51 protein-coding genes and 1 tRNA gene (2 of these 52 cut by a window edge) are annotated in these 57,546 nt (G+C 58.8%); 17 read left to right on the forward strand and 35 right to left on the reverse strand.

Features of this window, described 5'->3' with window-relative positions; genetic code table 11:
- The 4 genes from HUW52_RS21975 to ppsA all read right to left on the reverse strand — a co-directional run.
- Nucleotides 1-780, reverse strand: the 5' portion of a protein-coding gene (locus HUW52_RS21975; protein ID WP_175554902.1) for a zinc transporter ZntB. The gene continues 216 nt to the left of window position 1, outside the view; only the first 780 of its 996 coding nucleotides appear in the window; it begins with the start codon at nt 778-780; its stop codon lies beyond the left edge, outside the window.
- Between the two features lie 22 nt (nt 781-802).
- Entirely contained in the window at nt 803-1,294 is a 492-nt protein-coding gene (rraA, locus tag HUW52_RS21980; RefSeq protein WP_175554903.1) for a ribonuclease E activity regulator RraA, read from the reverse strand.
- A gap of 226 nt (nt 1,295-1,520) precedes the next feature.
- Complete coding sequence (locus HUW52_RS21985; protein ID WP_175554904.1) at nt 1,521-2,510, reverse strand: alpha/beta fold hydrolase; 990 nt, start codon at nt 2,508-2,510, stop codon at nt 1,521-1,523.
- Nucleotides 2,511-2,608: 98 nt separating this feature from the next.
- Nucleotides 2,609-4,984 (reverse strand): phosphoenolpyruvate synthase, encoded by a 2,376-nt coding sequence (ppsA, locus tag HUW52_RS21990; RefSeq protein WP_175554905.1) that lies wholly within the window; start codon nt 4,982-4,984, stop codon nt 2,609-2,611.
- A 174-nt stretch (nt 4,985-5,158) separates the two neighbouring features.
- On the opposite strand from ppsA, the gene HUW52_RS21995 reads away from it, so the two are divergent.
- Nucleotides 5,159-5,977, forward strand: a complete 819-nt coding sequence (locus HUW52_RS21995) for a pyruvate, water dikinase regulatory protein (protein ID WP_016985584.1) — start codon at nt 5,159-5,161, stop codon at nt 5,975-5,977.
- A gap of 119 nt (nt 5,978-6,096) precedes the next feature.
- Here HUW52_RS21995 and HUW52_RS22000 read toward each other — a convergent pair whose 3' ends face one another.
- Nucleotides 6,097-7,506 carry a PLP-dependent aminotransferase family protein gene (locus HUW52_RS22000; protein ID WP_175554906.1) on the reverse strand — a complete coding sequence of 470 codons (1,410 nt, stop codon included), beginning with the start codon at nt 7,504-7,506 and terminating at the stop codon, nt 6,097-6,099.
- Between the two features lie 91 nt (nt 7,507-7,597).
- On the opposite strand from HUW52_RS22000, the gene HUW52_RS22005 reads away from it, so the two are divergent.
- Nucleotides 7,598-8,527, forward strand: a complete 930-nt coding sequence (locus HUW52_RS22005; protein WP_175554907.1) for a DMT family transporter — start codon at nt 7,598-7,600, stop codon at nt 8,525-8,527.
- Here the strand turns inward: HUW52_RS22005 and prpD are convergent.
- From prpD to HUW52_RS22035, 6 genes are all read right to left on the reverse strand, one after another.
- Nucleotides 8,520-10,004: a 2-methylcitrate dehydratase gene (gene prpD, locus HUW52_RS22010; RefSeq protein ID WP_175554908.1), complete on the reverse strand. Its 1,485-nt coding sequence runs from the start codon at nt 10,002-10,004 to the stop codon at nt 8,520-8,522. The genes HUW52_RS22005 and prpD overlap by 8 nt on opposite strands.
- A 380-nt stretch (nt 10,005-10,384) precedes the next feature.
- Nucleotides 10,385-11,575 (reverse strand): 2-methylaconitate cis-trans isomerase PrpF, encoded by a 1,191-nt coding sequence (gene prpF, locus HUW52_RS22015; protein ID WP_175554909.1) that lies wholly within the window; start codon nt 11,573-11,575, stop codon nt 10,385-10,387.
- A gap of 54 nt (nt 11,576-11,629) precedes the next feature.
- Complete coding sequence (gene acnD / locus HUW52_RS22020; RefSeq protein ID WP_175554910.1) at nt 11,630-14,224, reverse strand: Fe/S-dependent 2-methylisocitrate dehydratase AcnD; 2,595 nt, start codon at nt 14,222-14,224, stop codon at nt 11,630-11,632.
- 201 nt (nt 14,225-14,425) lie between these two features.
- On the reverse strand, nt 14,426-15,553 hold the full coding sequence (prpC, locus tag HUW52_RS22025; RefSeq protein WP_134175031.1) for a 2-methylcitrate synthase: 1,128 nt from the start codon (nt 15,551-15,553) through the stop codon (nt 14,426-14,428).
- 125 nt (nt 15,554-15,678) lie between these two features.
- Nucleotides 15,679-16,569, reverse strand: a complete 891-nt coding sequence (gene prpB, locus HUW52_RS22030; RefSeq protein WP_175554911.1) for a methylisocitrate lyase — start codon at nt 16,567-16,569, stop codon at nt 15,679-15,681.
- The gene (locus HUW52_RS22035; protein WP_172828118.1) at nt 16,566-17,288 is read right to left on the reverse strand and encodes a GntR family transcriptional regulator; all 723 of its coding nucleotides are present in this window, start codon (nt 17,286-17,288) and stop codon (nt 16,566-16,568) included. Before HUW52_RS22035 ends, prpB begins: the two co-directional genes overlap by 4 nt.
- Nucleotides 17,289-17,579: 291 nt before the next feature.
- Here HUW52_RS22035 and HUW52_RS22040 point away from each other — a divergent pair, with 291 nt between their 5' ends.
- The 4 genes from HUW52_RS22040 (at nt 17,580) to pabB (ending at nt 22,303) form a co-directional block, all read left to right on the forward strand.
- Nucleotides 17,580-18,116: an ATP-dependent zinc protease gene (locus tag HUW52_RS22040; protein WP_016983749.1), complete on the forward strand. Its 537-nt coding sequence runs from the start codon at nt 17,580-17,582 to the stop codon at nt 18,114-18,116.
- A gap of 5 nt (nt 18,117-18,121) precedes the next feature.
- Nucleotides 18,122-19,657, forward strand: a complete 1,536-nt coding sequence (locus tag HUW52_RS22045) for an inactive transglutaminase family protein (RefSeq protein ID WP_016983748.1) — start codon at nt 18,122-18,124, stop codon at nt 19,655-19,657.
- On the forward strand, nt 19,657-20,643 hold the full coding sequence (locus tag HUW52_RS22050; RefSeq protein WP_016983747.1) for an alpha-L-glutamate ligase-like protein: 987 nt from the start codon (nt 19,657-19,659) through the stop codon (nt 20,641-20,643). The genes HUW52_RS22045 and HUW52_RS22050 overlap by 1 nt, the downstream gene beginning before the upstream one ends.
- Nucleotides 20,644-20,959: 316 nt before the next feature.
- On the forward strand, nt 20,960-22,303 hold the full coding sequence (gene pabB, locus HUW52_RS22055) for an aminodeoxychorismate synthase component I (RefSeq protein WP_175554912.1): 1,344 nt from the start codon (nt 20,960-20,962) through the stop codon (nt 22,301-22,303).
- A gap of 87 nt (nt 22,304-22,390) precedes the next feature.
- Here pabB and thrH read toward each other — a convergent pair whose 3' ends face one another.
- Nucleotides 22,391-23,008: a bifunctional phosphoserine phosphatase/homoserine phosphotransferase ThrH gene (gene thrH / locus HUW52_RS22060; protein WP_158953916.1), complete on the reverse strand. Its 618-nt coding sequence runs from the start codon at nt 23,006-23,008 to the stop codon at nt 22,391-22,393.
- Between the two features lie 164 nt (nt 23,009-23,172).
- Here thrH and HUW52_RS22065 point away from each other — a divergent pair, with 164 nt between their 5' ends.
- From HUW52_RS22065 to HUW52_RS22075, 3 genes are all read left to right on the forward strand, one after another.
- Entirely contained in the window at nt 23,173-23,907 is a 735-nt protein-coding gene (locus HUW52_RS22065; RefSeq protein WP_016985741.1) for a phosphoadenylyl-sulfate reductase, read from the forward strand.
- 578 nt (nt 23,908-24,485) lie between these two features.
- Nucleotides 24,486-26,024 (forward strand): NCS1 family nucleobase:cation symporter-1, encoded by a 1,539-nt coding sequence (locus HUW52_RS22070; protein WP_175554913.1) that lies wholly within the window; start codon nt 24,486-24,488, stop codon nt 26,022-26,024.
- Between the two features lie 55 nt (nt 26,025-26,079).
- Nucleotides 26,080-26,808 (forward strand): aspartate/glutamate racemase family protein, encoded by a 729-nt coding sequence (locus HUW52_RS22075; RefSeq protein WP_007916448.1) that lies wholly within the window; start codon nt 26,080-26,082, stop codon nt 26,806-26,808.
- Between the two features lie 120 nt (nt 26,809-26,928).
- Here the strand turns inward: HUW52_RS22075 and HUW52_RS22080 are convergent, their stop codons facing one another.
- Nucleotides 26,929-27,855 (reverse strand): LysR family transcriptional regulator, encoded by a 927-nt coding sequence (locus HUW52_RS22080; RefSeq protein ID WP_175554914.1) that lies wholly within the window; start codon nt 27,853-27,855, stop codon nt 26,929-26,931.
- A gap of 128 nt (nt 27,856-27,983) precedes the next feature.
- Between HUW52_RS22080 and HUW52_RS22085 the strand changes: the two genes are divergently transcribed.
- Nucleotides 27,984-28,730: a 3-oxoacyl-ACP reductase family protein gene (locus tag HUW52_RS22085; RefSeq protein ID WP_175554915.1), complete on the forward strand. Its 747-nt coding sequence runs from the start codon at nt 27,984-27,986 to the stop codon at nt 28,728-28,730.
- 73 nt (nt 28,731-28,803) lie between these two features.
- On the opposite strand, the gene HUW52_RS22090 is transcribed toward HUW52_RS22085, so the two are convergent.
- Entirely contained in the window at nt 28,804-29,499 is a 696-nt protein-coding gene (locus tag HUW52_RS22090) for an HAD-IA family hydrolase (RefSeq protein ID WP_175554916.1), read from the reverse strand.
- A gap of 247 nt (nt 29,500-29,746) precedes the next feature.
- Between HUW52_RS22090 and HUW52_RS22095 the strand changes: the two genes are divergently transcribed.
- Both HUW52_RS22095 and HUW52_RS22100 read left to right on the forward strand, forming a co-directional pair.
- Nucleotides 29,747-34,522 carry an RHS repeat-associated core domain-containing protein gene (locus HUW52_RS22095; protein WP_175554917.1) on the forward strand — a complete coding sequence of 1,592 codons (4,776 nt, stop codon included), beginning with the start codon at nt 29,747-29,749 and terminating at the stop codon, nt 34,520-34,522.
- The gene (locus HUW52_RS22100; protein ID WP_095050938.1) at nt 34,519-34,947 is read left to right on the forward strand and encodes a hypothetical protein; all 429 of its coding nucleotides are present in this window, start codon (nt 34,519-34,521) and stop codon (nt 34,945-34,947) included. The genes HUW52_RS22095 and HUW52_RS22100 overlap by 4 nt, the downstream gene beginning before the upstream one ends.
- A gap of 74 nt (nt 34,948-35,021) precedes the next feature.
- Here HUW52_RS22100 and HUW52_RS22105 read toward each other — a convergent pair whose 3' ends face one another.
- From HUW52_RS22105 to HUW52_RS22130, 6 genes are all read right to left on the reverse strand, one after another.
- The gene (locus HUW52_RS22105) at nt 35,022-35,189 is read right to left on the reverse strand and encodes a hypothetical protein (RefSeq protein WP_007914082.1); all 168 of its coding nucleotides are present in this window, start codon (nt 35,187-35,189) and stop codon (nt 35,022-35,024) included.
- 121 nt (nt 35,190-35,310) lie between these two features.
- Nucleotides 35,311-35,730, reverse strand: a complete 420-nt coding sequence (locus tag HUW52_RS22110) for a YMGG-like glycine zipper-containing protein (protein ID WP_007914081.1) — start codon at nt 35,728-35,730, stop codon at nt 35,311-35,313.
- Nucleotides 35,731-35,867: 137 nt separating this feature from the next.
- The gene (locus tag HUW52_RS22115) at nt 35,868-36,239 is read right to left on the reverse strand and encodes a hypothetical protein (protein ID WP_038366883.1); all 372 of its coding nucleotides are present in this window, start codon (nt 36,237-36,239) and stop codon (nt 35,868-35,870) included.
- Between the two features lie 324 nt (nt 36,240-36,563).
- A complete protein-coding gene (locus tag HUW52_RS22120; protein ID WP_016985529.1) occupies nt 36,564-36,752 on the reverse strand; it encodes a hypothetical protein in 189 nt (62 codons plus the stop codon).
- Nucleotides 36,753-36,999: 247 nt separating this feature from the next.
- Nucleotides 37,000-37,320 carry a YbjQ family protein gene (locus HUW52_RS22125; protein WP_016985528.1) on the reverse strand — a complete coding sequence of 107 codons (321 nt, stop codon included), beginning with the start codon at nt 37,318-37,320 and terminating at the stop codon, nt 37,000-37,002.
- A gap of 143 nt (nt 37,321-37,463) precedes the next feature.
- Nucleotides 37,464-37,553: transfer RNA gene (locus tag HUW52_RS22130), tRNA-Ser, on the reverse strand.
- 295 nt (nt 37,554-37,848) lie between these two features.
- On the opposite strand from HUW52_RS22130, the gene HUW52_RS22135 reads away from it, so the two are divergent.
- The 3 genes from HUW52_RS22135 to HUW52_RS22145 all read left to right on the forward strand — a co-directional run bounded on the left by HUW52_RS22135 (nt 37,849) and on the right by HUW52_RS22145 (nt 40,582).
- A complete protein-coding gene (locus HUW52_RS22135; protein ID WP_016985527.1) occupies nt 37,849-38,538 on the forward strand; it encodes a crotonase/enoyl-CoA hydratase family protein in 690 nt (229 codons plus the stop codon).
- A 215-nt stretch (nt 38,539-38,753) separates the two neighbouring features.
- A complete protein-coding gene (locus HUW52_RS22140) occupies nt 38,754-39,476 on the forward strand; it encodes a 1-acyl-sn-glycerol-3-phosphate acyltransferase (RefSeq protein WP_175554918.1) in 723 nt (240 codons plus the stop codon).
- 134 nt (nt 39,477-39,610) lie between these two features.
- Nucleotides 39,611-40,582, forward strand: a complete 972-nt coding sequence (locus HUW52_RS22145) for a magnesium and cobalt transport protein CorA (RefSeq protein ID WP_175554919.1) — start codon at nt 39,611-39,613, stop codon at nt 40,580-40,582.
- A 108-nt stretch (nt 40,583-40,690) separates the two neighbouring features.
- Here HUW52_RS22145 and HUW52_RS22150 read toward each other — a convergent pair whose 3' ends face one another.
- The 3 genes from HUW52_RS22150 to HUW52_RS22160 form a co-directional block, all read right to left on the reverse strand.
- On the reverse strand, nt 40,691-41,413 hold the full coding sequence (locus tag HUW52_RS22150) for an amidotransferase (protein WP_175554920.1): 723 nt from the start codon (nt 41,411-41,413) through the stop codon (nt 40,691-40,693).
- A 92-nt stretch (nt 41,414-41,505) separates the two neighbouring features.
- Nucleotides 41,506-43,650: a 3-hydroxyacyl-CoA dehydrogenase NAD-binding domain-containing protein gene (locus HUW52_RS22155; RefSeq protein WP_175554921.1), complete on the reverse strand. Its 2,145-nt coding sequence runs from the start codon at nt 43,648-43,650 to the stop codon at nt 41,506-41,508.
- Nucleotides 43,651-43,674: 24 nt separating this feature from the next.
- A complete protein-coding gene (locus HUW52_RS22160) occupies nt 43,675-44,880 on the reverse strand; it encodes an acetyl-CoA C-acetyltransferase (RefSeq protein ID WP_175554922.1) in 1,206 nt (401 codons plus the stop codon).
- A gap of 585 nt (nt 44,881-45,465) precedes the next feature.
- Here HUW52_RS22160 and HUW52_RS22165 point away from each other — a divergent pair.
- Entirely contained in the window at nt 45,466-46,287 is an 822-nt protein-coding gene (locus tag HUW52_RS22165) for a cytochrome c (RefSeq protein ID WP_175555722.1), read from the forward strand.
- 119 nt (nt 46,288-46,406) lie between these two features.
- Here the strand turns inward: HUW52_RS22165 and HUW52_RS22170 are convergent, their stop codons facing one another.
- The 10 genes from HUW52_RS22170 to HUW52_RS22215 all read right to left on the reverse strand — a co-directional run bounded on the left by HUW52_RS22170 (nt 46,407) and on the right by HUW52_RS22215 (nt 55,543).
- The gene (locus HUW52_RS22170) at nt 46,407-47,210 is read right to left on the reverse strand and encodes a transglutaminase family protein (RefSeq protein WP_007914065.1); all 804 of its coding nucleotides are present in this window, start codon (nt 47,208-47,210) and stop codon (nt 46,407-46,409) included.
- Nucleotides 47,207-48,157, reverse strand: coding sequence for an alpha-E domain-containing protein (locus tag HUW52_RS22175; RefSeq protein WP_016982907.1), 951 nt, complete (start codon nt 48,155-48,157; stop codon nt 47,207-47,209). Before HUW52_RS22175 ends, HUW52_RS22170 begins: the two co-directional genes overlap by 4 nt.
- 12 nt (nt 48,158-48,169) lie before the next feature.
- Nucleotides 48,170-49,579 carry a circularly permuted type 2 ATP-grasp protein gene (locus HUW52_RS22180; protein ID WP_016982906.1) on the reverse strand — a complete coding sequence of 470 codons (1,410 nt, stop codon included), beginning with the start codon at nt 49,577-49,579 and terminating at the stop codon, nt 48,170-48,172.
- 487 nt (nt 49,580-50,066) lie between these two features.
- Nucleotides 50,067-50,414, reverse strand: a complete 348-nt coding sequence (locus HUW52_RS22185) for a ribonuclease E inhibitor RraB (RefSeq protein WP_008080948.1) — start codon at nt 50,412-50,414, stop codon at nt 50,067-50,069.
- Between the two features lie 209 nt (nt 50,415-50,623).
- Nucleotides 50,624-50,857, reverse strand: a complete 234-nt coding sequence (locus HUW52_RS22190) for a hypothetical protein (RefSeq protein ID WP_016982905.1) — start codon at nt 50,855-50,857, stop codon at nt 50,624-50,626.
- Between the two features lie 236 nt (nt 50,858-51,093).
- Nucleotides 51,094-51,969, reverse strand: coding sequence for a polyamine aminopropyltransferase (gene speE, locus HUW52_RS22195; RefSeq protein WP_008080944.1), 876 nt, complete (start codon nt 51,967-51,969; stop codon nt 51,094-51,096).
- 239 nt (nt 51,970-52,208) lie between these two features.
- Nucleotides 52,209-52,400: a PLDc N-terminal domain-containing protein gene (locus tag HUW52_RS22200; RefSeq protein WP_007914053.1), complete on the reverse strand. Its 192-nt coding sequence runs from the start codon at nt 52,398-52,400 to the stop codon at nt 52,209-52,211.
- 71 nt (nt 52,401-52,471) lie between these two features.
- On the reverse strand, nt 52,472-53,002 hold the full coding sequence (locus HUW52_RS22205; RefSeq protein ID WP_150709060.1) for a hypothetical protein: 531 nt from the start codon (nt 53,000-53,002) through the stop codon (nt 52,472-52,474).
- 86 nt (nt 53,003-53,088) lie between these two features.
- On the reverse strand, nt 53,089-53,607 hold the full coding sequence (locus HUW52_RS22210; RefSeq protein WP_016982902.1) for an ankyrin repeat domain-containing protein: 519 nt from the start codon (nt 53,605-53,607) through the stop codon (nt 53,089-53,091).
- Between the two features lie 97 nt (nt 53,608-53,704).
- Nucleotides 53,705-55,543 carry a long-chain-acyl-CoA synthetase gene (locus HUW52_RS22215; protein WP_175554923.1) on the reverse strand — a complete coding sequence of 613 codons (1,839 nt, stop codon included), beginning with the start codon at nt 55,541-55,543 and terminating at the stop codon, nt 53,705-53,707.
- Nucleotides 55,544-55,933: 390 nt separating this feature from the next.
- Between HUW52_RS22215 and HUW52_RS22220 the strand changes: the two genes are divergently transcribed.
- Nucleotides 55,934-56,212 carry a DUF3509 domain-containing protein gene (locus HUW52_RS22220; RefSeq protein ID WP_008080936.1) on the forward strand — a complete coding sequence of 93 codons (279 nt, stop codon included), beginning with the start codon at nt 55,934-55,936 and terminating at the stop codon, nt 56,210-56,212.
- A 182-nt stretch (nt 56,213-56,394) separates the two neighbouring features.
- Here the strand turns inward: HUW52_RS22220 and mtnC are convergent, their stop codons facing one another.
- Nucleotides 56,395-57,078 carry an acireductone synthase gene (gene mtnC / locus HUW52_RS22225; RefSeq protein WP_175554924.1) on the reverse strand — a complete coding sequence of 228 codons (684 nt, stop codon included), beginning with the start codon at nt 57,076-57,078 and terminating at the stop codon, nt 56,395-56,397.
- A 4-nt stretch (nt 57,079-57,082) separates the two neighbouring features.
- A protein-coding gene (locus HUW52_RS22230; protein WP_007914042.1) for an acireductone dioxygenase crosses the window boundary here: on the reverse strand, nt 57,083-57,546 show its 3' portion. The gene runs 82 nt beyond the window's last position; 464 of the gene's 546 nt are visible here — the last part of the coding sequence; its start codon lies beyond the right edge, outside the window; its stop codon occupies nt 57,083-57,085.

Consider the following 57,546-nt stretch of genomic DNA (forward strand, 5'->3'; position numbering starts at 1 on the left):
GTCTTCAGCCTCCAGCACAAGCCCCACGCGCTCTCGGGTCAATTCGAGCTCTTCGAGATAGCGGGTCAGGCTGTTGTTCAATTCGTTCCAGTAATCGGCATCGTCATCGACAAACCACGGCAGTTTTATCCGCGTCAGTTGTCCGAAAATATCCCGCTGCGGCGCAAGAAAACGCTTCAGCCCGGCCGCCCGACGACGGATGTGCAAAATGGCGCCATGCTCAGGGGTATACCGTTCGTCGGCATCCATCTTTTCTTCTTCCTCATCGGCGATTTCCGAGAGGCAAGTGACCAGATCCTGCACCTTGTTGGTGAGGAACTGCGCCAGATAAAGGATGAGTTCAGAAGAGGTTTTCGGGCCTTTGCCGTCGCTCAACAGCGCCAGCAGCTCATCGGTGGCGCGCAATGGGCGCAGACGCAGGGAAATCACTCGCTGGGCGGAAGCAAAAATCCGCACCGAAACCATGTCTTCCGGCTCGGCGCCAGGGTTGAGATTGACCCCGCGCAGAAACAGCAGCAACTCGGCATCCGGCAGCGGCAACAGGCGCGGACGCGTGTTCTCTTCCAGCAGCAAATCGCAGGTGAATTCGTTGAGACCGCTGGATTTGCGCAGCCAGGTCTGGGTCTGCGGATGGCTGCGATCCCAATGCAGCCACAGGCTTTCATGGGCCTGCAACTGCAAATCGTCGAGCTCAGTCCGGGCTATCGAACGCGCACCGCCTTTTCCGTCCAGCACCAGGGCATGCACCAGCCCCCACTGCGCGTTTTCTTCCTCGAACATCCGCATCCCTTTGTCGAAAAGCTTATTCAGGCATTTTCAGCGGGTTAGGCGAGACGATCACGCCGTTGTTGTCCGCATAAATGTATTGACCCGGGTGGAACGTCACGCCGGCAAACGTCACCGCGACGTTGAGGTCACCGATGCCGCGTTTTTCGGTTTTCATCGGATGGCTGGCCAGCGCCTGCACACCCAGATCGGTCTGGGCAATGACGTCGACGTCACGGATGCAGCCGTAGATCACCAGCCCTTCCCAGCCATTTTTGGCGGCTTTCTCGGCAATCATGTCGCCCAGCAGCGCGCGACGCAGCGAACCGCCGCCATCGACCACCAGCACCTTGCCGTTGCCTTTGAGTTCGGCCTGCTCCTTGACCAGCGAGTTGTCTTCGAAGCATTTGATGGTCACGATTTCGCCGCCGAAAGAATCACGGCCACCGAAATTGCTGAACATCGGTTCCAGCACCTGCACCAGCTCCGGATAGGCGTCGCACAGGTCAGGCGTAAGGTAATGGTTCATCGAAAAACTCCTGTAAAAAGCAAGACGATCAAGGATGCCGCGTTCTGAAGAGACGAGTTCCGGTGGTCGCTGTTTACCTTAGCTCATTGAATGTTGGCTGAATGAACCTGAACAAACGCTGAAACGTAATCGCTAAGCTGCCACCGAATATGACCAGAACCGCACAATTCGTCATATCTTAGCCGCAAGCCAACCCGAACGAAATGCCCTTTTCAGGGCCTCCCTCTCAGACCGCAGCAGCCAAATCCGGCTTCTCGCCCAACAACGGCGCGCGCTGATCGTTCAACCAACGCGCCACCAATGGCCATACCTCAGTCTGCGCGGCTTTGCTCACCAACATTTCAACATGACCGAAATTATCGTTGAAGCCCTGCTCGCGGCCCAGATTGACGAACTGCTTGTGCTCCGAGCCGATCTGCTCGAACAACTTGCGACAGGCCCAGGCCGGATCCTGGTGATCCCCGGCTGCGGTCACCGCCAGCACTGGCACTTGAACGTCGGCCAGACCCGCCCACCAATCCTTGTCCTTTTCACCGAAGCGGCCGAACAGGCCGTACCAGCGCATGCTTTCCAGCGCCAGGCCGATTGGTTCATCTTCCGGACCACGTTTAAGCCGCGAGCCCGACAGTTGCGCGAAGCGCTTGAGAATGAAGCGGCTGCTCCACTCCACTGGCGGGATTTTCAGCGGCCAGTATGTGCGGCTGACCTGGGTGCCGAAAAATGCCGCCGAAGCCACCGCCGGCTCGCCCAAGTACTCGCCACCGAGCGCCGCAGCTAAAGTGATGCCGCCCAGCGAATGGCCGATCCAGTGCGGAACCTGCCCGCTCTGCTCACGCACGAACGCGGCAATCGCCGGCAGATCGTATCGCGCATAGTCGGCGACACGGTTGCGGCGGTATTCCTCGTTGCGCTGCGACAGGCCGTGACCGCGCATCTCCGGAATCCACACATCGAAACCCAGACGCGTCAAATACGCGCCCAGCCCCAGACCTTTGGGTGAAAACCAGAAACGTCGATTGGAAAAACTGCCGTGCAGCAAAATCACCGGCACACCGCGAGGCGCCGAGTCATCGGCCATGCCCAACCGGGTCACAGCGATTTCAACGGACCAGTCGGGACTGTTGCCGGGTTTCAAGCGATACACATCTTCGCTCAGATCACCGCGCCGTTCGGCGCTGATCAGGGCGACAGGAAATAGGTCACTGCTGCTTTGCATAATGCTCTTGCACAAAAAAGGGCGGCATCTACAGGAGCCCGCCCTACTTGAATCTCAAAACCCGCTCCCACAGGGGGAACGGGCCGTTCACATACTGATCAGGCCGGCGCCTGGCCTTCCGCGAGGAAGAACCAGGTTTCCAGCACGGTGTCCGGGTTCAGCGACACGCTTTCGATGCCCTGCTCCATCAGCCACTTGGCCAGATCCGGGTGGTCCGAAGGACCCTGACCGCAGATACCGATGTACTTGCCGGCCTTGTTGCACGCGGCAATCGCGTTGGCCAAGAGCTTCTTGACCGCCGGATTACGTTCATCGAACAGGTGCGCGATGATACCGGAATCGCGGTCCAGACCCAGGGTCAGCTGCGTCAGGTCGTTGGAACCGATCGAGAAGCCGTCGAAGAATTCGAGGAATTCTTCAGCAAGGATCGCGTTGGATGGCAGCTCGCACATCATGATCACGCGCAGCCCGTTCTCGCCGCGCTTCAAGCCGTTTTCGGCGAGCAGATCGACAACCTGGCTGGCTTCGCCGAGGGTACGGACGAACGGCACCATGATTTCAACGTTGGTCAGGCCCATCTCGTTGCGCACACGTTTCAGCGCGCGGCATTCGAGTTCGAAGCAGTCACGGAACGATTCGCTGATGTAACGCGAAGCGCCACGGAAGCCCAGCATCGGGTTTTCTTCTTCCGGCTCGTAGAGCTTGCCGCCGATCAGGTTGGCGTATTCGTTGGACTTGAAGTCCGACAGGCGCACGATGACTTTTTTCGGCGTGAACGCGGCAGCCAGGGTGCTGATGCCTTCCACCAGCTTGTCGACGTAGAAGTCGACCGGGTCGTTGTAACCGGCGATACGCTTGTCGACACTGTCCTTGATTTCCTGTGGCAGACCGTCGTAGTTCAACAGCGCTTTCGGGTGGACACCGATCATGCGGTTGATGATGAACTCAAGACGAGCCAGGCCGACACCGGCGTTCGGCAGTTGCGCGAAGTCGAAGGCGCGGTCCGGGTTGCCGACGTTCATCATGATCTTGAACGGCAGCTCCGGCATGGCGTCGACGGAGTTCTTCTTGATGTCGAAGCCCAGTTCGCCTTCGAAGATGTAACCGGTGTCGCCTTCAGCGCAGGACACGGTCACGCCTTGGCCATCCTTCAGCAGTTGGGTGGCGTTGCCGCATCCGACCACTGCCGGAATACCCAGCTCGCGAGCGATGATCGCTGCGTGGCAGGTACGGCCGCCACGGTTGGTGACGATGGCGCTGGCGCGCTTCATCACCGGTTCCCAGTCCGGGTCGGTCATATCGGAAACCAGCACGTCGCCCGGCTGGACTTTGTCCATCTCGGAGACGTCCTTGATGATGCGCACTTTACCGGCGCCGATGCGCTGGCCAATCGCACGACCTTCCACCAGCACGGTGCCGGTTTCTTTCAGCAGGTAACGTTCCATGACGTTGGCCTGGGTGCGGCTTTTCACGGTTTCCGGACGCGCCTGCACGATGTACAACTGGCCGTCGTCACCGTCCTTGGCCCACTCGATGTCCATCGGGCAGCCGTAGTGCTTTTCGATGATCATCGCTTGCTTGGCCAGTTCGCTGACTTCAGCGTCGGTCAGGCAGAAACGCGCACGATCAGCCTTGTCGACGTCGACGGTCTTGACCGAACGACCGGCCTTGGCCTCGTCGCCGTAGATCATCTTGATGGCTTTGCTGCCCAGGTTGCGACGCAGGATCGCCGGGCGACCGGCCTCCAGCGTGCCCTTGTGCACGTAGAATTCGTCGGGGTTGACCGCGCCTTGTACGACTGTTTCGCCCAGACCGTAGGCGCCGGTGATGAACACCACATCACGGAAACCGGATTCGGTATCGAGGGTGAACATCACGCCGGCAGTGCCGGTTTCCGAACGCACCATGCGCTGCACGCCAGCCGACAGGGCGACCAGTTTGTGGTCGAAGCCCTGGTGCACGCGGTAGGAAATTGCACGGTCGTTGAACAGAGAAGCGAACACCTCTTTGGCGGCGCGGATAACGTTTTCCACACCACGGATGTTCAGGAAGGTTTCCTGCTGACCGGCGAACGAGGCGTCCGGCAAGTCTTCGGCGGTGGCGGAAGAACGCACAGCCACGGCCACGTCAGGGTTGCCGGCCGACAGCGCGGCGAACGCGGTGCGGATTTCGGCATTCAGTTTTTCAGGGAATTCGGCTTCCATGATCCATTGACGGATCTGTGCGCCGGTTTTGGCCAGGGCGTTGACGTCGTCGACGTCGAGCGCATCGAGGGCCGCGTGGATCTGGTCGTTGAGGCCGCTCAGTTCGAGGAAATCACGATAAGCCTGAGCCGTCGTGGCGAAACCGCCGGGGACCGAAACACCGGCGCCTGCCAGGTTACTGATCATCTCGCCCAGGGATGCGTTCTTGCCCCCCACATGCTCAACATCGTGTTTGCCGAGCTTATCGAGGGAAACTACGTACTCTACCAAGGTGATCTCTCCACTAACTGTGTTGGAAAAGCTCAGAAACCGGCGGCCCGGGGGAGCCTTGGCCGGTTGTATGGCCTGGACCTGGAAAATAAGTGAGAATGCGGGCCAGTCGCGGCCGACAAATCGCGCCTATCATATCCAGAAATGCTCATTAGCTTAAGGCCCAAGGTGCAAATGAAACGATCTGCTTTCTTCATCTCCGATGGCACCGGCATCACTGCCGAAACCCTGGGTCAAAGCCTTCTGGCGCAGTTCGAAAACATTACCTTCAGCAAATTCACGCGACCGTACATCGACAGCGTTGAAAAAGCGCGGGCCATGGTACAACAAATCAACAAAGCCGCTGAAACCGACGGCTTTCGCCCGATCATCTTCGACACCATCGTCAATCAGGACATCCGTGAGATTCTCGCAACGTCCAATGGTTTCATGATCGACATTTTCTCGACCTTCCTCGCCCCGCTTGAGCAGGAACTGACCGAACATTCTTCCTACACCGTCGGCAAGTCTCACTCGATCGGACACAACTCCAATTACATGGAGCGCATCGAGGCGGTCAACTTCGCCCTCGACAACGATGACGGTGCGCGCACCCACTATTACGACAAAGCCGACCTGATACTAGTGGGCGTGTCGCGATGCGGCAAAACGCCGACGTGTCTGTACATGGCCATGCAATTTGGCATCCGCGCGGCCAACTATCCGCTGACCGAAGACGACATGGAGCGCCTGACTCTGCCGAACGCCCTGCGCGCCCACCAGCACAAGTTGTTTGGCCTGACCATCGACCCGGATCGCCTCACCGCGATCCGCAATGAGCGCAAGCCCAACAGCCGTTATTCGAGTTATGCGCAGTGCGAATTCGAAGTGCGCGAAGTGGAGAATCTGTTCCGCCGCGAGAACATCCCGAACATCAACTCCACGCATTTTTCCGTGGAAGAGATTTCGGCGAAGATTCTGGTGGAGAAAGGTGTGGAGCGGCGGTTCAAATAGATTTGTGGTGTCTGGGCTGACGCCTTCGCGAGCAAGCTCGCTCCCACAGGGTTCTCGGGTGTTTGCACATTTTGCATTCACCCCCCCCTTGTGGGAGCGAGCCTGCTCGCGAAGAACGATTACACGGTGTCTGTTAATGCATTCGCCAAAGCCTCAAAACCTGCGAGCAGCAAGCGATCATCCCCCACCGCATTGCACACACTCACCCGAATAAACTGCGGCACCGCTGAATGCCCGACCGCAAACGCTTCAGCCGTGGCGACCAGATAGTTGTTCTCCTTCAACTCCGCCGCAATCTGCGACGCCCGCCACAGCTCAGGCACTTCCACCCAAAAGTGCGGGCTGTAAGGGTGAGTCTTGTAATTCAAACCCTGCAGAACCGGCGCCACCAAAGCCTTGCGCCGAGCGATCTCGCTGATCTGTTCGTCCAGCAAACGCTCGGCCATGCCGCTTTCGATCCACAGACTGGCCACTTCCATCGAGAGCGGATTGGCCATCCAGCACGTTGCGCGAATGGCCGCACTCAAACGCCCGATCAACGCTTGCGGCGCGTGCAGATAACCGACGCGCAAACCCGCTGAAACGGCCTTGCTCAGACTGCCGATCAATACCGAACGCTCCGGCGCGAAATAACTCAGCGGCAACGGGCGCTGACGGTCCAGCACGGCGTGGGCTTCGTCTTCGATAATCAGCAAATTGTGCTGGCGGCAGATATCGGCAATCGCCTCGCGCCGTGAGATCGACATGACTGCAGCCGTAGGATTCTGGATCGTCGGCGTGCAATACATCGCCGAAACCCGATGCTGACGGCAGATGTCCTCCAGTGCCGACGGCAACAATCCTTCGTCATCCAGCGCGGCACCGATCAGTTTTATCCCCAGCTGACGTGCGACGCCGATCAACCCTGGGTAGGACAAATGTTCGGTGACCACCGTGTCGCCGGCCTTGAGCAAACCCATCAACGCGCACAACAGACCATGCTGACCACCGTTGACGCACAACACCTGATCGGCGTGCGGGACAAATTCCGCATGCTGCAACCACACCGCCCCCGCCACACGATGCCGTGCCAGCCCAGCTTCAGCGGTGTAGCCGGTCAATTGCTGCAAAACGCGCGGATCGCTGGCCAACTCCTGCAGGCTCTGGCTCATGAACGCCGCTTCCTGCCCTGGCATCGGTTGATTGCGGCTCATGTCGAAACAGGCTGAAGGCTCATCACTGACATTGCGAAAGCCTTTGTCCTGCGGCCGCTCCATCCCGCGCTGACAGACGTAGGTGCCATCTCCTACGCGAGCAACCACCAGTCCGACACGCTCAAGCTCACCGTAGGCACGGCTGATGGTGCCGATGGTCACTCCCAGGCTGTCCGCCAGCAAACGGTGCGGCGGCAACTTGCATCCTGCATCGATAACGCCTTCATCGATGGCTTGCGCGACTGCATCCGCTAGACGTTTGTATTTCACGCCCACGCCATTGACGAGGCCGTCGCGGAGGATTGACACCATGGCAATACTTACTTTGACAGTCATTGTCACCCCGAATAGCGTGCTTTAAACAGGTTCAATCATGAATAGACCGTTTCCGCTACAAGGTCAATTCCACAGTTTCGGAGCACGCCACATGTCGACCGCCATCAGTACACCGATAAACATCAGCAAACCCTGGCTCGCCGGCTTGATCACCAGCACGCTGTTTCTGATCGTCTGTCTGAGCTGGGGCACGACGTGGCTGGGGATCAAGATTGCCGTGGAAAGCGTGCCGCCACTGACGGCCGCCGGGCTGCGTTTTCTGATTGCCTTTCCGCTGTTCCTCAGCTTCGCGCTGTTGCGCAAGGAACCGCTGTTGTTTCCCCGGCAAAGTCGCTGGTTTTTTTTGTTCGTCACGCTGTCGTATTTCAGCCTGCCCTACTACCTGCTCAACTACGGCGAGATGCACGTGTCATCGGGCCTGACAGCGCTGCTGTTCAGTTGCATGCCGGTGTTTATCCTGCTGTTTTCCGCGCTGTTTCTGCGCGAGAAAATCTACCCGTCGCAGATGCTCGGTATCGCGATCGGCTTTGGCAGTCTGTTCATGATTATTCGTAGTCAGGGTCTGCACCTGGATCAGGCCGAATGGCTGGGGGTGCTAGCGATCCTGTGCGCAGCGGTGATGCACGCGCTGTGTTACGTGGTGACGAAAAAACACGGCAGCGCGATCAGCGTGATCACCTACAACACCCTGCCGATCGGTATCGCCGGACTGATGTTATTTATTGTCGGACTGAGCGTTGAGACGCCGGTATTCAGTGACGTTAGCGCGCGCTCGTGGGGCGCCCTGCTGTATCTGGGACTGGTGGCGTCGGTGGGCGGATTCATCGTTTACTTTTTACTGCTTAAACGCTTGAGCCCGATCATTCTGTCGTTCGTGTTTATCATTTTCCCGGTGTTCGCCGTGATCATCGGCGCCTGGTACGAGGGGCAAACCCTGTCCCGGGAGCTGATGATCTATTCGGCGGTTTTGTTGAGCGGGTTTGCGCTCACCAAATTGCCTGTGGAAAAGTGGTTCAGATAACCAACATATCCACAAAACGATTGACCGGGGTGGCTTCGAGCTGCGCCGGATCCTTGCACAACGCGAAGATTTCGCTGCTGCGCTGGCCGGTGAAGCGCGTGGCCAGGTTGGCTTTGAACTTGTCCTCAAGCAACGGAATGCCCTCGGCACGGCGGCGACGATGACCGATCGGGTATTCCACAACGACGTTGTCGGTGCTGCTGCCGTCCTTGAAAAACACCTGCACGGCATTGGCGATCGAGCGTTTGTCGGCCTCCAGATATTCGCGAGTGAAACGCGGATCTTCGACGATAACCATTTTCTCGCGCAGTACATCGATGATCGGGTGCGCCTTGTGGAAATCATCTTCGTACTGCTCGGCGACCAGATTGCCGAAGGCCAGCGGCACGGCGGTCATGTACTGGATGCAGTGGTCGCGGTCGGCAGCGTTGGCCAGCGGCCCGACTTTGGAAATGATGCGAATCGCCGATTCGTGGGTGGTGATGACGATTTTGTCGATTTCGTGCAGGCGATTGCGCACGTGCGGGTGCAAGGTCACCGCGGCTTCGCAGGCAGTTTGCGCATGAAACTCGGCGGGGAAGCTGATCTTGAACAGCACGTTTTCCATCACGTAACTGCCGAACGGCCGCGAAAAACTGAAAGCACGTTTATCTTCCGGTTTCAGCGCCAGATCGCTGTTGGTGTGGCTGAACAGCACATCATAAAAGCCCCACTGTTTCGCAGTCAGCACCCCGGGAATGCCCATTTCGCCGCGCATGGCGATGTCGGCCAGACGCACACCACGACTCGTCGCATCCCCCGCCGCCCAGGACTTTCGCGAGCCGGCGTTCGGTGCATGACGATAAGTGCGCAGTGCCTGACCATCGGCGAACGCGTGGGACAACGCCGACAGCAATTGCTCGCGATTGGCGCCCATCAGTTTGGCGGTGACGGCGGTTGAGGCGACTTTGACCAGAATGACGTGATCGAGTCCTACGCGATTGAAGGAGTTTTCCAGGGCGATCACGCCTTGAATCTCGTGGGCCATGATCATCGCTTCGAGTACATCGCGAATGGTCAGCGGTGCTTCAGCGTTGGCCAGGCGTTTCTGCGAGAGGTGATCGGCCACCGCGAGAATGCCACCGAGGTTGTCCGAGGGATGGCCCCATTCGGCGGCGAGCCAGGTGTCGTTGTAGTCGAGCCAGCGGACGATACAGCCGATGTCCCACGCGGCTTTGACCGGATCGAGGCGATAGCTGGTGCCGGGGACCCGCGCACCGTAAGGAACCACCGTTCCTTCGACTATCGGGCCTAGGTGTTTGGTGCACTCGGGAAAACGCAGTGCCAGCAGGCCACAGCCCAGCGTGTCCATCAGGCAGTTGCGGGCGGTATCGAGTGCTTCGGCAGAGGGGGCTTTGAAGGTGAGGACGTAATCGGCGATATCCTGCAGGACATGGTCGTAGTCGGGGCGGTTGTTCAGGTCGACGTTGGCGCTCATTGCGGTTCTCCTGTGCGGGAATGATGAGTGGTGCGGTCTTCCTCAGGGCTTGGCGGGTTGGGTCTGGTTGATTGCAGGTCTGGGGTGCCTGCTTGTTTTGGGTTTCTTCAGTGGGTGGGCCCCTCACCCTAGCCCTCTCCCGAGGGAGAGGGAACTGAATGGGGGATGCTTCAGAGGTTCACCGAAGTGAACGATCTGCGCTGAATCCATAATCGAGCAGGTGAATATCAAACTTCAGCACGCCCGATCCGCCCTCACTGAATCCATAATCGCCCCGATCTTTCAGGTCGATGTACATCTCCGGACACCTCGGTCGGCCCCCTCTCCCTCCGGGAGAGGGCTGGGCGGGCGGCGTTCCGATGAGGGTAAAAGATTTCAAGTCAGAAGGAATCCCCGGGGATGCGCACATAACCTTCCATCAGCACACGCGCACTGCGGCTCATGATTGCTTTTTTGACTACCCACTCGCCGTTTTCCAGGCTGGCTTCAGCGCCGACGCGCAGGGTTCCGGACGGATGCCCGAAACGCACGGCGCTACGTTCAACGCCACCTGCCGCAAGGTTCACCAACGTGCCGGAAATGGCTGCCGCAGTACCAATCGCCACCGCCGCCGTGCCCATCATCGCGTGATGCAACTTGCCCATCGACAAGGCGCGCACCAGCAAATCGACATCGCCGGCGCCAACCGCTTTGCCACTCGACGCCACGTAATCCGCAGGCTTGGCGACAAACGCGACTTTCGGCGTGTGCTGCCGTTTCGCTGCTTCATCGAGATTGGCAATCAAGCCCATGCGCAATGCGCCGTAAGCCCGAATCGTCTCAAACATCTGCAACGCTTTCGGATCGCTGTTGATCGCGCTCTGCAACTCGGTCCCGGTGTAACCGATGGCTTCGGCGTTGACGAAAATCGTCGGGATGCCGGCATTGATCATGGTTGCCTTGAAGGTGCCGACACCCGGCACTTCCAGCTCATCGATCAAGTTGCCGGTGGGGAACATCGAGCCACCGCCGCCCTCTTCTTCTGCCGCCGGGTCCATGAATTCAACCTGCACTTCAGCCGCCGGAAAGGTCACCCCGTCGAGTTCGAAATCACCGGTTTCCTGCACTTCGCCATTGGTGATCGGCACGTGGGCAATAATCGTTTTGCCGATGTTGGCCTGCCACACGCGCACCACCGCGACACCGTTGTGCGGAATGCGGCTGGCGTCGACCAGACCATTGCTGATCGCGAACGAACCGACCGCTGCCGAAAGGTTGCCGCAGTTGCCGCTCCAATCCACGAATGGCTTGTCGATCGAGACCTGACCAAACAGGTAATCGACGTCGTGATCAGCCTTGATGCTTTTCGACAGGATCACGGTTTTGCTGGTGCTCGACGTCGCGCCGCCCATGCCGTCGATCTGCTTGTCGTACGGGTCGGGGCTGCCGATCACGCGCAGCAATAAAGCGTCGCGAACCGGGCCGGGAATCTGCGCCGCTTCGGGCAGATCCTTGAGACTGAAAAACACGCCTTTGCTGGTGCCGCCGCGCATGTAGGTGGCGGGGATTTTAATCTGTGGTGCGTGAGCCATATTGCTCCTTACCGAAAGCATGGGACTTAAAATCCCATGCCCGCATCAGTTGATTTAAACGGCAACCGCCGACTCTTCGAGGAAGTCCTGAGCGAAGCGCTGCAACACGCCGCCAGCCTCGTAGATCGACACTTCTTCAGCGGTATCGAGACGGCAAGTGACCGGCACGTCAACGCGCTCGCCGTTCTTGCGATGGATCACCAGCGTCAGATCCGCGCGCGGTTTGCGCTCGCCGATCACGTCGTAGGTTTCGCTGCCGTCGATGGCCAGGGTGTGACGGTCAGTGCCCGCTTTGAACTCCAGCGGCAACACGCCCATGCCCACCAGGTTGGTGCGGTGAATGCGCTCGAAACCTTCTGCGGCAATCGCCTCGACACCGGCCAGACGCACGCCTTTCGCCGCCCAGTCACGGGACGAACCCTGACCGTAATCGGCGCCGGCAATAATGATCAGCGGCTGCTTGCGTTCCATGTAGGTTTCGATGGCTTCCCACATGCGCATGACCTTGCCTTCCGGCTCGACACGCGCCAGCGAACCCTGTTTGACCTTGCCGTTTTCCACGACCATTTCATTGAACAGTTTCGGGTTGGCGAAGGTTGCGCGCTGCGCGGTCAAGTGGTCGCCACGGTGGGTCGCGTAAGAGTTGAAGTCCTCTTCCGGCAGGCCCATTTTCGCCAGGTATTCGCCGGCGGCGCTGTCGAGCATGATCGCGTTGGATGGCGACAGGTGATCGGTGGTGATGTTGTCCGGCAGCACCGCCAGCGGGCGCATGCCCTTCAGCGGCCGCGCGCCGGCCAGCGCGCCTTCCCAATACGGCGGACGGCGAATGTAGGTGCTCATTTCGCGCCAGTCGTACAGCGGCGTGACTTTCGGGCCGGTGTCTTCGTGGACGGCGAACATCGGAATGTAGACCTGACGGAACTGCTCAGGCTTGACCGAAGATTTCACCACGGCGTCGATTTCCTCGTCGCTCGGCCAGATGTCTTTGAGGCGGATTTCCTTGCCGTCGACCACGCCCAACACATCTTTTTCGATGTCGAAACGGATGGTCCCGGCGATGGCGTATGCGACCACCAGCGGCGGCGAAGCGAGGAACGCTTGCTTGGCATACGGGTGAATGCGGCCGTCAAAGTTGCGGTTGCCGGAAAGCACGGCGGTGGCGTACAGATCGCGGTCGATGATCTCTTGCTGGATCAGCGGATCGAGCGCGCCGGACATGCCATTGCAGGTGGTGCAGGCGAAGGCTACGACACCGAAACCAAGCTGCTCCAGCTCAGTGGTCAGCCCTGCTTCGTCGAGGTACAGCGCGACGGTTTTCGAACCCGGTGCCAGCGAGGATTTCACCCACGGCTTGCGGGTCAGACCGAGTTTGTTGGCGTTGCGCGCGAGCAGGCCCGCAGCGATGACGTTGCGCGGGTTGCTGGTGTTGGTGCAACTGGTGATGGCGGCGATGATCACTGCGCCGTCGGGCATTTGCCCCGGCACGTCATCCCACTGCCCGGAAATGCCCTTGGCTGCCAGATCCGACACTGCAACACGAGCGTGCGGGTTGCTTGGGCCGGCCATGTTGCGCACCACCGACGACAGATCAAATGTCAGGCCGCGCTCGTATTGCGCTCCTTTTAGACTGTCGGCCCACAGGCCGGTGAGCTTGGCGTATTGCTCTACGAGCTGTACTTGCTGGTCTTCCCTGCCGGTGAGTTTCAGGTAATCGATGGTCTGCTGGTCGATGTAGAACATCGCCGCGGTGGCGCCGTATTCCGGGGCCATGTTGGAGATGGTCGCGCGGTCGCCGAGGGTCAGCGCCGCTGCGCCTTCGCCGAAGAACTCCAGCCACGCGCCGACGACTTTCTGTTTGCGCAGGTATTCGGTCAGCGCCAGCACCATGTCGGTGGCGGTGATACCCGGTTGCAGCTTGCCAGTCAGTTCGACGCCAACGCTTTCCGGCAGGCGCATCCACGACGCGCGACCGAGCATCACGCTCTCGGCTTCGAGGCCGCCGACACCGATGGCGATCACGCCCAAAGCATCGACATGCGGCGTATGACTGTCGGTACCGACACAGGTATCAGGGAATGCCACGCCCTCACGCACCTGGATCACCGGAGACATTTTCTCCAGGTTGATCTGGTGCATGATGCCGTTGCCCGGCGGGATCACGTCGACGTTCTTGAAGGCTTTTTTGGTCCAGTTGATGAAGTGGAAACGGTCTTCGTTGCGACGGTCTTCGATGGCGCGGTTCTTCTCGAACGCCTGCTTGTCGAAACCGCCCGCTTCCACCGCCAGCGAATGGTCGACGATCAATTGCGTCGGCACCACCGGGTTGACCTGCGCCGGGTCGCCGCCCTGCAACGCGATGGCGTCGCGCAGGCCGGCGAGGTCGACCAACGCGGTCTGGCCGAGAATGTCGTGGCAGACCACACGCGCCGGGAACCATGGGAAGTCGAGGTCGCGCTTGCGTTCGATCAGTTGCTTGAGGGAATCGGTGAGCGTGGCCGGGTCGCAGCGACGCACGAGGTTTTCCGCCAGCACGCGAGAGGTGTACGGCAGGGTGGCGTAACTGCCGGGCTGGATCGCTTCGACAGCTGCGCGAGCGTCGAAATAATCCAGAGGGCTGCCGGGCAGGGTTTTGCGGAATTCTGTGTTCATCGGGTCAGGACTCGGGTCACGGTGGTTGCAAAGGGTGGGCAAACACCGACCTGAAATTCACACCGGCCACTGTGGGAGCGAGCTTGCTCGCGAAGACGGACTGACATTCAGCATCAATGTCGACTGATCTACCGCATTCGCGAGCAAGCTCGCTCCCACAGGATCTGGGTGATTTCAATGCCGATGGTTGGCACTCACCATTCAGCGACGTTCTATTGGCACGAACTTGCGCTGTTCGACGCCGATGTACTCGGCGCTGGGGCGGATGATGCGGTTGTTGGCACGTTGTTCGAACACGTGCGCGGCCCAGCCGGTCAGGCGCGAGCAGACGAAGATCGGTGTGAACAGCTTGGTCGGAATGCCCATGAAGTGGTACGCCGAGGCATGGTAGAAATCGGCGTTGGGGAACAATTTTTTCTGCTCCCACATGGTCTTGTCGATGGCTTCGGATACCGGGAACAGCACCTTGTCACCGACTTCATCGGCGAGCTTTTTCGACCAGCCCTTGATCACCTCGTTGCGCGGATCGCTGTCCTTATAGATCGCGTGGCCGAAGCCCATGATCTTGTCTTTGCGCTCGAGCATGCCGAGGGTGCCTTTGATCGCGTCTTCCGGCGACGAGAAGCGCTCGATCATTTCCATCGCCGCTTCGTTGGCGCCGCCATGCAGGGGGCCGCGCAGCGAACCAATAGCGGCCGTTACGCAAGAATACAAATCAGACAGAGTCGAGGCGCAGACGCGGGCGGTGAAGGTCGAGGCGTTGAATTCGTGCTCGGCGTAAAGGATCAGCGAGACGTTCATCACCTTGACGTGCAGCTCGCTTGGCTTCTTGTCGTGCAGCAGGTGCAGGAAGTGGCCGCCGATGGTCGGCTCGTCGCTGACGCAATTGATGCGTTTGCCGTCGTGGCTGAAGCGATACCAGTAGCACATGATCGCCGGGAATGCGGCGAGCAGACGGTCAGTCTTGTCGCGCTGCTCAGAGAAGTCTTTCTCCGGTTCGAGGTTGCCGAGGAACGAGCAACCGGTGCGCATTACGTCCATCGGGTGGGCGTCGGCGGGGATGCGTTCGAGCACTTCTTTCAGCGCTTGCGGCAGGTCGCGCAGCTTGCTCAGTTTGCCTTGGTATTCGTCGAGCTGCGCCTGGGTCGGTAGCTCGCCGTAAAGCAGCAGGTAAGCGACCTCTTCAAATTGCGCATCGGCTGCCAGTTCGCGCACGTCGTAGCCGCGATAGGTCAGCCCGGCACCGGCCTGGCCCACGGTGGACAGTGCGGTTTGCCCGGCAACCTGGCCACGGAGCCCGGCGCCACTGAGTACTTTTGCTTCGGCCATTTCTATCTCCAATCTTGAATTTGTTAGGGAGTGTGGCGAAAAGATCGCAGCCTCGTTGCACTCGTCAGCTCCTACAGGGAATGCGGTTCATGTAGGAGCTGCCGCAGGCTGCGATCTTTTGATCTTTATTTCTTGGCGGCAAACAACGCATCGAGCTTCTGCTCGAACGTGTGGTAATCGATGCGATCGTAAAGCTCCATGCGAGTCTGCATGGTGTCGATGACATTCTGCTGCGTGCCGTCGCGGCGGATTGCGGTGTAAACGTTTTCCGCAGCCTTGTTCATCGCGCGGAACGCCGACAGCGGATAGAGCACCAGCGACACGTCGGCGCTGGCCAGTTGCTCGGTGGTGTACAGCGGCGTCGCGCCGAACTCGGTGATGTTGGCCAGGATCGGCGCTTTCACTCGGTTGGCGAACAGCTTGTACATCTCCAGTTCAGTGATGGCTTCCGGGAAGATCATGTCGGCGCCGGCCTCGATGCACGCGGCGGCGCGATCAAGTGCCGATTCCAGACCTTCCACCGCCAGCGCATCGGTACGCGCCATGATCACGAAGCTGTCGTCGGTGCGAGCATCGACGGCAGCTTTGATGCGGTCGACCATTTCCTGCTGACTGACGATCTCTTTATTCGGACGGTGGCCGCAGCGCTTGGCGCCGACCTGATCCTCGATGTGAATCGCCGCCGCGCCGTACTTGATCATCGACTTGACCGTGCGCGCCACGTTGAACGCCGACGAGCCGAAACCGGTGTCGACATCGACCAGCAGCGGCAAATCGCAGACATCGGTGATCCGGCGCACGTCGGTCAGCACGTCATCCAAGCCGGTGATGCCCAGATCCGGCACGCCGAGAGAACCTGCGGCCACCCCGCCACCGGACAGGTAGATCGCCTTGAAACCGGCGCGCTTGGCCAGCAGCGCGTGGTTGGCGTTGATCGCGCCGACCACCTGCAATGGGTGCTCGCTGGCGACCGCATCGCGGAAACGCTGGCCTGGAGTGCTGTGCTTGGAACTCATGACTCACCTCGTTCAGTGGCTGTCTTATTGTGGGCGCCGTCCTGGTAATGACGGGCGATGTTGCGTTTCGAGGCGCCGATGTGACGGCGCATCAACAATTCCGCAAGCTCGCCGTCACGGTCGGCGATGGCATCGAGAATGCGGTGGTGTTCGGCAAAGGCCTGGCGCGGGCGGTTCGGTGTGGTGGAAAACTGGATGCGGTACATGCGCACCAATTGATACAACTCGCCGCAGAGCATCTGCGTCAGCGTGCGGTTGCCGCTGCCCTGGATGATCCGGTAGTGAAAGTCGAAATCGCCTTCCTGCTGGTAGTAGCCGACGCCAGCCTGAAACGCCGCGTCGCGCTCGTGGGTTTCCAGCACCCGGCGCAGTTCGTCGATTTCTTCGACGCTCATGCGTTCGGCCGCCAGACGGCAGGCCATGCCTTCGAGGGATTCGCGGATTTCGTAGAGTTCGAGTAATTCGGCATGGCTGAGCGAGACCACGCGCGCGCCGACGTGCGGCACGCGCACCAGCAAGCGCTGGCCTTCCAGGCGATGAATCGCCTCACGCAATGGCCCACGGCTGATGCCATAGGTGCGCGCCAGCTCCGGCTCAGAGATCTTGCTGCCCGGCGCGATCTCGCCTTTGACGATAGCTGCCTGAATGCGCCGGAAGACGTTTTCCGAGAGTGTTTCGGAATCGTCGCCGCTGATGACCGGGGGATCGAGTTGATCCAGCATGATTGTCGACACCTTTAAATCCAATGCGGCAAAAACTAGCCAATTCGCCCGCATCAGTCAAAGGATAAATAGATATTGTCGACAATCGTCTAATAACAGCTTCTGACATCCCCAAGGGTTATAGACCGGCCCCGGCGCTGGCGCCATAAAACCACCGTGCTAGAATGCCGCCCGCATTTGCTGGCCATTTGTACGGCTTGTCATAAAAAGCTGATAGGCACACGAAGGGCCTTGCGCAAGTTTTGCCAGGGACCTGAACCGAAAACGGAACGCTGCGCACCAGGATTTATGAGACTCAAGCCCTTCCCCACATTCTTTGCCCTGTTTTGCCTGCCCGGCCTAGCCGCCGCGGGGGAAAAAACCGTGTACGGCCTCAACGAATACGCTTCGCTTGACGGCATCAATCTGGAAGTCGCGGCCAAACTCGACACCGGCGCGAAAACCGCCTCGCTGAGTGCCCGCGACATCAAACGCTTTAAACGCAATGGCGAGTCCTGGGTACGTTTCTACCTGGCGATCGACGCCGCGCATTCGCACCCGATCGAACGGCCGTTGGCCCGGGTCAGCAAGATCAAGCGCCGCGCCGGCGACTACGACCCGGAAGAAGGCAAGAAGTACACCGCTCGTCCGGTGATCGAGCTGGATATCTGCATGGGATCGGCAATGCGCAGCATCGAAGTGAACCTGACCGACCGAAGTGCGTTCCAATATCCGCTTTTGATTGGCTCCGAAGCGCTGAAACGCTTCGACGCGCTGGTCGACCCCAGTCTTAAATACGCTGCCGGCAAACCCGCCTGCACTATCGCCGCTCATACCGCCGAGTAATTTCCATGCGTTCTCTAACCTTCCACCTGAAAATCCTGATCACCATTCTGGTGCTTCTGGGCGTTTCGGTTACGGCCTATCAGATTTTCGTGCTCGGCATCCCGGTGACCGAAGATGCAACCGACGACTTGTGGAACATCGACGCCAAGGTCGAGTTCGTCGCCAGCACCAAGGATCCGGTGAAGATCCAGATGTTCGTGCCACCGTTGAGCCGCGATTACGTCAGCCTCAACGAAAGTTTTATCTCCAATAACTACGGCGTCGCCGTGAACCGCGTCGACGGCAACCGCAAGGTCACCTGGTCGGCACGCCGGGCCAAGGGCAACCAGACCCTTTATTACCGTCTGGTGCTGACCAAGCGCTACACCGCGGAAAAGACCAAGATCAAAGGCCCGACCTTCCGCGACAGCATCGCCATCGAAGGCCCTGAGAAAATCGCCGCCGAAGCCCTGCTCGCGCCGATCCGCCAGCACTCGGCCGACGTCGAAACGTTCATTGGCGAGGCGATCAAACGCGTCAACAACGTCAACGATGACAACGTGAAACTGCTGCTGGCCGGCGATCCGTCGACGCCGCACAAAGCCAAAATCGTCGAACTGCTGCTGTCCATCGCCCACGTGCCGGTGGAAAAAGTCCACACCATCCGCCTCGTCGCCGATCAGCCGCAAACGCCTGAACTGTGGCTGCGCAGCTTCAACGGCAACGACTGGCTGTACTTCAACCCGGAAACCGGCGAGCAAGGCCTGCCGACCGACCGCCTGCTGTGGTGGACCGGCGATGAAAACCTGATCACCGTCGACGGCGGCAAAAAAGCCAACGTGACCTTCAGCCTGAACAACAGCGAGATGAATGCGATTCGTCTGGCCAAGCTGACCGACGAGAACACCGACGCCAACTTCCTTGAATACTCGCTGTACGGCTTGCCGCTACAGACTCAGCAAACGTTCATGATCATGGTGATGATCCCGATTGGCGTGCTGGTGATTCTGATCCTGCGCAACCTGATCGGCCTGCAGACCCTCGGCACGTTCACCCCGGTGTTGATCGCCCTCGCCTTCCGTGAAACGCAACTGGGCTTCGGCATTCTGCTGTTTACCGTGATTACGGCGCTGGGCCTGTCATTACGTTCTTATCTGGAACACCTGAAACTGCAAATGCTGCCGCGACTGTCGGTGGTGTTGACCTTTGTCGTGGTACTGATCGCGGCCATCAGTCTGTTCAGTCATAAACTTGGTCTGGAGCGCGGCTTGTCCGTGGCGCTGTTCCCGATGGTGATTCTGACCATGACCATTGAACGCCTGTCGATCACCTGGGAAGAGCGCGGCGCCAGCCATGCGCTGAAAGTCGCGATCGGCACGCTGTTCGCCGCCTCTCTGGCGCACTTGATCATGACCGTGCCTGAGCTGGTGTACTTCGTGTTCACCTTCCCGGCGATCCTGCTGATTCTGGTCGGTTTCATGCTGGCGATGGGTCGCTATCGCGGCTACCGCCTGACCGAACTGGTGCGTTTCAAGGCTTTCCTGAAGAAGGCTGACGCCTGATGTTCGGTTTCTGGAAGACCTGGAAAGCGCTGGAGGCGCGGGGCATCATGGGCATCAATCGGCGTAACGCCGACTACGTGCTCAAGTACAACAAGCGCAGTCTGTACCCGATCGTCGATGACAAGATCATCACCAAGGAACGCGCCATCGAGGCCGGCATTCACGTGCCGGAGTTATATGGCGTGATCTCCACCGAGAAGGAAATCGACAAACTCGGCGAGATCATCGGCGGGCGCAGCGACTTTGTGATCAAACCGGCGCAGGGCGCCGGCGGTGACGGCATCATCGTGATTGCCGACCGCTTCGAGGGCCGCTATCGCACGGTGTCGGGCAAGATCCTTGCCCATGAGGAGCTGGAGCATCACATCTCGAGCATTCTCACCGGTTTGTACTCGCTGGGCGGCCACCGTGACCGGGCGCTGATCGAATACCGGGTGACCCCGGATCAGATCTTCAAAAGCATCAGTTATGAAGGCGTGCCGGACATCCGCATCATCGTCCTGATGGGTTATCCGGTGATGGCGATGCTGCGCCTGCCAACCCGGCAGTCTGGCGGCAAGGCCAACCTGCACCAGGGCGCGATTGGCGTCGGTGTCGATCTGGCGACCGGTTTGACGTTGCGAGGCACCTGGCTGAACAACATCATCACCAAACACCCCGACACCACCAACGCGGTGGATGGCGTGCAACTGCCCTACTGGGACGGTTTCATGAAACTCGCGGCGGGCTGTTATGAGCTGTGCGGGTTGGGCTATATCGGCGTTGATATGGTGCTCGATCAGGAGAAAGGGCCGCTGATTCTGGAGTTGAATGCGCGGCCGGGGCTGAATATTCAGATTGCCAATGACTGTGGGCTGACGTTGCGCACGCACGCGGTGGAAGCGCGGCTGGAAGAGCTGAAGGCGCGTGGGGTGACGGAGACGGTTGAAGAGCGTGTGGCGTTTACTCAGGAAATGTTTGGGCATATTCCTGCGGTCGAAGGCTAATAGCTCAAGAGCTGAAAAGCTAAAAGCCCCTCACCCTAGCCCTCTCCCAGAGGGAGAGGGGACTGACCGAGGTGGATGCTGGAAATACGCCGACTTGAAAGTCTTGAGTCGAACTCAGGCGTTGAAAAGTATGAAGGTCGGCGCCCTTTCCGAATTTCGAGTCGAACTCAGGCTTTGAAAAGCATAAAGATCGGCTCCCTTCCCCCTCGCCCCCTTGGGGGAGAGGGTTGGGGTGAGGGGGAGGCTTTTGACTTTGATCTGGCATCGGAGAGGACTACAATCCCCACCCCGCCTCAACGGCCGATCTGCCTCGCCCATGTTGACCTGTTCCGTACACCCGCTGCCCTACCGCGCCAATCCCGCCGACTACTTCGCGGCCATCCGCAACGCGCCCGGCGCCGTGCTGCTCGACAGTGGCCGCCCGAGCGCTGACCGTGGCCGTTATGACCTGCTCAGCGCCTGGCCGCTGGAACAACTGGCGGTGTTGCCGGACGAGAGCGGCGCGCACTTCCTGCAACGTCTGCGGAACAATCTCAGTCGCCTGGGTGAGGCTGATTTGCCAGCGGGTTTCGAGCTGCCATTCGCGGGCGGCTTGATCGGCTACCTGAGCTACGACTTCGGTCGGCATCTGGAAAACCTGCCGCGTCAGGCCCGCGATGATCTGCAATTGCCGGACGCGCGCTTTGGTCTGTATGCCTGGGCACTGATCAGCGATCACCAGTCGGCCACCAGCCAATTGGTCTTCCATCCGTCCATGATCGACAGCGAGAGACACCGGCTGATCGCGCTGTTCACCGAGCCGCATGCTGAGGCATTGACACCGTTCAAACTGAACGCCCCGATGACCGCCGACCTTTCGGCCGACGACTACCGCCAAGCCTTCGAACGCATTCAGCATTACATCCAGGCCGGCGATTGCTATCAGGTCAACTTCGCCCAGCGCTTCCGCGCTACGTGTCAGGGCGATCCGTGGCTGGCTTACTGCAAGTTGCGCGAAGCCTGCCCGACACCGTTCTCCGGTTTCCAGAGCCTGCCCGACGGCGGCGCGGTGTTGAGCCTGTCGCCGGAACGCTTCGTCAAAGTCAGCCAGCGTCAGGTCGAAACCCGCCCGATCAAAGGCACCCGCCCGCGCGGCCTGACACCTGACGAAGACGCCGCCAATGCCGCCGAACTGCTGGCCAGCCCCAAGGATCGCGCGGAAAACCTGATGATCGTCGACCTTCTGCGCAACGATCTTGGGCGCACCTGCCGCATCGGCTCGGTGCGCGTGCCGGAGTTGTTCAGCCTGGAAAGCTATCCGAACGTACATCACTTGGTCAGCAGCGTCACCGGTGAATTGGCGGATGATCGCGACGCACTGGATTTGATTGCCGGCAGTTTCCCCGGCGGCTCGATCACCGGTGCGCCGAAGATACGTGCGATGCAGATCATTGATGAATTGGAGCCGACCCGGCGCGGCCTGTATTGCGGGTCATTGCTGTACCTGGACGTGCGCGGCGAAATGGACAGTTCCATCGCGATTCGCAGTCTGTTGGTCAAGGATGGGCAGGTGTGTTGCTGGGGCGGTGGCGGGATTGTGGCGGATTCGGATTGGCAGGCCGAGTATCAGGAGTCGATCACTAAAGTGAAGATTTTGCTGGAAACCCTGCAGAACCTCTAAAAGCCATCGCGAGCAGGCTCACTCCTACATTTGGAATGCGTTCCCCTGTAGGAGTGAGCCTGCTCGCGATAGCGTCTTTTCAGACGACTACAAGCTCAACTCTCTGTTCGAGGCCTTGAGGAATTCCTGCTTCAACTCGGCAAACGTATGCACCGCAGGAAACTGCGGAAACTCGCGAATCACATTCTCCGGCGCATGAAACAGAATCCCGGCATCCGCCTCGCCCAGCATCGTCGTATCGTTATACGAATCCCCCGCCGCAATCACCCGGTAATACAGGCTCTTGAACGCCAGCACCGACTGCCGCTTCGGATCTTTCTGACGCAACTGATAGCTGGTCACCCGCCCGGTCTCGTCAGTAATCAAACGATGGCAAAGCAACGTCGGGAAGCCCAGTTGACGCATCAGCGGCTGCGAGAACTCGTAGAACGTATCCGACAGAATCACCACCTGAAAGCGTTCGCGCAGCCAGTTGACGAACTCCACCGCGCCATCCAGCGGCTTCAACGTGGCGATCACTTCCTGAATGTCCGAAAGCTTCAAGCCATGCTCATCGAGGATGCGCAGACGCTGCTTCATCAGCACGTCGTAATCGGGAATGTCCCGGGTGGTAGCCTTGAGGGAGTCGATTCCGGTTTTTTCGGCGAAGGCGATCCAGATTTCCGGCACCAACACCCCTTCAAGATCCAGGCAAGCAATTTCCACAAGACACTCCCGTTTGTATTGATTATTTGAGTCGAGCGAGGCCGAACTCTAGCCGCTCACATCCAGGCGTGCAACGCACAGCGCGCCCCGAGCGCTGCCGCTTTTTGTTACCATCGGCCCCATATAGAGCGCCCAGCGCCACCGACCTGTAGGAAGCCGCCCTGATGAGTGCAACGTTCGACATCGTGGAACTCGCCACGACCTATGCCAACAAATCCGCGCAAGACATCCTCAAACTCGCGTTTGCCGAGTTCGGCGATGACCTGTGGATATCTTTCAGCGGCGCCGAGGATGTGGTGCTGGTGGACATGGCCTGGAAGCTCAACAAGAACGTCAAGGTGTTCAGCCTCGACACCGGCCGCCTGCACCCGGAGACTTACCGCTTCATCGATCAGGTGCGCGAGCACTACAAGATCGACATCGAACTGGTGTCGCCGGACTACACGAAACTGGAACCGTTCGTGAAGGAAAAAGGCCTGTTCAGTTTCTACAAGGACGGCCACGGCGAATGCTGTGGCATCCGCAAGATCGAACCGCTGCGTCGCAAACTGTCCGACGTTAAAGCCTGGGCCACCGGCCAGCGCCGCGATCAGAGCCCGGGCACTCGCAGCGCCGTGGCAGCGATGGAAATCGACACCGCGTTCTCCACACCGGAGCGCACCCTGTACAAGTTCAACCCGTTGGCGCAGATGACCAGCGAAGAGATCTGGGGCTACATCCGCATGCTCGAGCTGCCGTACAACAGCTTGCATGAACGCGGTTTCATCAGCATCGGCTGCGAACCGTGCACCCGCCCTGTCCTGCCGAACCAGCACGAGCGCGAAGGCCGTTGGTGGTGGGAAGAGGCGACGCAGAAAGAATGCGGGTTGCATGCCGGGAATATCATCAGCAAGGCCTGATCTCCAATTCCAGTGACATCCCACTGTGGGAGCGAGCCTGCTCGCGAATGCGTAGTCCCAATCGACATCTTCGTTGACTGATCCAACGCATTCGCGAGCAGGCTCGCTCCCACACTCTGCACCTGCGCGACCTTAAAAACGTGTACACACGAATGTCACCATCGGTGCCATTTATGTGTGCACTTTTTACTTTGAGCGCCCTGAAAAGTTACATCCCAGCCAAAAACCCCTCGCCTCCGCCCGCCATCGAAATCGCCCTCCAAAAATAAATACCTGTTCGAACGGTCAATTTTTAACCAATTATTTTCAAAGACTTAACGAACTTAGATAACTTTTCGAAATGAGTACGGCCTTCTATAGAGCCGCAACTGGCACAAATCTGGCTTTAGTGCATGCATGTTTTGTATACAAAACTGCAAAACATAAACCCACTTTCGATCCGCAAGCCTGAAGCGCCCTATCCCGTACAGGCTGCAGATGCCCCGTAACCAGTGATGTTGCTGGCCGCGACGAAGATATGTCGAGCCTGACCGCTCATGCACAGTCATCGCGGCCCTGAACATCAGGAGCCTGCCGGAATGCGTACAAGTCTCTCCAACAACATCGCGCTGAATCTGCCCGCCTCTGCTCTCGATCAACCGTCGCCGCACGATGCCCTGATTGAGCCGCTGCAACTGAGTCCGCGTCTGCACAACAGTGATCTGGCGCCAACCAAGGCCGAAGGTCGACGCTGGGGCAAATACAGCATCTTCGCCCTGTGGACCAACGATGTGCACAACATCGCCAACTACTCGTTCGCCATTGGCCTGTACGCCTTGGGCTTGGGTGGCTGGCAGATTCTGCTGTCGCTGGGGATTGGTGCGGCGCTGGTTTACTTTTTCATGAACCTGTCCGGCTACATGGGGCAGAAAACCGGCGTGCCGTTTCCGGTGATCAGCCGGATCAGTTTCGGCATCCATGGCGCGCAAATTCCTGCGCTGATCCGCGCGGTTATCGCCATTGCCTGGTTTGGCATTCAGACGTATCTGGCGTCGGTGGTGTTCCGCGTGTTGCTCACCGCAGTGCATCCCGGCTTCGCCGAATATGACCACGATTCGATTCTCGGACTATCGACCTTGGGTTGGGTATGTTTCGTGGCGATCTGGCTCGTGCAACTGGCGATCCTTGCCTACGGCATGGAAATGGTGCGCCGTTACGAAGCCTTTGCCGGACCGGTGATTCTGCTGACCGTCGCCGCCCTCGCCGCGTGGATGTACTTCCAGGCCAACGCGACCATCGCCTGGGCGATCCGCGAACCGCTCACGGGTGGCGAAATGTGGCGCAACATTTTTGCCGGCGGCGCGTTGTGGCTGGCGATCTACGGCACGCTGATTCTGAATTTCTGCGACTTCGCCCGCTCTTCGCCGTGCCGCAAAACCATCAAGGTAGGAAACTTCTGGGGTTTGCCGGTGAATATTCTGGTGTTCGCCGCGATTACTGTCCTGCTCTGCGGCGCGCAATTTCAGATCAATGGCCGGATCATTGAAAGCCCGACCGAAATCATCGCCTCGATTCCCAACACGTTCTTCCTGGTACTCGGTTGCCTGGCGTTCCTGATCGTTACCGTGGCGGTGAACATCATGGCCAACTTCGTTGCCCCGGCGTTCGTCCTCAGCAACCTGGCGCCGAAGTACCTGACCTTCCGCCGCGCCGGACTGATCAGTGCGACCATCGCGGTGCTGATCCTGCCGTGGAATCTCTACAACAGCCCGCTGGTAATCGTGTACTTCCTGTCCGGTCTCGGCGCCCTGCTCGGCCCGTTGTACGGGGTGATCATGGTCGACTACTGGCTGATCCGCAAAGGCCGGATCAACGTACCGCAGCTCTACAGCGAAGATCCCAACGGCGCTTATTACTACAGCCGAGGCGTCAATTTCCGTGCGGTGGCGGCGTTTATTCCTGCGGCGCTGATCGCCATCGTCCTGGCACTGGTACCGGGCTTCCACAGCGTCTCGCCGTTCTCCTGGCTGATCGGCGCCGGGATCGCCGGAATGCTTTATCTGATCATCGCCAAGCGCCAGCCGCACTACGCCGACGTCAGCGGCGAATCGATCGCTGTCGACAACGTCTGCCATTAACTTCCTCGCGGCCCGGATTTCGGGCCGCAGAACTGCCCGCAATAAGGATTTCCCCATGCGTATTCTCGTGGTCAACGTCAACACCACCGAGTCCATCACTGAGGCCATCGCCCGATCGGCGCAGGCTGTTGCGTCACCCGGTACCGAAATCGTCGGTTTGACACCGTACTTCGGTGCCGACTCGATTGAAGGCAACTTCGAAAGCTATCTGGCGGCCATCGCGGTGATGGATCGGGTGATGTCCTACGATCAGCCGTTCGATGCGGTGATTCAGGCCGGTTACGGCGAACATGGTCGCGAAGGTTTGCAGGAATTGCTCAATGTGCCAGTGGTGGATATCACTGATGCGGCAGCGAGTACGGCGATGTTTCTCGGTCACGCGTATTCAGTGGTGACCACGCTGGATCGCACCGTGCCATTGATTGAGGATCGGCTGAAACTGTCGGGTCTGTGGGACCGTTGCGCGTCAGTGCGGGCCAGTGGTCTGGCCGTTCTGGAGCTGGAGCATGAGCCGCAGCGCGCGCTGGAAGCGATCGTGCATCAGGCTGAACTGGCGGTGACGCAGGACAAAGCCGAGGTGATCTGCCTGGGTTGCGGTGGCATGGCCGGGCTGGATGAGCAGATTCGTCGACGTACCGGGGTGCCGGTGGTGGATGGGGTGACGGCGGCGGTGACGATTGCGGAATCGCTGGTGCGCTTGCGTTTGTCGACGTCGAAGGTGCGAACGTATGCGACACCTCGGCCGAAGAACATCATTGGCTGGCCGGGGCGGTTCGCCCGCTGAGGTCATCCTCGGAAACCGAGTCGCCCCATTCGCGAGCAGGCTCGCTCCCACAGGGGAAATGCATTCCAAATGTGGGAGCGAGCCTGCTCGCGAAGGCAGCGACTCGGTCTAAAGCCTTGATCAAATAGCACTGAACCGCCGCGCCAACCCTCTCTCGGCAAACTGCTCAATCACATGATCGACAAACGCCCGCGTCTTGCCCGGCAACAACTTATGTTCGGCGTAATAGATCGAGATGTTGCCATCATCGACAAACCAGTCCGGCAACACCCGCTGCAACGTCCCCGCCTCCAGATAGCCCACCGCAAACGGCATGCTCACCAGCGCGATTCCCAAGCCTTGCGCCGCCGTCCTGCAAGCGGCCTCCGAATCACTCATGGTCATCCGCGCCTTGAGCATCAACGGCCGACAGTTCTGTGGATTGCGCCCGGTCAATTGCCAGGAACGCACGCGTCCGGTTTGCGGGGAACGGATCAGAATGCCGTCGTGATGGCTGAGGTCATCCGGCTCGATGATCGCGGGATTGGCCTGTAAATAGTCGGTGGACGCGACCAATATCCGGTGCGCCGGGCTCAACTTGCGCGCGATCACCCCTTGCGGCAGTTCAAAACCACCACCAATGGCCGCATCAAAGCCCTGTCCGATCAGATCGACCTGTCGATTATCGAAATGCCAGTCCGGATTGATCGCCGGATATCGTCGCAGAAACTCACCGAGCATCGGCACGATATGCAGGCAGCCAAACGCTGCGCCCATGCTGACTTTCAGCGTTCCCGCCGGCAGCCCTTCGACACTGGACAGATTGGCCACGGCATTTTGAATCGTCGTCAAACTGCCACTGACCTGATCCAGGAAAAGTTGCCCGGCCTCGGTCAGCGTCAGGCTGCGTGTACTACGCTGGAACAGCCGCACGCCGAGCCGCACTTCGAGTTTGGCCACACTTTTGCCGACGGCTGCCGGGGTCAGGCTCAAGCGCCGTGCGGCCTCGGCAAAGCTGCCGACTTCGGCACTGCGCACAAAGCATTCAATGCTGCTGAAGGTTTCCATGATCCGCCACTATAAACTTCTGGTTTACACAGACTATAGCAATCATGGTCTACACAGTTGTCGATACCACGCCGATACTCGGCACCAATAACAAGGCATTCCCGCCTTGACCACTCTGGAGATCGAACATGACCACTCAACACCTCAGCGGTAAAGTTGCTCTGATTCAAGGCGGTTCCCGTGGTATCGGCGCAGCCATCGTCAAACGCCTGGCCGCTGAAGGCGCCGCAGTAGCCTTCACCTACGTCAGCTCCACCGCCAAAGCCGAAGAATTGCAGAACAGCATCACCGCCAACGGTGGCAAAGCCTTGGCGATCAAGGCTGACAGCGCTGATGCCGCCGCCATTCGCCACGCCGTCAGCGCCACAGTCGAAGCCTTTGGCCGCCTCGACATTCTGGTCAACAACTCTGGCGTACTGGCCGTCGCACCGCTGGAAGATTTCAAACTTGAAGACTTCGACCAGACCGTGGCGATCAACATTCGCAGCGTCTTCATCGCCTCCCAGGAAGCCGCCAAACACATGGGCGAAGGCGCACGCATCATCAACATCGGCAGCACCAACGCCGACCGCATGCCCTTCGCCGGCGGCGGTGTGTATGCGATGAGCAAATCAGCACTGGTTGGCCTGACCAAAGGCCTGGCCCGCGACCTCGGCCCACGCGGTATCACCGTCAACAACGTGCAGCCAGGCCCGGTCGACACCGACATGAACCCGGCGCACGGTGACTTCGCCGAAAGCCTGATCCCGTTGATGGCAGTGGGTCGTTACGGTAAAGCCGAAGAAATCGCCAGTTTCGTCGCTTATCTGGCAGGCCCGGAAGCCGGTTACATTACCGGTGCCAGCCTGACCATCGACGGTGGTTTCGGCGCCTGATTTATCTGAGTCGACTGAACGAAAAACGCCGCCCCTCTTGTTACAGAGGGGCGGCGTTTTTTGTGTCAGATGCTTACGTCCATTCCAGCGCCGGCAAGCCGCAAGCACTCGGAGTAAACGCTTTCAGTGTGCGCAGAATCCCGTCAGCGTGTGCGTATTTTTCATCGGCCATGGCAGCATCGGGGATGGCAATCGCTGTCATGCCTGCGGCTTTCGCAGCGGTCACGCCAAACGGCGAATCCTCGAACACCAGACAATCTTCAGGCGCGACACCCAAACGACGGGCAGCGGTCAGGAAGATATCCGGCGCCGGTTTGGCCGCGCCGACTTCCGGATCATCTGCAGTGACGATGAAGTCGAACAACGCAAACCAGTCGCGGTGCAGCGTGGTTTTCTGGCCGAACGATTGACGCGATGAACTGGTGCCCACCGCGATTGGAATATTGTGCGCCTTGAGGTGGCGAATCAGCTCCTCGGCACCGGGCATCGCTTGCGCTGTTGGGAAACGCTCACGCATCAGTGGTTCGCGGATCACCAGAAACTCTTCGGCGGTGATCGGCAGATCCAGCGCCTGCACCACGTAATTGGCCAGATCGTTGGCCCCGCGACCAATGATGTTCTGCTTGACGCTCCAGTCGAAGGTGCGCCCGTAACGCTGGGCAATCAGCGAGGTGACTTCGGTGTAAATGCCCTCGGTGTCCAGCAGCAAACCGTCCATATCGAAAATCACGGCCTTGATCGGGCCGAACGCCTTCAGCGGTGCATTCATCATCGGATCCGTTAACAAAGATATCCCGGGCGGCACAGTTGGCGCCGCTACGCGGATCTGATTAAAGGGTTCAGCAGCATAACGAGCGTGGCGGACATTGAGCAACGGGCAATGTCCGTTGCAGCGATGAACGACTCCAGAACATTTAGCGAAACATCCTACAGACATCGCCTACTCGCCCGACTTCTTTCCTGATTGATCCCCCGCAAAGTCCCCGCACCTTTTTGATGTGCGCGAGAGACTGCGAATGCTCCCAACCGATCGGCTGCTGGCCCTGAACAACAGCATCGGCCTGCTCGTTGTTGCTGCTTTGAACCCGGACGAGCCGGACTTCGAACACCTGATCCGCGAGTTCCGCCTGTGCCTGAACCACTACGACGCCTGGGCCGAGCAGTTCTGGACAGGCTCCGCGCTGGATGTCGAGCAGGTGTTCACCGTCGGCAACGACGTGCGCCTCAGCGCGCCGATCAAGTCGCGCCAACCGCTCAGTTCATCGGTGGTCATGTGCTCGGCCAGCGGGTCGCTGACGCTGGTGCACATGTTCGAGGCCGCGCGGTTTGTGCCGATTGGCGATACGCCGGTGACCCTCGAACCGGTGCTTGCCGATGTCGGCGGTATCCTGACTTTTGGCGAACCGCTGCACCACACCATCGGGCCCAGCGGCATTCTGCAGGTGACCAACTGTGATCGGGGCCAGCGTTATCGCATCACCTTCTTTCCCGATGTGTCCACCGACCATGTGCAGGCGTTGTATGCCTCTTATGAAGGTGTCATTGCAGGCCTGGAAGGCTGGCTGCGCGCTGAGTGGACAGAATTTCAGCCGCAGTGGACGGAGTTTTCCAGCGCCGGATTTCTTGGCCGTTACGGTCAATTGCAACAGGCCGACTGGCGCGGATTCGAGAAAGCCCTGAATGGCGTCTGGGATGACATCCGGCAAGTGTTCGCCCTGCTCGCCGACCTGCAGGCCAACAGTGAAAAATTGCTGGAATACCTCAGCGAGGCCGAGCTTGAGGCGTTGTTGAATGCCTCCAGCGACGCCATTGCCAACGGTCTGCTGATCCTCAGTGACGAACCGCTGCTGTTCATTCATCTGGCCGCGTTTACCAGTTGGTTGAAGATGCTGCCGCCGCAATACCTGGCCGAAGTGGTGGCCGAGGTGCGGGTCGAACTGCTGATCAGTTTTCTGTTGATGGGGTTGTCGGGTGGCATCGGCGTGCCACTGCGCTTGAGCAGCAAGGTGCTGGCGAAGGTCAAGTCGCCGCGGGCGCGGGAATGGCTGGCGGCGTCGGCGTTGCGGTTGGCGGAACTGACTTCGGCACCGGAACTGAGCAAGCACGCGAGCGCGTTGAAGCCGCTGATGTTTCACGCGAGTGACGTTGAGTTGAAACCGACACCGTCGATACCGCTGAACATTCGTCAGGCCGATTCGCTGGTGTTGACGGTGCCGAATCCGGCGCCGCTGGCGCGGGACAAGTCTGGCGGTTCGAGCCGGTTGCAACGGCATGAGCCTCACGACGACTCGCCGGATCAGGCGAAAAACCCCAACGGTGACAGCGCCGATTGCGTGCCCTTCACCTGCACCAACGGTTGTCCGGTGTCGATGGTCACCGGCGAAGAGCTGCTGACCCTGAGCGATGCCGTGCTCGATGGCGTGTTGCCGTTTGAGTTCACGCGGTTGTATCGCTCTAGTGCCACCGAAATCGATGTTGGGTTGGGGTTTGGCTGGAGTCATTCGCTGGCGCATCGGCTGGCGTTTGAAGGCGACTTCGTGGTCTGGGTCGATCACGAAAACCGGCGAACACGGTTTCCGCTGCCGAGTATTGAGCGGCCGGCGATTCACAACAGTTTGTCGCGGGCGGCGATTTTTCTGGGTGATGAACCGGAAGAGCTGATCCTGGCGCTGGCCGGGGATACGGCGCGGTTTTATCACTTTCGTGCAGGACGGCTGACGGCGATCAGCGATGCCTATGGCAATCGTCTGACGGTGCAGCGCGATCGGTCTGACCGGGTGCAGCGACTGGACAACGGTGCCGGGCGTTCGCTGCTGTTGCGCTATGACCGGGCGCAGTTGCTGGGTGTGGATTACCAGGTTTTTCAGAACGCGGAGTGGGTAACTGAACAAGCGCTGGTCAGTTACCGCTACGACGCTTATCAGCACCTGATCGAAGCGACCAATGCGGTCGGCGACAGTGAGCGTTACGACTACGACGACGCCCACGTAATCCTGCAGCGGCAACTGGCTGGCGGGGCGAGTTTCTTTTGGGAGTGGGAGCGCTCGGGCAAGGCTTCTCGCTGTGTCAGGCATTGGGCCTCGTTTTCGCAGATGGACACCCGTTACGTCTGGAACGACGACGGCAGCGTGGCGGTGCATTACGTCGATGGCACTGAAGAAACGTACGTCCACGACGAGCGTGCGCGGCTGGTGCGTAAAGTCTCGGCGGACGGTGGCGAACAGCTCAAGGCCTATGACTCATCGGGTCGCTTGATTGCCGAGCAGGATGCCTTGGGCGCGGTCACCGAATACCGCTACGACGAGGTCGGACGGCTGATCGCGCTGATTCCACCGGATGAGGCGCCCACGTCCTACGAGTATCGCAACGGTTTTCTGTACCGGCGTTCGCGCGGCGAGGCGGTGTGGATCTACCGGCGCAATGCCGAGGGCGATGTCACCGAAGCGGTCGACCCCGACGGTCAAGTCACCCATTACTACTACGACACCCGTGGCCAGTTGCTGTCGATCCGTTATCCGGACAGCAGTCGGCATCGACTGGTCTGGAACAGCCTCGGCCAGTTGACCGAAGAGACCTTGCCCGACGGTGGCGTGCGGCGCTTTTCCTACGACTCGCTGGGACGGCGGACGACGACTGCAGACGAACACGGTGCAGTCACCCGGCAACATTGGGACGCCGTTGGCCGACTGATTCAGACGACATTTCCTACCGGTAGCACCCGCGCCTACAGCTACGGCGCCTACGGTCAGGTCACCGCCGAGCGCGATGAACTCGGGCGCATCACCCGCTACGAATACGACGATGACCTGCACCTGGTCTCGCGGCGGATCAACCCCGACGGCACGCGGGTGCAGTACCGCTACGACCATGCGCAACTGCTGCTCACCGAGATCGAAAACGAATCCGGGGAAAAGTATCGGCTGGATTACACGCCGACCGGGCTGATTCGTCAGGAAAGCGCTTTTGACGGCCGCCGTACAGCGTACGCCTATGACCTCAACGGGCATCTGCTGGAAAAGACCGAGTTCGGGGATGACGGCTCTTGTTTGCTCACCGCTTATGAGCGCGATGCTACCGGGCGTCTTCTGGTCAAAACCCTGCCCGACGGCCTCAAGGTTTTTTATCAATACGATCGCCTCGGCCGACTGATCAGTGTCGACGACGGCCAGCAACACCCGCTGGCCTTCGAGTATGACCGCCAGGACCGCTTGATTACTGAGCATCAAGGCTGGGGCACCCTGCGTTACCGCTACGACGCCTGCGGCCAACTCCAGCGCATGCGCCTGCCGGACAACAGCAAACTCGACTATCACTACGCCAAGGGCGGTGCACTGGCCGCCATCGACCTCAATGGCGCATCGCTGACCCGCCATGTCTACCAGTCGGGCCGCGAACAACAACGCCAGCAGGGGCTGCTGCTCAGCGAATACTCTTACGACGATCAGGGACGCTTACTCGCGCACGCCGTAGGCCATCAGCGTGATTCGCTGTACCGCCGCGATTATGCCTACAGCGCCAACGGCAATCTCGCGCACATCGCCGACAGCCGCCACGGCCAGCGCACCTACGGCTACGACGCCCTCGACCGGCTGATCCGCGTACGCCATTCACGCGACGAACTGCCGGAATCCTTCGCCCACGACCCGGCCGGCAACCTGCTGATGCAGGACCGCCCCGGCCCGAGCCAGATCAAGGGCAATCGCCTGCTGATGCAGGGCGATCGTCATTACGACTACGACGCCTTCGGCAACCTGATCCGCGAACGTCGCGGCCGCGCGCAAACCCTCGTCACCGAATACCGCTACGACTGCCAGCACCGCCTGATCGGCCTGACCCGCCCCGACGGCCAGACCGCGACTTACCAATACGACGCTTTCGGCCGGCGCATCCGAAAAACCGTCAACGGCGAGACCACCGAGTTCTTCTGGCAAGGCGACCACCTCGTCGCCGAAAGCAGCGAACACGAATACCGCAGCTACGTCTACGAACCCGGCACCTTCCGCCCCCTCGCGCTGCTCGACGGCAAAGGCCCGAAAAAAGCCTGCCCCTTCTACTACCAACTCGACCACCTCGGCACCCCGCAGGAACTCACCGACTACAGCGGCGACATCGTCTGGTCCGCGCAATACGACGCCTACGGCAAAGTCGCCGCACTGACCCTGGCTGGCGATGACTACCTGAACCAGCCGCTGCGTTTTCAGGGGCAGTATTTCGACGGCGAAAGCGGCCTGCATTACAACCGGCATCGGTACTACGACCCGAGGTTGGGACGGTATCTGACACCGGATCCGATCAAGTTGGCCGGTGGGCTGAATCAGTACCAGTACGTGCCGAATCCGACGGGGTGGGTGGATCCGCTGGGGTTGAATTCCAATTGTCCGCCGCCGAATAAGCCTGGGTGTGAGGCGCCGGGTGGGATTGGCGGGGCCAAGGTTGATGAGGATGAGCCGAAACTACCGAACATTGCTCACAATATAGATCCAAAAACTTTGAAGCGAATACATACAATAGAGGGAAAGACCTCAACCAAGACAGTCGAGGATTATAAAAATAAAATGCGCAACGGGTACGATCCAGTAGATCCCATCGATGTCTTAGAACATGACGGAAACCTGTATATTCTTGACGGACACCATCGCGCAGCAGCCGCACGGCAAACCTCAACAAATGTGACAATCAAACTCATAACCGACCTTATAAAATACGACAGAACTCTAAACAGTATTGAAGATGTAATAGAGTCAGCAAACAACGTAGGTTTAGACAGATTGGAGCATCGGAGAAGAAGATGAGCGATCAAAATGAAACTTTGGACATCCTGATAAATGACTTCATCTCCATGGTGGAGTCCAGCACGCTGATATTTGAGCGCAAATTTGGCACTCGAGACATTCGAAGGCTTTGGCGCACCAAGGTAATCAAGCGATGCGGGAGAGTTACTCGAGGCGTTAAATATGAATTACATGGTATTGGCTGCCGCATCAATTTATCGACAGGAAGCGTAGATTTCGACTATGGCCCTAACGGTGAAATCAATGGATTTGATACTTGGCGCCTATACAACTTTGCCCGTGAAAGACCCTCTAAACATAGAAAATATTGCGATGAAGAAACCATTAAAAAAGAACTCAAAGAATATATAGAGCTAAAAAAAATCAAAAAAATGTCAGGCATAAGTAATCTGTATGTATTGGCTGACTCAAAAGATACCGATTAGACACGACCACAAAAAGGGCCTGCTCACTCAGGCCCTTAAAACCAATTCCAGACTTTCAACCCAACCTATTCCCCTCACTGCTCATCCTCATCCTCTTCATACTCCATATCCGCCTCATCCGAATCATTCAACGGCACCGTCGCATCATCCATCAACGACCCCGGATCCTCATTCCCCGGATCGTTAATAAATGGCAATCCACTCGAACCTTTTTCTTCCTTGCCTTCGGTTTCAGGAGTCATGGCAACCTCGTCATTTCAGGGAGTGTATGAGGTTCGAAAAGCCCTACAGCCAATCGTTCCAGATTCTGATCAGCAAATACAAAAAACCCGGCACAACGCCGGGTTTCCGTTTAACCCTCCATCAATGATGGCGGTTTTTATGTTTGTTCTTGTGCTTGTGGCCACCACCCGAATGAGAGCCACCATCGTCACCGAGGTTATTACCGACCGCACCGCCGGCCGCGCCGCCCAGCCCTGCGCCGATGGTCGACCCGGTCGAGCCGCCGAGGCTGTTGCCGACGACCGAGCCACCCGCCGCGCCGAGACCACCGCCAATGGCCGCCTCAGTTCGATTGCGTTTATTCGCCCCGACGGCACTGCCCGCCGCGCCACCAACACCCGCACCTACCGCCGCGCCAGTACTGCCACCGAGTTGTCCACCGACCACATTGCCGAGCGCGCCGCCCAGGCCGCCACCCACAGCGGCGGTGCCATCACCAGCGGCCATCGCCCCTTGTGCTACCAGCAAACCGAAAAACAGTGCAGATAATGACAAGCGCATATGAACCTCACAGTTCCCGAAGCGGGACAGTCCGCCCAGACATGGGCCTATGTGAGATTGGAGACGCAAACGGGGAAAACGTTCAGCCATGAAAAAGCCCGACTTCGAGCCGGGCTTTTTCTGACAAACGATCAGTCTTAGTGACGCTTGTGACCTTTGGACAAATTGCTGCCCACTGCGCCGCCAGCCGCACCGCCCAGACCTGCACCAATCGTGGCGCCGGTCTTGCCGCCCAGGCTGTTGCCAATCACCGAACCGCCGGCTGCACCAACGCCGCCGCCAATCGCTGCTTTCGTCCGGCTACCCTTGCGCGCCGCCATTGCGCTGCCTGCCGCGCCCGCGACGCCGGCGCCAATGGCCGCGCCAGTGCTGCCGCCCATTTTCTGACCGACGACATTACCCAGTGCGCCACCCAGACCACCGCCCAGCGCAGCGGTGCCATCACCGGCAGCCATTGCACCTTGAGCAACCAGAAGCCCAAGAACCAGAGCGGGCAGTGTTAAACGCATGACGTAAACCTCAAAAATAGGGATGACAAAAAGGGCCGGGATTTAATGCCGTCGCCGCGCAAAAGTCCAGCCGAAATCAGAGGCTTCGCGCGCTCAGCGCCGATTGGACAGCGATTCTGAAAAAGGTTTTATGACAGGCAAAAAAAAGCCCGCTGGGGAGACGGGCTGGAGACTTGCTTTCTAACGGATGGCTTCACCCTACTGCGGCAGACGTGAAAAGTTTGTGAAAGCCCAGAGAATTCATCGCCATCGGCTGTAAGAAACTTCTTCACGCATTCAGCCACAAAAAACCCCGCGCAATGACGGGGTTATACAGAATAATGATTATTTTCTGGATCGCGTGGTGACCCTGGGGAGAAATTTCGCCTTTGGTCCCTTGGGTGCCGCAGATTTGATCTTGCCGGTCTGAACCGGATCCTCGCCAAAGCCTGCCTGGTACTCGGTCTGGCCGCACCGTACGCAGTTGTTGAAGGAAAATTCAGCGCCATCGTCTTCGATATACGGATCAGTCATACCTTCGCCCCTTCGAAACAGGTCAACACCGGCAAAACCCTTTTGCCTGAAAAAATATCGACCTCCAAGGCTTTTGAGACTAGTCGGTCATTCCTGGACTTGTAATTCAGATCAGCTGCCCCCCGACGAATGGACTGCAAAAATTAAACGCACCGATGAACTGTGATCTCAAGCCACAGGGCTGATCGCCGACAAAAAAAGCACCCATTCAACCTCTGAATGGGCTCACAAGCCTATTGAGCGGAACTCAGCGCAACTTCACCGCCGTCCCCGTCGCGAACACCACCACCATCCCGCCCTTGCCGCCGGGCATGCTGATCTCGAAATCCACCCCGACCACCGCATCAGCCTGCAGAGCACGCGCACGCTCCCGTATTTCTTCGGTCGCCTGAATACGCGCCTCCTTCAAAGCCCGCTCCAGCGTCTGCGACCGCCCACCGAAAAAATCGCGCATACCGGCAAACATGTCACGGATCACATTGACCCCCTGCACCGATTCAGCACTGACGATGTCCAGGTAGGCCGTGATCTGCCGGCCTTCAATGGCGTGAGTGGTGGAAATGATCATGGAATGTCGTCCCTATATGGATGAATAAATCCGCGATTGTAATAGCTCAAAGCGGAGTTCAAGCCGAAGCCAATAAAATCGAGACGCCAGAAACCACAAAACCCCTGACTTCTTTCGAAATCAGGGGTTTTGTGTACTAAATGTGGCGGTGAAGGAGAGATTCGAACTCTCGATACAGTTTCCTGTATACACACTTTCCAGGCGTGCTCCTTAAGCCACTCGGACACTTCACCGTATCTCTTCAAACATGTTCTGTCTGTCGAGGCGCGCTAATGTAGTCCAAAGCTTTGGCGATGGCAAACTTTTTTTCAGAATTTTCATGCGGTTAAGAGAAAAAGTCGTTTTGCCCGCTGGCAGGCCATGGCAAACCGGCCAATCTTCGGTGGGCGCGACCCTTCTATATAGAAGCAGAATGCTTCGCCACGCTGGATCGGCCGTGAAACGGTGACTGGCGGGTCAGTCACGGCGCTTTACCTGGCCTGCGGCGGTGGGTAACGTTTGCCCATCTTTCTTACAAGGAATAGCGTCATGAGTGAGTTGATTTCCTACCACCTCGAAGACGGTATCGCGACCCTGACCTTGAGCAACGGCAAGGTCAATGCCATTTCTCCGGACGTGATTGCGGCGTTCAACGCGGCGCTGGATCAGGCGGTGACTGATCGTGCCATCGTGATCATTACCGGCCAGCCAGGAATTCTGTCTGGCGGCTACGATCTGAAAGTGATGACCGCCGGCCCTAAAGAAGCCGTGGCATTGGTCACCGCCGGTTCGACGTTGGCGCGTCGCCTGCTCTCTCACCCCTTCCCGGTCATCGTCGCTTGCCCGGGTCACGCTGTGGCGAAAGGCGCTTTCATTCTTTTGTCTGCCGACTACCGTATCGGCGTCGACGGTCCGTTCAGCATCGGTCTGAACGAAGTGCAGATCGGCATGACCATGCATCACGCTGGAATCGAGCTGGCGCGTGATCGTCTGCGTCGTTCCGCGTTCCACCGCTCGGTTATCAACGGCGAGATGTTCGATCCGCAAAGTGCGGTGGATGCCGGTTTCCTCGACAAAGTGGTTTCCGCCGAGGAGTTGCAAGGTGCCGCCCTCGCCGCTGCGCGTCAGTTGAAGAAGATCAACATGCTCGCGCACAAAAACACCAAGTTGAAGGTGCGCAAGGCGCTGCTCGAAACCCTGGATAACGCGATCATCCAGGATCAGGAACATCTCGGTTAACCCGGACACATGCAATAAAGAAAAGCCCGACCAGCGTGTCGGGCTTTTTCTTGCACGCTCGGTTGAAAATGCCATGGCTGCTCTAGGACGGGTCTGACAAGCCATTCTGAAACATGCGCTTAAACATCGGCTATCTCCGCACTCTATAGCGGCAATTGCCGAAAACAGTGCGCATCCGTACACTGCGCCACCTTTTGTCCCGGTAGGGCCTGAAAATGCTGTTCGTGTTTCGTATGTTATTGATGGGCCTGCACTTTATTCTGGCAGGCGTACTCGGGGTAATCCTCGGGATCTGCCGCCCATTCAATCCGGACAACAGCCGTCTATGCGCCCGACTCTACGCATTGCCAGCCATGTGCATTTTGCGCCTGCGGGTGAAAACGGACGTCAGCGGCCTGATGAACAAGCCTGACAGCTGCGTGATCATCGCCAACCATCAGTCCAACTACGATCTGTTCGTGTTCGGCAACGTTGTGCCCCGTCGTACCGTGTGCATCGGCAAGAAAAGCCTGAAGTGGGTGCCGTTGTTCGGGCAACTGTTCTGGCTCGCCGGCAATGTGCTGATCGATCGCGGCAATGCGCACAAGGCGCGCCAGTCGATGCTGACCACCGCCAACACCCTGCAGAACGAAGACACTTCGATCTGGGTATTCCCGGAAGGTACACGCAACCTCGGCGAAGAATTGCTGCCGTTCAAGAAAGGTGCGTTCCAGATGGCGATTGCCGCCGGCGTGCCAATCGTTCCGGTTTGCGTCAGCAGCTACATCAAGCACATGCGTCTTAACCGCTGGCGCAGCGGAAAAATTCTCATACGCTCGCTACCGGCGATTCCTACAGCCGGATTGACCATGGATGACATGCCCATGCTCATCAAACAGTGCCGTGAACAGATGCGCGAGTGCATTGAGTCGATGGATCGGCAACTGCAAGCCGCCTGAAAAGACAACCCGCCCTGTGCGGGGTTTCTTTTGCCCGGTGAACTGTACAGATTTCACTGACTCTCAAGCAGCGACACGGCTAAGCTGAAGCCTTGCATTCCCTGCCACCTGCCAAGAAGAAGTGAATCACCACCATGGGTCGAGTTGTTGCTGCTGCGGTGTACAGCGCGGGCAAGAAAGTCACCAATATTACCCTCGACGAAGGCGCTGCCTGGGCCGCCAAAACCGGGCACTTTGTCTGGATCGGTCTTGAAGAGCCGGACGCTCAGGAGCTATCCAATCTGCAACGTCAGTTCAACTTGCACGAACTGGCCATTGAAGATGCCCTGGAAAAACACAGTCGACCGAAGCTGGAAACCTTTGGCGACGCTTTGTTTATCGTCACCTACTCGCCCATCCGCGAGAACGGCATTCTGCAATTTATCGAGACGCACATTTTTGCCGGCAAGGGCTACATCATCACGGCGCGTAACGGTCACTCGGCGTCCTACGCGCATGTCCGCCAACGTTGTGAGGCGCGTCCGCTGCTGCTGGAACACGGGGAAGATTTCGTACTTTATGCGCTGCTCGATTTCGTCATCGAGAACTACCAACCGGTGGGCGAAGCCATCCACGCCGAGATCGATGAACTTGAGCGCAACGTGTTGTGTAGCGCGTTGAACGAGCGTGACATTCAGAAGCTGCATGGCTTGCGCCGCGATGTCGTGCGCCTGCGCCGATACGCGGCGCCGATGGTGGAAATTGGCGAGGAACTGCAGAAGCTGAGTTTCCCGTTTATCGACAAGAATATGCGCCCGTACTTTCGCGATGTGCAGATCCACGTAACGCGCCAGATGGAAGACCTGAGCACCCTGGCCGACATTGCCAGCCAGACCATCGAGATCGGTGTGTTGCTCGAGGCTTCACGGCAAAGCGTGGTGCAGCGCAAGTTTGCTGCCTGGGCGGCGATTCTGGCGTTCCCGACGGCGGTGGCGGGGATTTACGGGATGAACTTCCAGAACATGCCGGAGTTGAGCTGGCATTACGGCTATTTCGGTGTGCTGGGGTTCATCACGGTGGGGTGTGTGAGTTTATGGGCGAGTTTCAAAAAGTCCGGGTGGTTGTAGAGCAGACCGAGTTGTCTGGAACATTTGCGAGCAGGCTCGCTCCCACATGGATCGGTGGAGCACCGAAAATCCAATGTGGGAGCGAGCCTGCTCGCGAAGCTTTTGGCCTTAGACAGTTTCTGGCTTGTGCGCGACAAAGCGCATCATCCACTCTGCAACCGTGGCGCCGTGATGTTCCTGCTCGAGGCTAGCCACACCCTTGCTGTAGATCTGCGAACCCAACGCTTCCTGACGCAGATCCAGCAGCGCCCGCGAATAATCGTGGATGAATTCCGGGTGGCCCTGGAAGCACAAAACCTGATCGTTGATGTGATACGCCGCAAACGGGCAGAAATCGCTGGAAGCGATGACCGTGGCGTTTTCCGGCAGCGCAGTGACCTGATCCTGGTGACTGATCAGCAGCGTCAGCTCCTCACGCACCGGACTCATCCACGGCGCCTTGGCCGCGAGTTTGTAATTGTGGGTGCCAACACCCCAACCTTGAGTGGCGCGCTCGCTCTTGCCGCCGAGCAACAGCGCCAGCAGTTGATGGCCGAAACACACGCCGAGCAGTTTGTCGCCACGCTCGTAACGGGTCAGCAGGTATTCCTTGAGCGTCTGGATCCACGGGTCGGTGCCGAACGAATCGGCCTTGCTGCCGGTGACCAGGTACGCGTCGAAGGTCAGGTCGTCGCTTGGGTATTCGCCCTGCATCACGTTGTAGACGGTGAACTCGGCGGCAATCGGTTGCTGCGAGAACAGGCGCTGAAACATCTGTCCGTAACCCTGATATTGATCGACCAGCTCCGGACGCAGGATGTCGGTTTCCAGAATGCAGATGCGTAGCGACATAAAAAATACCTGACACGTGATGGGAATAATGAACACCCCAGAGCCTGCCCTGAAACACCCAGGCAAGGCAAGCCCCGGAATGCTCGTTGCCCTTAGAACATTTCACCTTTCGCTGCTTTATCCAACAACAACGCAGGCGGCGCAAAACGTTCGCCATACTGCTCAGCCAGATACTGCGCGCGAGCGACGAAATCTTTCACGCCGTACTGGTTGATGAACTGCAAAGCACCGCCGGTCCACGGTGCAAAACCGATGCCGAAGATCGAACCGATATTGGCATCCGCCGTCGAGGTCAATACGCCCTCTTCCACGCAGCGCACGGTTTCGATGGCTTGCACAAACAACAGTCGATCACGCACGTCTTTGGGCGAAATCTGCCCGTCTACCTGCTCGAAACGCGCCTTCAGTTCGGGCCATAAATGTTTCTGTCCACCGGCCGGATAATCGTAAAAGCCGCCACCGGCCGCCTTGCCCGGGCGCTTGTATTCGTTGAGCAGCAAGTCAATCACAGCGAAGGCCGGGTTCTCAATCAGCGGCTTCCCTTCTGCCTGTAGGTCTTTGGCGGTTTGCTGGTGGATATGGCTCATCAGGCTGAGGGAAACTTCGTCAGAGATCGCCAGAGGCCCAACCGGCATGCCGGCCTTGCGCGCCTCGGTTTCGATCATCGGCGCACTCACGCCCTCGCCAAGCATGGCGATGCCTTCGTTGGTGAACGTGCCGAACACCCGCGAAGTAAAGAAGCCGCGACTATCATTGACCACGATCGGCGTTTTCTTGATTTGCAGAACGAAATCAAAACCTCGGGCGAGGGTTTCATCAGTGGTCCGCACGCCTTTGATGATTTCCACCAGCGGCATTTTTTCCACCGGACTGAAGAAATGCAGGCCGATGAATTTGCCAGGATCAGGAACAGCCGTCGCCAACCCCGTGATCGGCAGCGTCGACGTATTCGACGCGATCACGGCTTCGGCACCCACCACCCGCTGGGCTGAAGAAGAGACTTTGGCCTTGAGGTCGCGGTCTTCAAACACAGCTTCGATGATCAGATCGCAACCCGCCAGATCGGCGTCACTTTCAGTAGCGTGAATCCGCGCCAGTACTGCCTCACGTTGCGAAGCATCCATCTGGCCCCGCGCGACTTTCTTGTCCAGCAAAGTCGCTGAATGTGCTTTGCCTTTTTCGGCGGCAGCCAGATTGACGTCCTTGAGCACCACTTCAATACCCGCCGAAGCACTGACAAAGGCAATCCCCGCGCCCATCATCCCTGCGCCAAGCACGCCGACCCTACGCGTAACATACGGCGCAAAACCGGACGGCCGCGAGCCACCGGCATTGATCTCATTGAGCTGAAACCAGAACGTGCCAATCAGGTTTTTCGAGATCTGCCCGGTGGTCAGTTCGGTGAAGTAACGGGTTTCGATCAAGTGCGCGGTGTCGAAGTCAACCTGAGCGCCCTCGACTGCCGCGCAAAGGATTTTCTCCGGCGCTGGCAACGTACCTTGGGTTTTAGTGCGCAGAATGGACGGTGCAATCGCCAGCATCTGCGCCACTTTCGGGTTCGACGGTGTACCACCAGGAATCTGATAACCCTTCACGTCCCAACGCTGCAACGCTGTCGGATTGGCAACGATCCATGCGCGCGACTTGGCCAGCAGATCGTCGCGATCCAGAGCCAACTGATCGATCAAACCCGCCTGCAACGCCTGTTGCGGACGCACTTTCTTGCCTTCGAGCAGATACGGCAGCGCCTTTTCGATGCCAAGCATGCGCACCATACGCACCACCCCGCCGCCGCCCGGCAACAGGCCAAGGGTCACTTCCGGCAGACCGAGTTGCACCGAGGCGTCATCCAGTGCCACGCGGTGGTGACAGGCCAGGCAGATTTCCCAACCGCCACCCAACGCCGCGCCGTTGATCGCCGCGACCACCGGTTTGCCAAGAGTTTCCAGGGTGCGCAACTGCGCCTTGAGGGTCAGCACCATGTCATAGAAGGCTTTGGCTTCAGGCTTGCCGACCTTGATCAGCTCATTGAGGTCGCCGCCGGCAAAGAAGGTTTTCTTCGCCGAGGTGATGATGACCCCGGCAATCTGGTCTTTTTCAGTCACCAAGCGTGCAACGCAAGCGGCCATGGCCTCGCGGTACACGGCGTTCATGGTATTGGCGCTCTGGCCCGGCATGTCGATGGTCAGCACGACGATAGCGTCCTGGCCTTTTTCGTAACGAATGGCTTCGCTCATAACAAGGTTCCTTGAATTCGGGGCTCAGAGGCGTTCGATGATGGTGGCAATGCCCATGCCGCCGCCGACGCACAGCGTCGCCAGGCCATAGCGCAGGCGTCGCGCTTCCAGCTCATCGAGCAAGGTGCCGAGGATCGCGCACCCCGTGGCGCCCAACGGGTGACCCATGGCGATGGAGCCGCCGTTGACATTGACCTTGTCCGGATCGACGGCCATGTCCTTGATGAACTTCAGCACCACCGAGGCAAACGCTTCGTTGACCTCGAACAGGTCGATGTCTTCAACGCGCAGCCCGGCCTTGGCCAGTGCCTTGCGCGTCGCCGGCGCAGGGCCGGTGAGCATGATGGTCGGGTCGGTGCTGGTAACCGCCGTGGCGACAATGCGCGCCCGAGGTTGCAAGCCCAGCGCCCGACCTTTGGCTTCGGAGCCGATCAGCATCAGCGCCGCACCGTCGACGATTCCGGAACTGTTACCCGGTGTGTGCACGTGATTGATTCGCTCGACATGGCTGTAGACCCGTAATGCCGTCGCGTCGAAACCCATCTGCCCGATCATTTCGAAACTCGGCTTGAGCTTGCCCAAGCCTTCCAGAGTCGACTCGGCACGAATGAACTCATCGTGATCGAGCAGGATGATGCCGTTCTGGTCCTGCACCGGCACCAGCGACTTGTTGAACGAACCGTCAGCCCGGGCCCGCGCGGCCTTCTGTTGCGAGTGCAGCGCGTAGGCATCGACGTCGTGACGACTGAAACCCTCAAGCGTGGCTATCAAATCCGCACCAACACCTTGCGGGGTGAAGTGGCTGTGCAGGTTGGTCTGCGGGTCCAGCGCCCAGGCGCCGCCGTCGCTGCCCATCGGTACCCGCGACATCGACTCGACGCCGCCGACCACCACCAGGTCTTCGAAACCCGAGCGCACTTTCATTGCGCCAAGGTTCACCGCTTCCAGTCCCGAGGCGCAGAAACGGTTGATCTGCACACCGGCAACGCTGACATCCCATTCGGCCACCTGCACCGCGGTTTTGGCGATGTCCGAGCCTTGATCGCCAATCGGCGTGACGCAGCCGAGCACCACGTCATCGACCTGGCTGGTATCCAGCGAGGTGCGCTCCTGCAGCGCGGTCAGCAGACCGGCGACCAGATTCACCGGTTTGACGCTGTGCAAGGCACCATCGGCCTTGCCTCTGCCACGGGGCGTACGTAACGCATCGAAAATCAAAGCTTGGGTCATGACGTCCTCGAACCTGTGCGGGGAGTGGTTTCTTGTGCCTTCACTCTTGACCCGAGCGGTCGCGGATTCAATGACCACAGCGCTCAATGCGCTTGACGCACACGCTCAGACGGACGGTCACAGAAGACTGGGTGAACCGGTTCAGGTCGGCGAGTTGTCTAGCCAGCGGGCGGCAAAGAAGCTGGCAATAAGCCTCATGCCTTTTTTATCGCATCTGGCAAGCGCTCCATATGAAATGGATCTAAGCCAAGCGTGACGCGGGCCCTAAGGTAGTACATGTACGTCAGGGTCGTCGGGTTTTGCCGAGGCCGACGTTCTTCAACAGGAAGTGCAGCGCTTGCCGTCATGGATATGCAGGCAAGCATCAGGAAATAACAATAAAGGCGGTCAAGCCATGTTCAAACAACCGAAAGTTCGTCAAGCAGGGCTCATTCTTTTCGCCACGACGCTGTTGTTGATTTTGCCGAATCTGACCAAGGTCATCGGCTGAATCGAGCGGCAGGTGCTGTTTATCGCCACTGAAAATGTGACTGGCCCGCTACCCGGGCCAGCGTGGCTGTGCCAATCTTTGTGCACTCTCACGACATGGACGGCGATCATTTGAAAGCGCTCATTGTGTTCGGGGCCATGCTGCTGAGCATGCCCTTGTCTGCCGCACAGTTGGATCTGCAACTGGGCGCAAGCAGCCGCACCTGGCAGACCGAAGAACTGCTCAAGCATCCTCAAGTGCAAACCCTCACGATCAAAAACGATGTGTCCTACAAGAAGGACATGACCTACCGCGCCGTGCCTGTGGCCGCGTTGCTGACCGGGATCAAACCGCAGGATCACCTGCAAGCGGTGGCACTGGACGGGTTTGCCGCGGAACTGGCTGCTGCGCCGTTGCTCAACCGTGAGGGCGCACGGGCCTGGCTGGCCATCGAAGATCCGGCTCAACCGTGGCCACCGCTGTCGGAAGGCAAGCACAGCGCCGGGCCGTTTTATCTGGTCTGGACCGATCCGCAGGCGGGCAATATCAGCCCGGAGCAATGGCCGTTCGAAGTCGCGAGCATCAAGCGCTTGGCGCCGGTGGCCGAGCGCTTCCCTGCCCTGCTGCCGGATCCTGCGTTGAAGGCGGATGACCCAGTCAATCTTGGCTTTGCGCTGTTTCAGAAAAATTGTCTGGCCTGTCACCGGTTGAACGGTGCGGGGGATGCGCAGTTCGGGCCGGATCTGAATATTCCGTATAACCCGACCGAGTATTTCGGCGCAGATTTCCTCAAGCGTTACATTCGTGATCCGCAGAGTTTGCGTCAGTGGCCGCAGGCGAAGATGCCGGGGTTTTCGGTGGAGGTGTTGCCGGAGGGGGATTTGCAGATGTTGGTGGGATATTTGAAACACATGGCCGGGCGCAAAGTTAAGCCCTGAGCACATTTCCTTGTAGGAGTGAGCCTGCTCGCGATAGCGGAGTGTCAGACACTGATAATTCAACTGTCAGACCGCTATCGCGAGCAGGCTCACTCCTACAAGGGTTTTGTGTTAGCCCGTTACTGTTGTTGCACGGAGATGATCGGGGTTGGCGAGACGAACACTTTCGCGTGCATCTGCTCACACCCGCCGCCGCGGCGCATGCCGCGTACCGGGCAGGCGTCCAGGTAATCCAGGCCCACCGCCAGTTTCAGATGCCGTTCCGGCCGCGCCAGTTCGTTGGTCACGTCAAAGCTGTACCAGGCGTCATCCAGCCAGGCTTCCGCCCACGCGTGGCTGGCCAGATGCTCGCAATCCTCACTGTACAAATACCCCGACACATAACGCGACGGAATCCCGAGACTACGTGCGCAAGCCAGAAACGCGTGAGCGTGATCCTGACAAACTCCGGCACGCCCGGCGAAGGCTTCAGCGGCACTGGTATCGACCTCGGTGGAACCCGGCGTGTAAGTCATGTGCTGATTCAAACCGTGCATAAGATCGATCAGCGCCGTGCGATCGCGCCGCTGCTTGCAGGATTTCTCGGCGAACGCCCGCAATGCCTCATCCGCCTCAGTCAACCGGGTGAATCGCAGGAACGGCAGCGCCGACTGGCTCTCATGTTCGGCCTCACGCAGTTCGTCGATATCGACCTGCCCGCGTGCGCCGATGATGATCGCCTCGTGCGGCTCGTCCATGGTCAGCACATGCAGGATATTGCCGAACGGATCGAGTTGCGCGCGCACCGGGCGCGGCAGGTCGAGTTGCCAGCTCAACACGTGCTGACGCTCGCTGTCGTGGGGGGTTAGCCGCAGGTACTGGATGCTCGCCCGCACCTGATCTTCGTAGTGATAGGTGGTCTCGTGGCTTATGGAAAGTCTCATGCAGCCTCCAGGTAGGAACTGTGAATGGCGTTGCCCAACTGGCGCACCAGCGGGATGAATTCGGTCAGCCAAGCATGCAGGCCTTCCTCGAGAATTTCGTTGATGCCGGTGTAGCGCAGGCGCGCGTCCATCTCTGCCGCCAGACGCTGCGCCGGTCGGCCATTGGCCCCGGGCAACTGCGCGAGAATCTGATCGATCTCTTCGGTGCAGGCCCGCAGAGAGCGCGGCACATCGGCACGCAACAGCAGCAGCTCGGCGACATGTCGGGCGCCCGGCGCATCGCGGTAGATTTCGGTGTAGGCCTCGAAGGAGGACAAGGCGCGCAGCAATGCACTCCATTGGTAATACGCATGGGCCGTGCCGTCACTGACCGCCTCGGCCTGATCGCCGGCCATTTCATAGCGGGCGTCAAGCAGCCGCAGCGTATTGTCCGCGCGCTCGATAAACGTCCCGAGACGAATAAAGCGAAACGCATCGTTGCGCATGATCGTGCCGTACGACGCACCACGGAACAGGTGCGAACGCTCCTTGATCCATTCGCAGAAGCGGCTCATGCCATAGCGACTGAGGCCCTGCTCGGCGATCCCGCGAATCTCCAGCCACGTCGAGTTGATGTTCTCCCACATGTCCGCCGTGATGCGTCCGCGTACCGCATGAGCACTGGCCCGCGCCGCGCCGAGGCAGCTGTAGATGCTCGCCGGGTTGGCCGCATCGAGGGCAAAAAAGTGCAACAGGCGTTCAGCGTGCAGCGCGCCATGGCGCTCCAGATAATCGTCGAGGGTGCCGGTGATCAGCAGCGGCATCGCCAGTTCGTGCAAGCCATCGCCGCGACCGTCCTGCGGCATCAGCGACAGCGAATAACTGATGTCGAGCATCCGGGCGAGGTTTTCCGCCCGCTCCAGATAGCGCGACATCCAGTACAGATCCGAGGCAGTTCTACTTAACATGGCAAGCTTCCTTCAATCCTCGACCACCCAGGTGTCCTTGGTTCCGCCGCCCTGTGATGAGTTCACCACCAGAGAGCCTTCACGCAGCGCGACACGGGTCAAACCGCCGGGCACCACGCGGGTTTCGCGACCGGACAAGACAAACGGACGCAAGTCGATATGGCGCGGCGCGATGCCGTTTTCGACAAAGGTCGGACAGGTCGACAGCGACAATGTCGGCTGTGCGATGTACGCGTGAGGCTTGGCTTTGATGCGCTCGCGAAAGGCATCGATTTCCGCCGTCGTCGACGCCGGCCCCACCAACATTCCGTAACCGCCGGAGCCTTGGGTTTCCTTGACCACCAGATCTGGAAGATTGGCCAGCACGTGGGAAAGTTCAGACGGGTTGCGACACTGCCAGGTCGGCACGTTCTTCAGGATCGGTTCTTCGTCGAGATAAAACCGGATCATGTCGGTGACAAACGGATAGACCGACTTGTCATCCGCCACGCCGGTGCCGATGGCATTGGCCAGTACCACATTGCCGGAGCGATAGGACGACAACAGCCCCGGCACGCCGAGCATCGAGTCCGGGTTGAACGCCAGCGGGTCGAGGAATGCGTCGTCGAGACGACGATAGATCACGTCCACCGCTTTCGGGCCGTCGGTGGTGCGCATGAACACCTTGTCGTCACGCACGAACAGATCCGCACCTTCGACCAGTTCAACGCCCATTTCCCGCGCCAGAAACGCGTGCTCGAAGAACGCACTATTGAAGCGTCCCGGCGTCAGCACCACCACGCTCGGGTCATCGATCGGGCTTGAGCTTTTCAGGGTGTCGAGCAGCAGGTTCGGGTAATGATCGATCGGCGCGATGCGCTGGGCGGCGAACAGCTCCGGGAACAGGCGCATCATCATCTTGCGGTCTTCGAGCATGTAGCTCACGCCGCTCGGGGTGCGCAGGTTGTCTTCAAGTACGTAATAGGTGCCGTCGCCATCGCGCACCAGATCGACGCCGGAGATGTGCGAATAGATATCGCGGTGCAGATCCAGGCCTTGCATCGCCAGCTGATACTGCTCGTTGGCCAACACCTGTTCGGCAGGAATGATCCCGGCCTTGATGATGCGCTGTTCGTGATAGAGATCAGCGAGGAACATGTTCAGCGCCTTGACCCGCTGAATACAGCCGCGCTCGACGATCCGCCATTCGCTGGCGGGGATGCTGCGCGGAATGGTATCGAAAGGAATCAGGCGCTCGGTGCCCTGCTCGTCGCCATAGAGCGTGAAAGTAATCCCGGCGCGATGGAACAGCAGATCGGCCTCGCGTCGCCGTTGGGCCAGCAGCTCGTCAGGCGTGTCGGCCAGCCATCGGGCGAACTCGCGATAATGCGGGCGAACCTGGCCGCCGGCGTCGTACATCTCATCAAAATAGGTGCGGATCATGCCGTACTCCTTGTCACCCGGACCTACAGGCCTTCGCAAGGCCCGTGCCATCGGCATAAACGCTTTGATTTCAATCGGTTGGAAATACACGCCGCAGGCACCGCACCATTCCTGTGCGGCAAATGCCCCAACCTGATTGCCCCCGCTTCATTGCGACGCACTGCATCGCCTATCACCAGCATAGTCAGAGTTGATTTCACTGCCCGGCGCTGCCTGCGGATAATCCGCGCATCCGCTGCAAAACTTCCCCGCGCACAGCGCCGCGAAGTCGCCAGCTCAACTGACCTGGACTGCCCTCGCAGCCCGCCCCGCTGTAACCCTGACCGTTTTCCTCTCCTTATCGGTCTTCCCTTTTAGCCACCCTCTCCGGTGGCTTTTTTTTGCCTCGGTTTCTTGTTTCAGGGTTTTGCCACGGTGCTTTGCGTACGCCGGAAACGACAACGGCCAACCCGAAGGTCAGCCGTTGTTCAACCAATGAAACCAGAGATCAGTTCAAACGGTGGCGGCTGCGCACCTCCTGCTTGACGCCCCAGCCTTCGATAATGCCGCCCAGCGGCTCGACCACGGCGGAAAAGCCCTGCTCGAAGTCGCCGATATCGTCATATGTCGCGTACATCACCTTGCTCAATTCCAGCGCCCACGCACCGTCATCACGCACGCTGACCTGGGCATTGATGGATTCACCGCGAAATTTGCCTGCCGCCCTGCGCGCCCGCTCCTCGTCCGGGAAAATGGCGTAGAACTCGATGGGATGGAATCGGGAAAAATCGAAACCGCCTTCTTTCATGCGGCGCAGAACATTGCTGCTGATGTCTTCTTGATAGGCTGTGCTCATGAATCGTCCCCCTCGCATAGATGGATAGACTTTCCGTATTCCCGCCCCGGGCCTTTGGCCAAAGTACGACGGCAACGTGGTTGCACGCGGGAACAAGCATGTAGCTGACAAGACCAGACCTTAGCGATCCGTTCGCTGATCTCGCTTGCAGAGTAGCCCCAAGTTAGAGCCGCTGCCAAGGCCTGGTTTCAAAGGTGACAGGAAGAATGTCAGATAGGAGTGATGCTGCGGATTTCGATGCTGTTCTGGGATTTCAGGCTTTTCACGCCTGCATCGGCGGTACGCCCTTCCAGATCATTCAGGTCCAGTTCGGCGGCGACGGGCAGAAGCCGTGCCTTGATCAATCGAGCGGCCTCATCGTCGCTGGGGCATTCCGCACGCTCGAACACCTCATCGACAATTTCACCATGATCGTCCACGAAAGTGACTTTCCACTTTTGCATCGGTGCCTCCTCGATCAAACCCGCAAATGGGCTTACACCTATCTCGACTGTGTACGCCGAAAGTTGGTTCAAAAGGATTACAGCGGGTGAAGATGAAAAAAACGACATCTACTGGGGGGGCAAGCAAATGTGGGAGCGAGCTTGCTCGCGAAAGCGGAATGTCAGCCAATATTTTATTGGATGAAAAATCGCCTTCGCGAGCAGGCTCGCTCCCACAGGGGAGTCGCAGTGTTCTTTTAGTCGTTACTTGGCTTGTTGATCGCCTGCAGCACGTACTGCGGCAAGGCGAAGGCGCCGATGTGGATTTCCGGGTTGTAGTAGCGCGTGACGATGCCGCTGCCGATGAAGCGCTGCTGCAGGGTTTCACGGCTCAGCTTGCGGTAGGCCGGGTTGGTCGAGCCCCAGGCGAAGGTCATCGAACCGCCGATGTAGGTCGGCACGGCCGCCTGATAGAAGTGCCAGTCCGGGAACAGGCTTTTCAGGCGACCGGCAGTGGTTTTCACTTCGTCGATCTGCATGAACGGCGTGCCGTTCTGGGTCACGAGGATGCCGCCTTCGTTCAGGCAACGATGGCATGCCTGGTAGAAATTCTCCGAGAACAGCACTTCGCCCGGGCCGATCGGGTCGGTGGAGTCGGAGATGATCACGTCGAATTTTTCTGTGGTGGTGGCGACGAAACGCATGCCGTCGTCGATCACCAGGTTCAGACGTGGATCGTCGTAGGCGCCGCTGGAGTGGTTCGGCAGGAACTCTTTGCACATGTCGACCACGGTGCCGTCGATCTCGACCATGGTGATGTGCTCGACACCGGCGTGCTTGGTCACTTCGCGCAACATGCCGCCGTCACCGCCACCGATGATCAGTACGCGCTTGGCGCTGCCGTGGGCGAGGATCGGCACGTGGGTGAGCATTTCGTGGTAGATGAATTCGTCGGCTTCGGTGGTCTGGATCACGCCGTCCAGCGCCATTACCCGGCCCATGCGCGGGTTCTGGAAGATCACCAGGTGCTGATGCTCGGTGCGCACTTCGTGCAGCAGTTTTTCCATGCGAAAACGCTGGCCGTAGCCTTCGTAGAGGGTTTCCAGGTACTCGCTGGTTTTGGTGACGGTCATGGTCAAGTGCTCCGATGAATGCGCGGGCGCCAATCGTGGGGACGATTGCCCGGGAAAGGCGCGCATTCTACGTTGCCGAAGATGACAGGTCGAACCTCACTTCATCGGCAGACCACAATCCCTGTAGGAGTGAGCCTGCTCGCGATAGCGGTTATTCAGTCACTGACTCATTGACTGGAGGATAGCTATCGCGAGCAGGCTCACTCCTACAGGATATTGCGGTGTTCTCGAGATCAGTGTCAGATCCGCACGTTACCGCGCGGTCCGGCAATCGCCCAGATGATCAGGCCCAGCACCGGCAGGAGGATGATCAGCAACACCCAGACGATTTTCATCCCGGTGGTCGCGCCGCTTTTCAGCACATTGATGATGGCCCAGATGTCGAGGGCGAGGATGATCAGACCGATCAGACCGTTGAACGTGGAACCCATGGTGTCGCTCCAGAATAGTGGCATGCACTTTTAGGATAGACGGTCGCGCGCAGGGTTCCCTTTTATTACGTTCAGACGTGAACGGCGATCTTCAAGGCTTCCAGCGAAGGCGCGGCGGCGATGCCGACTTCGGCGCACAACTCCAGTACCCGTGGCACGTCATTGCCGTAGACCAGCACCATTTGCAGTTCGTCGTCGAGCAACTGGCTGAAGTTCATCAGTGTGTAACCGCCGTTTTCCTTGTTCATGCTGCTCATTTGCACCTGAATGCGGTTGAGAGCGGTCAAGGCTTCGGTTTTGGCCAGTTGCTTGGGCTTGAGGTTGAAATCGACGCCCGGACCGAACGAGGCAACAATCTGCGCGAACAAATCGACGTAGGTGTCAGCCTGGAACAGCACGGTTTCCGGCAGGCTGCCGACCACGACCCACTCACCCAACGGGATCGGGAAGGTGTCGTCGTAGTTGATGTCCGGGTTGGCGGCCAGAAAAGCATCGGCATCGGCGTAGGCCTGTGCCGCTTCGTCGGCGACTTTCACGATCTCGTCCTCGCCCATGCAGCCGGAGCTGATTTTGCTGATGAGTTCGACGAGTGCGGCTTTCATGAGGGCAGATCCTGTGACGAAGGTGAATTTCGAGGGCGCGAAGGATAGCGCATTCTCCCCTCCGTCACAGGCCATCAGAATGGATTTCAGCCCAACAACTTTTCCAACTGCGCAGTGGTATCAACCGCGCCCATCGTCCGTGCAGCGTCGAGCGCTGTCACGCCATTGGCGTCCTTGGCTTGCGCGTCGGCACCCTTGCTGATCAGGTAATCGACGATTGCAACACGGTTGAACATCGCCGCCATCATCAGCGCCGTACGCCCATCAAACGACGACCCCTCAATTTCGGCACCCGCCTCGACCAGCGCCTTGACCACTGCCAAATCACCTTTGAACGCCGCACCGGCAATCGGACTCTGGCCGTTGCCATTGCGCATTTCCGGATCGGCTTTGTGTTTTAGCAATACGTTCACCGCATCAAGGTGGCCGTAATAGCTGGCCAGCATCAGCAATGTGTCGCCTTTGCTGTTTTTCAGGTTCACCGGCAAACCGGCCGTGACCAGACGATCGAGCATCTCGGCATCACCGTCGCGAGCCTTGTTGAAAACCTGCTCGGTGAATTCAGCAGCTTCTTCAGGGGTCATCTGGCGGCTTTGGTCGGACATGGGGCAACTCCATTTTCGGTCAATCGGAAAGCCGACAGTTTCCCGAGAGCGCCGCTGGCTGTCACCCCCTTTTTCTCAAGTCGCGCCATAGCCAGATTCAATAACGATGCTTGCCCTGATGAATTTCCGCCAACACTTCGTCGGTGACTCGTACGTAAGTCTGCGTGCCGGGCAGCCAAGCGTAAATCGGGTCATCGCTGGTCTGGCCGGGGTCGAAGCCTTCATTTTTCAATCGGGTTTTCTGGTATTTAAAGGTGCCGGTGGTTTCCATTTTCACTTTGACTCGCAGAAACAACGGCACGGCATAGGCTGGCATGCGCTCCCGGGCAAAGCTCAGCAACTCGGCGAAATCCAGGGTCGCGAGGGATTCCGCCGGCGTAATCGCGGCCATGCCGGCGCGGCCGTTGGTGTTGCGGATTTCCACACCGTAGGCCACGGCCTCGGAAATCTGCGGATGTTGCAGCAGCAGGTTTTCGACTTCAGTGGTCGAGACGTTTTCACCTTTCCAACGATAAGTATCGCCGAGGCGATCGACAAACTGGGCGTGGCCGAAGCCGATGTTGCGCAGCAAGTCACCGGTGTTGAAAAAGCGATCGCCCTTGGTAAACACGTCGTGCAGCACAACCTTGGCGGTTTTCTGCGGATCGGTGTAACCGTCCAGCGGCGCCTTCTCGTCGATCCGCGCCAGTAAAAGCCCCTGCTCGCCTTTGCCGACCTTGCGCATGAAACCGTCCGTGCTGCGAACCGGTTCACCGCTGTCATGATCGTAGGCCACCAGCTCCCAGGCCATCAGCGAGAAACCGATGGTGTTGTCGAAGTTGAGGATGTTGGTAAATCCGATGTTGCCGTCGCTCGCCGCATACAGCTCGCAGATATGGTCGACGGCGAAGCGTGTCTTGAATTCGGCCCAGGCGCCGGGACGCAAGCCGTTGCCGATCATCTTGCGCACATCGTGACGGTTGTCATCGGCGCTGGCCGGTTGATCGACCAGATAACGGCACAACTCGCCGACGTAGCCGATGGTGGTCGCACGGTAGCGGCGCACGTCGCTCCAGAACTGACTGGCGCTGAATTTGCGTCTGATCGCAAAGCCTGAAGCGCCATTGACCGCCGAGCCCCAGCACACGCAGAGCCCGGTGGCGTGGTACAGCGGCAAAGTGCAATAGACAACATCATCGGGGCCCATGTTGAGGGCGATCATGCCGAAGCTCGCGGAGCTGCGCATCCAGCGGCCGTGCTTGAACACCCCGGCCTTGGGCAGGCCAGTGGTGCCCGAGGTGTAGATGTAGAAACAAGGATCGTCGAAGAAGATCCGCTGGCTGCTCGGAGGATTATCGCTGCAGGCGTCGGCACTGGCGCTGATCAGATTGACAAAGCCTTCGGGCGCAATGCCCGGGTGGCTATAAGTGTCCTGATCAGCCACAAACCAGGAGCGCTGCGCGGTGATCGATATTTGCTCGCGTACGGCGGCAAACGCCGGCAGCAATTCTTCGCCAACGACAATGGCCACCGGTGCCACCAGATTAACGCTGTGGATTAGCGTATCGCGGGTCTGCGAAGTGTTCAGCAGCGCACTGACCGCGCCGACCTTGGCCAGCGCCAGGATGGTCACCAGCAATTCCGGGCGGTTCTCGATAAACACCGCAACCACATCGCCCTTGCCGATGCCCTGCCCGTCCAGATAGTGAGCAATGCGGTTAGCCCACTGGTTGACCTGTGCATACGTCAGCGCCACATCGCCGTGCAATAAGGCCGGCCCGTCAGGGTTGCGCAGGGTCGCTTGTTCGAATGTCCAGCCAAGACCACAGCTTTGGGTCGGATCCGTGACGTTGGCCACCTTCATGCCTTTGACCACCCGTGGGATGGCTTTGGCGATCATCGGCAGTTTGCGGAGCATCATGCCCCAGGTAATCGTGTCGCTTGGCGCGTGACTCATGGAAGCTCCCCGTTCGACCTTGGCGTGCAGGCCGATGTTTTTATTTTTCGGGCTTTGGCTTGAAGCAACCCGCGCATTCGAGTGCGGGTCGAGGTCGAAAATACGTCAGCGCTTCTCGGGCTGTACACGCGGTTTTTGCAATGTTTTGTATCCGCTGATGGGTGATCGGCCGCAATGATCGCCGGGCTATCAATTGGTTCCGTCCATTCGACAACGATCCGGCAAAATGCAGGATGCACGATGGCCATTCATGCAGATTGCACGACGCCTGCAAATTGCATTGTTTTTAAACTATTGATTTATAAGCATTTTTTATTCTACAAATGCTGGCACAATCGCTGCAACCTCCTCTGCATGCTTGCCATTCAAGTGCATACGGAGCTGAAAGACATGAGCCTGATCCAAGAAAAATTTACCTCCCTGTTCTCCAACTTCGACGTCACCACTGCGCCACGTCCCGATGGCGGGATCCTGCTGACTCTGCGCAGCAGCGACGGCAAAGTGTTCAAACGCGCACTGACTTATCAACAACTGCATGCCGGCGACCAACTGTCGTGGGCGATCAGCGCGATTCGTCGTGACCTGGCCGAGCAAGCCAGTGAGCTGCCGCAGATCGCCATGCTGCAGAGCCAGCAGCGTTTTGCCCTGCCGACATATCACTCGCTGTAATTTTTCAAACGCTTTAAACAAAACAGGCCGTGGAGCTATCGCTTCACGGCCTGTTTTTTGTGCCTGCCGCCAATCCCCTGTGGGAGCGAGCTTGCTCGCGAAAGCGGTGTGTCAGGGAGAGGTTTTTATCTGATACTCCGCCTTCGCGAGCAAGCTCGCTCCCACATTGGGTTTTTGTGTGGTCAGAAGGCTTCGGGTTCGATGCCGGTGAAGGTGTCGACGGTGATGTGGCTGCCCAACTCCCCGCCTTCGCGGGCAAGGCCGCAGGTTTGCAGGCCTGCCGACTGAGCGGCGTCGAGTTCTTCAACAATGTCCGAGAGAAACAGGATTTCCCCTGGTTCAACACCGATGGCTTGCTGGATGTTGGTGTACGACTGCGCCTCGCGCTTGGGCCCTGAAGTCGTGTCGAAATAACCACTGAACAACGGCGTCAGATCCCCCGCCTCCGAGCAGCCGAAAATCAGCTTCTGCGCCTGAATCGATCCCGACGAGTACACAAACAGTTGATAACCGGCCCCATGCCAGCGCTGCAGCGCTTCAACCGCATCCGGGTAAACATGCCCTTTCAACTGCCCGGCATGATAACCCTGAGCCCAGACCATGCCTTGCAAGGCCTTGAGCGGCGTGGCTTTGCGATCTTCCTCAATCCAGCTCAAGAGGATTTCAACAACCCGTTCAACATCGGCTTGCGGTGCATTGCTGTCACGGCGCACGGCGTCGAGTTGCTCGGCGACATCGGCACGCGCAGCGTTCTGACGGACAAAATCGGGCAGGTGTTTAGCGGCATACGGAAACAGTACGTCGAAGACGAAACTCACCGCGCTGGTGGTGCCTTCGATGTCAGTGACAATGGCTTTGATCGACATCGAATCAGTCCTCCAGACGCGGGAAACGACCAGCGATGTCTTCGCCGGTGAAGTTGGCAACCCAGCCTTCAGGGTTGTTGAACAGACGGATCGCGACAAAGTGCGGATGCTCGCCCATGTCGAACCAGTGCTTGGTGCCGGCCGGAACCGAGATCAGATCGTTCTTCTCGCAGAGTACGGCGTAGACGTAATCGTCGATGTGCAGGGTAAACAGCCCACGGCCAGCGACGAAAAAGCGTACTTCGTCTTCGCCATGCCGATGTTCTTCGAGGAACTTGGCGCGCAGTTCGGCTTTTTGCGGATGATCGCTGTTCAGGCTAATGACATCGACGGTGATGTAACCGCGCTCGGTCATCAGTTTGTCGATCTGCTCTTTATAGGCGCTGATCACTTCTTCCTGGGTGGCGCCGGGCTGGATCTTTGCCGCGGCTTGCCAGCGGTCGAAGCGCACGCCCTGCTCGGCCAGGG

The organism is Pseudomonas sp. 43A (assembly GCF_013363935.1).
Lineage (GTDB): Bacteria > Pseudomonadota > Gammaproteobacteria > Pseudomonadales > Pseudomonadaceae > Aquipseudomonas > Aquipseudomonas crudilactis.

Bases quoted from the DNA above. Each gene is read 5' to 3' on its own strand.
- HUW52_RS21985 (WP_175554904.1), bottom strand. From the start codon at position 2,510: ATGCAAAGCAGCAGTGACCTATTTCCTGTCGCCCTGATCAGCGCCGAA.
- HUW52_RS22165 (WP_175555722.1), top strand. From the start codon at position 45,466: ATGGACGGCGATCATTTGAAAGCGCTCATTGTGTTCGGGGCCATGCTG.
- HUW52_RS22045 (WP_016983748.1), top strand. From the start codon at position 18,122: ATGCGTTCTCTAACCTTCCACCTGAAAATCCTGATCACCATTCTGGTG.
- HUW52_RS22075 (WP_007916448.1), top strand. From the start codon at position 26,080: ATGCGTATTCTCGTGGTCAACGTCAACACCACCGAGTCCATCACTGAG.
- HUW52_RS22205 (WP_150709060.1), bottom strand. From the start codon at position 53,002: ATGAAAGCCGCACTCGTCGAACTCATCAGCAAAATCAGCTCCGGCTGC.
- HUW52_RS22155 (WP_175554921.1), bottom strand. From the start codon at position 43,650: ATGAGCGAAGCCATTCGTTACGAAAAAGGCCAGGACGCTATCGTCGTG.
- HUW52_RS22085 (WP_175554915.1), top strand. From the start codon at position 27,984: ATGACCACTCAACACCTCAGCGGTAAAGTTGCTCTGATTCAAGGCGGT.
- HUW52_RS22125 (WP_016985528.1), bottom strand. From the start codon at position 37,320: ATGATCATTTCCACCACTCACGCCATTGAAGGCCGGCAGATCACGGCC.
- HUW52_RS22215 (WP_175554923.1), bottom strand. From the start codon at position 55,543: ATGAGTCACGCGCCAAGCGACACGATTACCTGGGGCATGATGCTCCGC.
- HUW52_RS22110 (WP_007914081.1), bottom strand. From the start codon at position 35,730: ATGCGCTTGTCATTATCTGCACTGTTTTTCGGTTTGCTGGTAGCACAA.
- HUW52_RS22200 (WP_007914053.1), bottom strand. From the start codon at position 52,400: ATGGGTTCCACGTTCAACGGTCTGATCGGTCTGATCATCCTCGCCCTC.
- prpC (WP_134175031.1), bottom strand. From the start codon at position 15,553: ATGGCCGAAGCAAAAGTACTCAGTGGCGCCGGGCTCCGTGGCCAGGTT.
- HUW52_RS22220 (WP_008080936.1), top strand. From the start codon at position 55,934: ATGAGCCTGATCCAAGAAAAATTTACCTCCCTGTTCTCCAACTTCGAC.
- HUW52_RS22120 (WP_016985529.1), bottom strand. From the start codon at position 36,752: ATGACTGATCCGTATATCGAAGACGATGGCGCTGAATTTTCCTTCAAC.
- HUW52_RS22185 (WP_008080948.1), bottom strand. From the start codon at position 50,414: ATGAGCACAGCCTATCAAGAAGACATCAGCAGCAATGTTCTGCGCCGC.
- pabB (WP_175554912.1), top strand. From the start codon at position 20,960: ATGTTGACCTGTTCCGTACACCCGCTGCCCTACCGCGCCAATCCCGCC.
- rraA (WP_175554903.1), bottom strand. From the start codon at position 1,294: ATGAACCATTACCTTACGCCTGACCTGTGCGACGCCTATCCGGAGCTG.
- HUW52_RS22050 (WP_016983747.1), top strand. From the start codon at position 19,657: ATGTTCGGTTTCTGGAAGACCTGGAAAGCGCTGGAGGCGCGGGGCATC.
- acnD (WP_175554910.1), bottom strand. From the start codon at position 14,224: ATGAACACAGAATTCCGCAAAACCCTGCCCGGCAGCCCTCTGGATTAT.
- HUW52_RS22100 (WP_095050938.1), top strand. From the start codon at position 34,519: ATGAGCGATCAAAATGAAACTTTGGACATCCTGATAAATGACTTCATC.
- HUW52_RS22105 (WP_007914082.1), bottom strand. From the start codon at position 35,189: ATGACTCCTGAAACCGAAGGCAAGGAAGAAAAAGGTTCGAGTGGATTG.
- HUW52_RS22095 (WP_175554917.1), top strand. From the start codon at position 29,747: ATGCTCCCAACCGATCGGCTGCTGGCCCTGAACAACAGCATCGGCCTG.
- prpF (WP_175554909.1), bottom strand. From the start codon at position 11,575: ATGGCTCACGCACCACAGATTAAAATCCCCGCCACCTACATGCGCGGC.
- speE (WP_008080944.1), bottom strand. From the start codon at position 51,969: ATGACCGTCACCAAAACCAGCGAGTACCTGGAAACCCTCTACGAAGGC.
- HUW52_RS22005 (WP_175554907.1), top strand. From the start codon at position 7,598: ATGTCGACCGCCATCAGTACACCGATAAACATCAGCAAACCCTGGCTC.
- mtnC (WP_175554924.1), bottom strand. From the start codon at position 57,078: ATGTCGATCAAAGCCATTGTCACTGACATCGAAGGCACCACCAGCGCG.
- HUW52_RS22065 (WP_016985741.1), top strand. From the start codon at position 23,173: ATGAGTGCAACGTTCGACATCGTGGAACTCGCCACGACCTATGCCAAC.
- HUW52_RS22150 (WP_175554920.1), bottom strand. From the start codon at position 41,413: ATGTCGCTACGCATCTGCATTCTGGAAACCGACATCCTGCGTCCGGAG.
- prpB (WP_175554911.1), bottom strand. From the start codon at position 16,569: ATGAGTTCCAAGCACAGCACTCCAGGCCAGCGTTTCCGCGATGCGGTC.
- HUW52_RS22040 (WP_016983749.1), top strand. From the start codon at position 17,580: ATGAGACTCAAGCCCTTCCCCACATTCTTTGCCCTGTTTTGCCTGCCC.
- HUW52_RS22135 (WP_016985527.1), top strand. From the start codon at position 37,849: ATGAGTGAGTTGATTTCCTACCACCTCGAAGACGGTATCGCGACCCTG.
- HUW52_RS22140 (WP_175554918.1), top strand. From the start codon at position 38,754: ATGCTGTTCGTGTTTCGTATGTTATTGATGGGCCTGCACTTTATTCTG.
- HUW52_RS21995 (WP_016985584.1), top strand. From the start codon at position 5,159: ATGAAACGATCTGCTTTCTTCATCTCCGATGGCACCGGCATCACTGCC.
- prpD (WP_175554908.1), bottom strand. From the start codon at position 10,004: ATGAGCGCCAACGTCGACCTGAACAACCGCCCCGACTACGACCATGTC.
- HUW52_RS22170 (WP_007914065.1), bottom strand. From the start codon at position 47,210: ATGAGACTTTCCATAAGCCACGAGACCACCTATCACTACGAAGATCAG.
- HUW52_RS22190 (WP_016982905.1), bottom strand. From the start codon at position 50,857: ATGCAAAAGTGGAAAGTCACTTTCGTGGACGATCATGGTGAAATTGTC.
- HUW52_RS22115 (WP_038366883.1), bottom strand. From the start codon at position 36,239: ATGCGTTTAACACTGCCCGCTCTGGTTCTTGGGCTTCTGGTTGCTCAA.
- HUW52_RS22000 (WP_175554906.1), bottom strand. From the start codon at position 7,506: ATGACTGTCAAAGTAAGTATTGCCATGGTGTCAATCCTCCGCGACGGC.
- HUW52_RS22145 (WP_175554919.1), top strand. From the start codon at position 39,611: ATGGGTCGAGTTGTTGCTGCTGCGGTGTACAGCGCGGGCAAGAAAGTC.
- HUW52_RS22160 (WP_175554922.1), bottom strand. From the start codon at position 44,880: ATGACCCAAGCTTTGATTTTCGATGCGTTACGTACGCCCCGTGGCAGA.
- HUW52_RS22210 (WP_016982902.1), bottom strand. From the start codon at position 53,607: ATGTCCGACCAAAGCCGCCAGATGACCCCTGAAGAAGCTGCTGAATTC.
- HUW52_RS22090 (WP_175554916.1), bottom strand. From the start codon at position 29,499: ATGAATGCACCGCTGAAGGCGTTCGGCCCGATCAAGGCCGTGATTTTC.
- HUW52_RS22180 (WP_016982906.1), bottom strand. From the start codon at position 49,579: ATGATCCGCACCTATTTTGATGAGATGTACGACGCCGGCGGCCAGGTT.
- HUW52_RS22175 (WP_016982907.1), bottom strand. From the start codon at position 48,157: ATGTTAAGTAGAACTGCCTCGGATCTGTACTGGATGTCGCGCTATCTG.
- HUW52_RS22070 (WP_175554913.1), top strand. From the start codon at position 24,486: ATGCGTACAAGTCTCTCCAACAACATCGCGCTGAATCTGCCCGCCTCT.
- HUW52_RS22080 (WP_175554914.1), bottom strand. From the start codon at position 27,855: ATGGAAACCTTCAGCAGCATTGAATGCTTTGTGCGCAGTGCCGAAGTC.